Source organism: Oceanobacillus indicireducens, from assembly GCF_014647195.1.
In the GTDB taxonomy this organism is placed as follows: Bacteria; Bacillota; Bacilli; order Bacillales; family Amphibacillaceae; genus Oceanobacillus; species Oceanobacillus indicireducens.
On sequence record NZ_BMOS01000012.1, the window covers coordinates 15,238 to 61,241 of the forward strand.

47 protein-coding genes, 3 tRNA genes, 2 pseudogenes and 1 other annotated feature are annotated in these 46,004 nt (G+C 40.3%); of the genes and pseudogenes, 10 read left to right on the plus strand and 42 right to left on the minus strand.

All coding sequences use genetic code 11. The features are described from left to right. From IEX94_RS19765 to IEX94_RS09900, 10 genes are all read right to left on the minus strand, one after another. Window positions 1-307, minus strand: a 307-nt coding sequence (locus tag IEX94_RS19765) for a trigger factor family protein (RefSeq protein WP_229782660.1), incomplete at its 3' end; no start/stop codon positions are given. Between the two features lie 380 nt (window positions 308-687). Continuing rightward, a complete protein-coding gene (locus tag IEX94_RS09860; RefSeq protein WP_156858021.1) occupies window positions 688-1,656 on the minus strand; it encodes a tetratricopeptide repeat protein in 969 nt (322 codons plus the stop codon). Between the two features lie 412 nt (window positions 1,657-2,068). After that, a tRNA-Arg gene (locus IEX94_RS09865) sits at window positions 2,069-2,142 on the minus strand. Window position 2,143: 1 nt separating this feature from the next. Then, window positions 2,144-2,217, minus strand: a tRNA-Gly gene (locus tag IEX94_RS09870). A gap of 314 nt (window positions 2,218-2,531) precedes the next feature. Then, a complete protein-coding gene (locus IEX94_RS09875; RefSeq protein WP_156858022.1) occupies window positions 2,532-3,047 on the minus strand; it encodes a metallophosphoesterase in 516 nt (171 codons plus the stop codon). A gap of 52 nt (window positions 3,048-3,099) precedes the next feature. Next, complete coding sequence (locus IEX94_RS09880; RefSeq protein WP_156858023.1) at window positions 3,100-3,693, minus strand: XTP/dITP diphosphatase; 594 nt, start codon at window positions 3,691-3,693, stop codon at window positions 3,100-3,102. Continuing rightward, complete coding sequence (gene rph, locus IEX94_RS09885) at window positions 3,694-4,461, minus strand: ribonuclease PH (RefSeq protein ID WP_188857039.1); 768 nt, start codon at window positions 4,459-4,461, stop codon at window positions 3,694-3,696. A gap of 226 nt (window positions 4,462-4,687) precedes the next feature. Beyond that, entirely contained in the window at window positions 4,688-5,767 is a 1,080-nt protein-coding gene (locus tag IEX94_RS09890) for a GerMN domain-containing protein (RefSeq protein ID WP_156858025.1), read from the minus strand. A gap of 156 nt (window positions 5,768-5,923) precedes the next feature. Then, window positions 5,924-6,739 (minus strand): glutamate racemase, encoded by an 816-nt coding sequence (racE, locus tag IEX94_RS09895; RefSeq protein ID WP_156858026.1) that lies wholly within the window; start codon window positions 6,737-6,739, stop codon window positions 5,924-5,926. 21 nt (window positions 6,740-6,760) lie between these two features. Continuing rightward, window positions 6,761-7,216 carry a MarR family winged helix-turn-helix transcriptional regulator gene (locus IEX94_RS09900; protein ID WP_156858027.1) on the minus strand — a complete coding sequence of 152 codons (456 nt, stop codon included), beginning with the start codon at window positions 7,214-7,216 and terminating at the stop codon, window positions 6,761-6,763. 222 nt (window positions 7,217-7,438) lie between these two features. On the opposite strand from IEX94_RS09900, the gene IEX94_RS09905 reads away from it, so the two are divergent. Beyond that, entirely contained in the window at window positions 7,439-7,663 is a 225-nt protein-coding gene (locus tag IEX94_RS09905; protein WP_156857869.1) for a helix-turn-helix domain-containing protein, read from the plus strand. Between the two features lie 126 nt (window positions 7,664-7,789). Continuing rightward, a pseudogene (locus IEX94_RS19770) lies at window positions 7,790-7,942 on the plus strand (carboxymuconolactone decarboxylase family protein); the annotation flags it as partial. 88 nt (window positions 7,943-8,030) lie between these two features. Here IEX94_RS19770 and IEX94_RS09910 read toward each other — a convergent pair. The 4 genes from IEX94_RS09910 to IEX94_RS09925 all read right to left on the minus strand — a co-directional run bounded on the left by IEX94_RS09910 (window position 8,031) and on the right by IEX94_RS09925 (window position 11,881). After that, on the minus strand, window positions 8,031-8,486 hold the full coding sequence (locus tag IEX94_RS09910) for an acyl-CoA thioesterase (RefSeq protein ID WP_156857868.1): 456 nt from the start codon (window positions 8,484-8,486) through the stop codon (window positions 8,031-8,033). A 211-nt stretch (window positions 8,487-8,697) separates the two neighbouring features. Beyond that, the gene (gene sdhB, locus IEX94_RS09915) at window positions 8,698-9,462 is read right to left on the minus strand and encodes a succinate dehydrogenase iron-sulfur subunit (protein ID WP_156857867.1); all 765 of its coding nucleotides are present in this window, start codon (window positions 9,460-9,462) and stop codon (window positions 8,698-8,700) included. 15 nt (window positions 9,463-9,477) lie between these two features. Beyond that, window positions 9,478-11,229, minus strand: a complete 1,752-nt coding sequence (sdhA, locus tag IEX94_RS09920; RefSeq protein ID WP_188857040.1) for a succinate dehydrogenase flavoprotein subunit — start codon at window positions 11,227-11,229, stop codon at window positions 9,478-9,480. 31 nt (window positions 11,230-11,260) lie between these two features. After that, window positions 11,261-11,881, minus strand: coding sequence for a succinate dehydrogenase cytochrome b558 subunit (locus tag IEX94_RS09925; protein WP_156857865.1), 621 nt, complete (start codon window positions 11,879-11,881; stop codon window positions 11,261-11,263). Window positions 11,882-12,454: 573 nt separating this feature from the next. On the opposite strand from IEX94_RS09925, the gene IEX94_RS09930 reads away from it, so the two are divergent. After that, the gene (locus IEX94_RS09930; RefSeq protein WP_188857041.1) at window positions 12,455-12,892 is read left to right on the plus strand and encodes a YslB family protein; all 438 of its coding nucleotides are present in this window, start codon (window positions 12,455-12,457) and stop codon (window positions 12,890-12,892) included. Window positions 12,893-13,069: 177 nt separating this feature from the next. Here IEX94_RS09930 and uvrC read toward each other — a convergent pair whose 3' ends face one another. From uvrC to IEX94_RS10005, 15 genes are all read right to left on the minus strand, one after another. After that, complete coding sequence (gene uvrC / locus IEX94_RS09935; RefSeq protein WP_156857863.1) at window positions 13,070-14,887, minus strand: excinuclease ABC subunit UvrC; 1,818 nt, start codon at window positions 14,885-14,887, stop codon at window positions 13,070-13,072. An 85-nt stretch (window positions 14,888-14,972) separates the two neighbouring features. Next, window positions 14,973-15,287 carry a thioredoxin gene (gene trxA / locus IEX94_RS09940; protein ID WP_156857862.1) on the minus strand — a complete coding sequence of 105 codons (315 nt, stop codon included), beginning with the start codon at window positions 15,285-15,287 and terminating at the stop codon, window positions 14,973-14,975. A 302-nt stretch (window positions 15,288-15,589) separates the two neighbouring features. Beyond that, entirely contained in the window at window positions 15,590-16,561 is a 972-nt protein-coding gene (locus IEX94_RS09945; RefSeq protein ID WP_188857042.1) for an electron transfer flavoprotein subunit alpha/FixB family protein, read from the minus strand. Between the two features lie 29 nt (window positions 16,562-16,590). Then, the gene (locus IEX94_RS09950) at window positions 16,591-17,364 is read right to left on the minus strand and encodes an electron transfer flavoprotein subunit beta/FixA family protein (protein WP_156857860.1); all 774 of its coding nucleotides are present in this window, start codon (window positions 17,362-17,364) and stop codon (window positions 16,591-16,593) included. A gap of 23 nt (window positions 17,365-17,387) precedes the next feature. Continuing rightward, on the minus strand, window positions 17,388-18,161 hold the full coding sequence (locus IEX94_RS09955) for an enoyl-CoA hydratase (RefSeq protein ID WP_156857859.1): 774 nt from the start codon (window positions 18,159-18,161) through the stop codon (window positions 17,388-17,390). A 122-nt stretch (window positions 18,162-18,283) separates the two neighbouring features. Next, window positions 18,284-18,865: a fatty acid metabolism transcriptional regulator FadR gene (fadR, locus tag IEX94_RS09960; RefSeq protein ID WP_156857858.1), complete on the minus strand. Its 582-nt coding sequence runs from the start codon at window positions 18,863-18,865 to the stop codon at window positions 18,284-18,286. Between the two features lie 652 nt (window positions 18,866-19,517). Then, complete coding sequence (locus IEX94_RS09965; RefSeq protein ID WP_188857043.1) at window positions 19,518-21,215, minus strand: long-chain-fatty-acid--CoA ligase; 1,698 nt, start codon at window positions 21,213-21,215, stop codon at window positions 19,518-19,520. A 191-nt stretch (window positions 21,216-21,406) separates the two neighbouring features. Next, entirely contained in the window at window positions 21,407-21,814 is a 408-nt protein-coding gene (locus IEX94_RS09970) for a DUF350 domain-containing protein (RefSeq protein WP_188857044.1), read from the minus strand. 18 nt (window positions 21,815-21,832) lie between these two features. Continuing rightward, the gene (locus IEX94_RS09975) at window positions 21,833-24,175 is read right to left on the minus strand and encodes an endonuclease MutS2 (protein WP_188857045.1); all 2,343 of its coding nucleotides are present in this window, start codon (window positions 24,173-24,175) and stop codon (window positions 21,833-21,835) included. Between the two features lie 11 nt (window positions 24,176-24,186). Beyond that, window positions 24,187-25,905 (minus strand): DNA polymerase/3'-5' exonuclease PolX, encoded by a 1,719-nt coding sequence (polX, locus tag IEX94_RS09980; RefSeq protein WP_188857046.1) that lies wholly within the window; start codon window positions 25,903-25,905, stop codon window positions 24,187-24,189. Between the two features lie 107 nt (window positions 25,906-26,012). Next, the gene (locus IEX94_RS09985) at window positions 26,013-26,546 is read right to left on the minus strand and encodes a CvpA family protein (protein WP_188857047.1); all 534 of its coding nucleotides are present in this window, start codon (window positions 26,544-26,546) and stop codon (window positions 26,013-26,015) included. Between the two features lie 3 nt (window positions 26,547-26,549). Next, window positions 26,550-26,813 carry a cell division protein ZapA gene (gene zapA / locus IEX94_RS09990; protein WP_188857048.1) on the minus strand — a complete coding sequence of 88 codons (264 nt, stop codon included), beginning with the start codon at window positions 26,811-26,813 and terminating at the stop codon, window positions 26,550-26,552. An 831-nt stretch (window positions 26,814-27,644) separates the two neighbouring features. Beyond that, entirely contained in the window at window positions 27,645-30,074 is a 2,430-nt protein-coding gene (gene pheT / locus IEX94_RS09995) for a phenylalanine--tRNA ligase subunit beta (protein WP_188857049.1), read from the minus strand. A 14-nt stretch (window positions 30,075-30,088) separates the two neighbouring features. Continuing rightward, the gene (gene pheS, locus IEX94_RS10000; protein ID WP_188857050.1) at window positions 30,089-31,123 is read right to left on the minus strand and encodes a phenylalanine--tRNA ligase subunit alpha; all 1,035 of its coding nucleotides are present in this window, start codon (window positions 31,121-31,123) and stop codon (window positions 30,089-30,091) included. Between the two features lie 370 nt (window positions 31,124-31,493). After that, the gene (locus IEX94_RS10005; RefSeq protein ID WP_188857051.1) at window positions 31,494-32,231 is read right to left on the minus strand and encodes a TrmH family RNA methyltransferase; all 738 of its coding nucleotides are present in this window, start codon (window positions 32,229-32,231) and stop codon (window positions 31,494-31,496) included. Between the two features lie 100 nt (window positions 32,232-32,331). On the opposite strand from IEX94_RS10005, the gene sspI reads away from it, so the two are divergent. The 3 genes from sspI (at window position 32,332) to IEX94_RS10020 (ending at window position 33,839) form a co-directional block, all read left to right on the plus strand. Beyond that, on the plus strand, window positions 32,332-32,556 hold the full coding sequence (gene sspI, locus IEX94_RS10010; RefSeq protein WP_156857849.1) for a small acid-soluble spore protein SspI: 225 nt from the start codon (window positions 32,332-32,334) through the stop codon (window positions 32,554-32,556). 73 nt (window positions 32,557-32,629) lie between these two features. Further along, window positions 32,630-33,109 (plus strand): DinB family protein, encoded by a 480-nt coding sequence (locus IEX94_RS10015; RefSeq protein WP_188857052.1) that lies wholly within the window; start codon window positions 32,630-32,632, stop codon window positions 33,107-33,109. Window positions 33,110-33,218: 109 nt separating this feature from the next. Continuing rightward, window positions 33,219-33,839 (plus strand): lytic transglycosylase domain-containing protein, encoded by a 621-nt coding sequence (locus IEX94_RS10020; protein ID WP_229782661.1) that lies wholly within the window; start codon window positions 33,219-33,221, stop codon window positions 33,837-33,839. A 43-nt stretch (window positions 33,840-33,882) separates the two neighbouring features. Here the strand turns inward: IEX94_RS10020 and IEX94_RS10025 are convergent, their stop codons facing one another. Beyond that, on the minus strand, window positions 33,883-34,941 hold the full coding sequence (locus IEX94_RS10025) for a M42 family metallopeptidase (RefSeq protein WP_188857053.1): 1,059 nt from the start codon (window positions 34,939-34,941) through the stop codon (window positions 33,883-33,885). Window positions 34,942-35,124: 183 nt separating this feature from the next. Between IEX94_RS10025 and IEX94_RS10030 the strand changes: the two genes are divergently transcribed. Then, window positions 35,125-35,197: transfer RNA gene (locus IEX94_RS10030), tRNA-Lys, on the plus strand. A gap of 124 nt (window positions 35,198-35,321) precedes the next feature. Here the strand turns inward: IEX94_RS10030 and IEX94_RS10035 are convergent. Next, window positions 35,322-35,807 carry a dUTP diphosphatase gene (locus IEX94_RS10035; RefSeq protein WP_188857054.1) on the minus strand — a complete coding sequence of 162 codons (486 nt, stop codon included), beginning with the start codon at window positions 35,805-35,807 and terminating at the stop codon, window positions 35,322-35,324. Window positions 35,808-35,908: 101 nt separating this feature from the next. Between IEX94_RS10035 and IEX94_RS10040 the strand changes: the two genes are divergently transcribed. After that, window positions 35,909-36,301, plus strand: coding sequence for a sigma-w pathway protein ysdB (locus IEX94_RS10040; RefSeq protein ID WP_188857055.1), 393 nt, complete (start codon window positions 35,909-35,911; stop codon window positions 36,299-36,301). Window positions 36,302-36,571: 270 nt separating this feature from the next. Here the strand turns inward: IEX94_RS10040 and IEX94_RS10045 are convergent, their stop codons facing one another. From IEX94_RS10045 to infC, 5 genes are all read right to left on the minus strand, one after another. Next, the gene (locus tag IEX94_RS10045; RefSeq protein ID WP_188857056.1) at window positions 36,572-37,165 is read right to left on the minus strand and encodes a TVP38/TMEM64 family protein; all 594 of its coding nucleotides are present in this window, start codon (window positions 37,163-37,165) and stop codon (window positions 36,572-36,574) included. Window positions 37,166-37,224: 59 nt separating this feature from the next. Beyond that, window positions 37,225-37,497, minus strand: a complete 273-nt coding sequence (locus tag IEX94_RS10050) for a DUF1294 domain-containing protein (protein WP_188857057.1) — start codon at window positions 37,495-37,497, stop codon at window positions 37,225-37,227. Window positions 37,498-37,948: 451 nt separating this feature from the next. Then, window positions 37,949-38,308 carry a 50S ribosomal protein L20 gene (gene rplT / locus IEX94_RS10055; protein WP_156857990.1) on the minus strand — a complete coding sequence of 120 codons (360 nt, stop codon included), beginning with the start codon at window positions 38,306-38,308 and terminating at the stop codon, window positions 37,949-37,951. Window positions 38,309-38,364: 56 nt separating this feature from the next. Further along, window positions 38,365-38,556, minus strand: a complete 192-nt coding sequence (rpmI, locus tag IEX94_RS10060) for a 50S ribosomal protein L35 (RefSeq protein WP_188857058.1) — start codon at window positions 38,554-38,556, stop codon at window positions 38,365-38,367. A 58-nt stretch (window positions 38,557-38,614) separates the two neighbouring features. Further along, window positions 38,615-39,178: a translation initiation factor IF-3 gene (gene infC / locus IEX94_RS10065; protein WP_188857059.1), complete on the minus strand. Its 564-nt coding sequence runs from the start codon at window positions 39,176-39,178 to the stop codon at window positions 38,615-38,617. A 10-nt stretch (window positions 39,179-39,188) separates the two neighbouring features. Continuing rightward, window positions 39,189-39,322 (minus strand) — a sequence feature (ribosomal protein L20 leader region). Between the two features lie 219 nt (window positions 39,323-39,541). On the opposite strand from infC, the gene IEX94_RS10070 reads away from it, so the two are divergent. Beyond that, entirely contained in the window at window positions 39,542-39,712 is a 171-nt protein-coding gene (locus tag IEX94_RS10070; protein ID WP_188857060.1) for a DUF5325 family protein, read from the plus strand. A gap of 16 nt (window positions 39,713-39,728) precedes the next feature. Here the strand turns inward: IEX94_RS10070 and IEX94_RS10075 are convergent, their stop codons facing one another. Together IEX94_RS10075 and IEX94_RS10080 are read right to left on the minus strand one after the other, a co-directional pair. Next, the gene (locus IEX94_RS10075; protein ID WP_188857061.1) at window positions 39,729-40,535 is read right to left on the minus strand and encodes an inositol monophosphatase family protein; all 807 of its coding nucleotides are present in this window, start codon (window positions 40,533-40,535) and stop codon (window positions 39,729-39,731) included. A 129-nt stretch (window positions 40,536-40,664) separates the two neighbouring features. Then, complete coding sequence (locus IEX94_RS10080; protein ID WP_188857062.1) at window positions 40,665-40,865, minus strand: YkzI domain-containing protein; 201 nt, start codon at window positions 40,863-40,865, stop codon at window positions 40,665-40,667. 1,020 nt (window positions 40,866-41,885) lie between these two features. Between IEX94_RS10080 and IEX94_RS10085 the strand changes: the two genes are divergently transcribed. Continuing rightward, window positions 41,886-42,503, plus strand: coding sequence for a YktB family protein (locus tag IEX94_RS10085; protein ID WP_188857063.1), 618 nt, complete (start codon window positions 41,886-41,888; stop codon window positions 42,501-42,503). Between the two features lie 36 nt (window positions 42,504-42,539). On the opposite strand, the gene IEX94_RS10090 is transcribed toward IEX94_RS10085, so the two are convergent. From IEX94_RS10090 to IEX94_RS10105, 4 genes and pseudogenes are all read right to left on the minus strand, one after another. Further along, window positions 42,540-42,806 (minus strand): UPF0223 family protein, encoded by a 267-nt coding sequence (locus IEX94_RS10090; protein WP_188857064.1) that lies wholly within the window; start codon window positions 42,804-42,806, stop codon window positions 42,540-42,542. A gap of 9 nt (window positions 42,807-42,815) precedes the next feature. Then, a complete protein-coding gene (locus tag IEX94_RS10095) occupies window positions 42,816-43,772 on the minus strand; it encodes an NAD(P)H-dependent flavin oxidoreductase (protein ID WP_188857065.1) in 957 nt (318 codons plus the stop codon). A 40-nt stretch (window positions 43,773-43,812) separates the two neighbouring features. Further along, complete coding sequence (locus IEX94_RS10100; RefSeq protein ID WP_188857066.1) at window positions 43,813-44,700, minus strand: polysaccharide deacetylase family protein; 888 nt, start codon at window positions 44,698-44,700, stop codon at window positions 43,813-43,815. A 295-nt stretch (window positions 44,701-44,995) separates the two neighbouring features. Beyond that, a pseudogene (locus IEX94_RS10105) lies at window positions 44,996-46,004 on the minus strand (dihydrolipoyl dehydrogenase); the annotation flags it as partial.

Below are 46,004 nucleotides of genomic sequence, written 5' to 3' on the forward strand. Positions count from 1 at the left end.
CTTTCCCTTTTTCGATTTGTTCGATATCTACACTCGGCTGTTCGATTGGGAAAATATCCGCCTCGTCAACTGCTTTTGAGTAAGCTTCTGGTAATACGATATCTACTGCATCCTGATAAAGGGATTCTACTCCGAAACGCTTTTCAAATAATCCACGCGGAACTCTTCCTTTACGGAAACCTGGAAGCTGTACATCTTTTACTACCTTTTTAAATGCTTGATCTAATGCTTGATCAAATTCTTCAGCAGGAACTTCAAATGTTAAAATCCCTTTATTTCCTTCTTGTTTTTCCCATTTCGCTGTCATTATTAATTACCTCCAACATCTATTGTTTAACTTAATAACATTTTTTTAGGGTTCGTTTTCAATTTTTACAACTTAATCATTATACCATAATTGAGAGGTCTTTCAAGCCTTTGTTCCTGTATAAGAAACTATAAATTAAAAATGCTGTGATAACATAGGTGTCAAGGGCCAGCCACGTCCGGCTCCAGCGCCCAGCAACTAGCAAATCTTTCGTAAAAGGGAAGTTCGATTAAGTTCGCCCCGTCCTGGGGCAACATCGAACTACCTCCCGTCCTGGGAGGCACAGTTTGTACGTTGCTACGACGCACAGGATGTGCTAGTACAGGCGTTGCGACAGGACGTCGCGTTTTTAGCCTGTAAGGGCGCTTGCGCCTTTGTTCCTAATCATCAATAATACTTGCATATAATAGATCGGTTGTTTTAATTTCTTGGATATACTTATCTACCTCTGCCTGTTCTGATGTGGACACGGCGATGTTTAAATAGTCATTCCCAATCTGAAATAATGCTTCCGCGATATAAAATGATTCATCAATTGATGGTGTAATCGGATAGAGCGCATAGAGATAATGTTCTAAAAGCGTATTCATCACCTCATATAGTGATGGATTGCTTTGCTCTATTTTCTTAATCTCGGTAGCAATTTCTTTCGCGATTGCACTTTCATTAACCTCCGGCGTCTCACTTGGCGTCATCTTCATCTGAATACCAAACTTATGTACTTCTATTGGTTTTGCTACTCCTAAATTCTTCAACCATAAATAGATGGCTGTTTTGACAAGCGGATGGATATGTTCATTTACAAGCAACGAAATCACTTTCTCATTTGGTTGGATTGTCGTTTTACTGAGTTTGTCAATAAGTCTCCATTGTTCGATATGATTATCTTGGTGAACAGCATCATAGAGTGCATTCAGAAAAACATTCGAACGCTCCAGTTCCACATTCAGCCGCATTTTTTCACTCATCGTGTAGAGCTGTTTAAATGGTTCTTGCAAATGATTTGGTACGTTTCCGCTTTCTAATTCCACAGATACTACATCAATTAATGTATCATACTGATCTGTTTGGAATAATAATGTTAAATAAATATGTATGTATTGATAGTAGTGGGAATCTTTTTCTTCTATTAAAGATTCACAGAGTTCTTGCGCTTCCTTATAACGTTCCAGTTCCATTAAGCAGATTAATTTACCGGTATAAATATCATGATTTTTCACGTCATAGCTTAATAGGTTATCTAATTTTTCTAAAGCATCCTCGAATTTCTTTTCTTTAATTGCTGCAACACTTTCTTCTTCTAACACTTTTTGCCATTTTGGAAACAAAATGATATTCCCAGGTTTCATTTTTCTCAGGTCACCTCCTCCTTTTGTTTCATTTTATATGAGAATGACTTAATAAATAGTTTTACCCTTCCAATTGAATATGAAACATAAAATGAAACTTCATTCAGCGGGAAGTTTACTCTTCTCCGGCGGGATGTAGTTGAATGATCAGGGTGTTAGCATCCATTATCTCCCACCTACATAATTCCCCCACTTAAAGGCAGAAGTTCTATGGACGGTAGCACCGTGGTGAAGAGAAAGAAAAAAAGCAGCTTTTTGCATTCTCTGCTACAGTTTAGTTCCGTTCATCCAATCGAGGAGTTGTTTCATCTGGTTCGAAAGCGCAAGCAAGTAGATAAAAGTATATATATCTTATCATAATACAAAAGAGAAACCTAAAACAAGTTAGGTTTCTCTTTTGCTGTTTGAAAAGCGTCCCAAGTAGGATTCGAACCTACGACCTACAGCTTAGAAGGCTGTTGCTCTATCCAGCTGAGCTATTGGGACATGGAGCGGGTGAAGGGAATCGAACCCTCATCATCAGCTTGGAAGGCTAAGGTTTTACCACTAAACTACACCCGCAGGTTGCTTATTTATTTAGTTTTAAAAATTCATTATGTAAAAGTATGTTTTAGAAGCGAACAAGATTTATTATAGCAGTTTCACATAAAATGTCAATACCTATTTTAAAAGATTTTTGTAACGTACTATTTCTCTTTTCCATTGTACCGCTTCGCATTCTGGAGACGTCTGCAAGTCTCGACATACTAATACAGACGATACGAATGGGTTATAGGCTTTGTAAAATGAGTTATTTGTCCTCACCTCGAAACATCTTACTCTAATTTAAAAAAAGCTCGCCAAGAAACTAAATTCCTTAGCAAGCTATTGAAGCATCAAGTATTCTTCGGATAATCCAACGCTCTATAATGTTCGCCAGTGAGGGTATAAAACTTCACAGCTATATCCTGCTGACCTGTATCCCATTCTAAAATAGCATAAGTTTTCTCTTGCATCCCACCCCTTGGCTGATAGATACTGCCTGGATTAATAAATAGCTGTTCCCCTTCCTGTACAACACCAGCGACATGTGTATGGCCGAAACAAACTACATCGGCATTCGCTTCCCGCGCACGTAATGAAAGTGCGGTTAAACCATAATTCACTTTATGCAGATGCCCGTGAACAATGAGGAAGTTTAAGCCATCAATCTCCATAGTTTGCTCTATCGGATAACGGTTGTCAAAGTCACAGTTCCCTGCTACTTTATAAAAATCTTCCATTGGACCGGAGTCGATATCAAGCTCAGAATCTCCGCAATGGATGAGATAATCAACCTCATGCCTTTCTTTGATTTCCGATAGCTCTTCTGCTAGTCCGTGACTATCACTGACAATTAAAACTTTCGTCATGCTGCATCTCCCTCTCTGTTCGTCCTTTTTCATGTAAAGAGGATGTTTAACCTCAAGTTAGCTTTTCCCAGTTTTTCAATTGTTTTATTGCGTTACTTCGATGGCTTATCTGATTTTTTTCAGCAGAGCTTAATTCTGCCATCGTTTGTTGATATCCATTAGGGATAAACAGTGGATCATAGCCGAAACCATTCGTCCCTTTGGGATTAAGCGCTATCTTCCCTTCACAGACACCCCTGTAAAGCGTTGTTTCTTCACCAGGAACGGCGATTGCAAGTACACAAACAAATCTTGCTGTTCGCTTATCTTGCGGAACTTCCTGCAAATTCTTGAGTAGCTTTTGATTATTTGCTTCATCACTTTTTTCCTCTCCGGCATAACGGGCGGAATAAATTCCCGGAGCACCATGGAGCGCATCAACGACGAGACCGGAGTCGTCTGCTAGAACAGGACGATTCAACAACTCTGCAATTTGCTCCGCTTTAAGTGTCGCATTTTCTGCAAAACTATCCCCAGTCTCTTCAACATCCGGGAGTTGTTCAGCAATTTCCAGCAAGGATTGCACCTTAATACCGTAGGGTTTAAAAAAATCGATAAATTCGTTGACTTTGCCCTTATTTCGAGTTGCGATAATGATTTCTTTCATTTAAATTTCCTCACCCTGCGCCACTTGCCCGCTTCCAATTGATTCTCCAAGCTCCCCCAGTATTTCTTTCTGTAACTCAAATAACTGTTGTAAACCTTCATCAGCCAAATCCAACATGGTAAAGAGCTCATTCTTCGAGAATGTGGCCTCTTCTCCTGTACCTTGGATTTCCACAAATTCACCTGCACCAGTCATTACAATATTCATATCTACATTTGCATCGGCATCTTCCTCATAATTTAAATCAAGAACCGCTTCTCCAGATGATAGTATTCCGACTGATGCCGCTGCTAGATAATCTTTTACAGGCAAGGACTTGATTTGCTTTTTTTCCAGTAAAGTTCCGATCGCGAGTGTCATCGCCACAAAGGCTCCGGTAATGGAAGCAGTTCTGGTCCCACCATCCGCTTGAATGACATCACAATCTACCCATACCGTGCGCTCACCGAACCCTTCTAAATCAACAACGGAACGTAATGCACGTCCAATGAGTCGTTGAATTTCCATCGTTCTCCCCGTGACTTTCCCTTTGGAGGACTCCCGGATATTTCGTTTCTCTGTTGCCCGTGGAAGCATCGCATATTCAGCAGTAATCCAACCTTTCCCTTGCCCTCTCATAAATGGTGGTACTCGGTCTTCAACACTTGCATTACAGATTACTTTTGTATTCCCCACTTCGATCAATACTGAACCTTCAGGATGCATAATATAATCTTTTTCCATTTTAATAGGTCTTAATTCATTTATTTTTCTTCCATCATTTCTCATGTAAAAATCCTCCTCATTCGTCAAATCAAGCTTACCATACTTTTCCCGAAAGAAAAATCATCATTCCTACAAAAGTTGCAGATTAATAATCCACTGTATTTTTATTTTATAGTTTCCCTATGTATGAAATAATGGTTATTAAGGTTGCTCAAAAACTTTAAAAAGTATTTGACATGCTATAAAACAAAAAGAAGCCAGGGCATCCCCCAGCTTCGGAATCCTTTTATTAAAGCTTCTCACTTGGAACAAAGAAGTCCGCAGTAACAGGGTCACTATATGGTTCCCCGTTCTCATTTGCAATAACATCCTTATTCTCCACTTTAATATCCACAGCGTCAATTTCATCTTGTACTGTTAATGTTCGGACAATCGTCTCCATCACTTCGTCGGCAATAACTGCTTCTTCTACATCTTTTAATATCGCTTCGTTAAAGGTGAGTTCCAACACACCCTCCGATAGGACAGGCTCACTCACGAGCATTGCCTCATCATTGAATACATGAGTCACATTTGCCATAAAGCCTGGACCTTCCATTAAAGAAGTGACAATCGCTTCAAACATTTCTTCTTCATTCTCAGCACCTACATATTGAGTAACCGGGATATAATAACGATTCTCCTGATCACTTGCAGGGTAATACATTGTTACTGCCTCGCTATTAATAAAATCAATCGTGTCATTCTGCATAACATTAATTCCATGTGCCTGCGAATAACCTTTCCCAATCGGTGTACCATTTACCGGCATTTCATCCAGTGGATGGCCATTAACCCAAAGTTGAACCCGTTCTACACTATCAAATTGTGTTAAAGTATGTGTAATCGCTTCAAGTATTTTCACTTCATCTTCAGCGGCATACTCTTCAAATTCCTTGGAAAAGTCTACAACCATTGTCCCGTCCTCTAAAAGATTTAAACCAAGTACTTCCGTTCCTGCGGGTAAAACCGCACGAAAACCATTTGGCAGTAGATCCATTACCGGTCCATCATCAACTAGATACTCTAATACTTGGGTTGCAACTTCATTTGAATCAAGCAATGGCAATTCAATTATTTGTGAGGCGACCATGCCGTTTTCATCAATCAAATATAGCTGGCGGGCAATCATATCTGCAGCCTCTTCAGTGTTTTCCTCATCCGCTTCGACGTCCTCTACCTCCGTTTGATCATTGTTTGCTGTATCATTCACTGCTTCTGCATTTTCTGGTGGATCGATTTCAACAGAAGACTGCTCCCCTTGGAAACAGGCTGTCAGTAACAATAATGACGCACATACACCTGGAATTAATAATCGACTCGCTTTCATGCAATACCTCCCTGCGATGGTTTGTACTACAATATATACGAGCTATCATGTGAAAATAGACCATCTTACCGAAAAATAAAATGTTAATACGTAAGTTAAAGATAAAGTGAAACTTCATTCAGTGGGGAATTCCTATTAAAAAAGACTAGCTAGGCGCTAATCTTTTTCAATGACTGCTCGTTTAATTTTAAATTGCTGCTGGATACCACTTTGGAAAATTTTGGTTGCAATACAATTAAATAATTCCATATCCCCTGTAGAATAAATTTCATGTACCTGTTGCACGCCTGATTTATTATGCAAATGTTTAATTTCAAGTATAGCACTTGTTTCCCTTGCTGTTTCTTCACTTGAAGAAATCACCGCAACCTTGTTACCAACTACATCTTGGATCAGCGGTTTTAATAAAGGATAATGCGTGCACCCTAAAATTAATGTATCCATCACATTATCTTCCACTAAAGGTTCTAACGTTGTCTGTACAACTGTTCTTGCTTCCTCACCTGAAAAGACTCCTCTTTCCACTAGTGGCACAAACAATGGACAGGCAAGCGCTTGTACATGAAGTTCTGGATTGATTCGCTTTAACGCCTCCGGATAAGCGCCACTTTTCACTGTACCTTCTGTCCCGATAATGCCAATTTCTTGATTGTTTGTTGCTTTAATCGCTGCTCTTGCCCCCGGATTGATGACACCGATCACCGGAATATTTAATTTATCTTTTAAATCATCAATCGTATAGGCTGTAGCTGTATTACAGGCAATTACAAGCAGCTTAATTTCTTTTTCTAATAAGAAATTCACCATTTCCCAAGTGAATTGCTGAACTTCTTCTTTCGTTCTTGGTCCATATGGGCAGCGTTTCGTATCCCCAAGATAAATTAATTTCTCTCTTGGCAGTTGCCTCATAAGTTCAAGTGCTACGGTCAAACCGCCTACACCTGAATCAATTACTCCTATTGGTCTGTCCACTTTTCGTTCATTCCTTATCTACTATTTCTCATTTACTTGCTTCATTCGATCATACAATGAATCAAGCATTTCATTTAATACTGTTTCTTCTTCCGTGGTAAAGCCGGCGAGAACTTCCCGTAAATATTCCTGACGCTTTTCAATTACTTCATGGATAATCACTTTTCCCTTGTCTAATAAATGAATCCTCACTACCCGTCGATCCTTATTATCCCTGATTCGTTCAACCAGTTCATTCTTCTCCATTCGGTCTACAAGATCGGTCGTTGTGCTAAAAGCAAGACTTATTTTATTTGAAAGCTCTCCAATCGTCAAATCGCCTTCTTCCAATAACCATTGGAGGGCTACAAACTGCGGAGAGGTTATGGGATAGTTATGTAAAATCTTCCTGCCGTTTTGTTTGATCATTCCAGATATATAACGTAATCTTTTTTCAATTTTAACGATGGGTTCTGATGAAGCAATCTCATTCTCCATTCGGCAACCTCCTTACACTCTAATTTCAAATTTGAATAAACACCTTAGACTAGTATACCAAATTTTCATCTGTAGCATAGTAAATATGCTACTTATCTACGGAGTAAAGGCTTTAAAATAGGTCATTTACCACGCACTAAATTCCTTTCCGTTCATAAGCTATAATGACTAAATAATTCCCTTCAAAAAGCAGCTCTATCAAGAGCAAGGAGGGGTTATAATTTGAAGGACAGCAACTATAAACCGAAGCAATTATTAACGAAGCGAGAAAAGGAAGTATTTGAACTGCTTGTACAAGATATGACAACAAAAGAAATAGCCCAGAAACTGTTTATATCGGAAAAAACCGTGAGAAATCACATTTCAAACGCGATGCAGAAACTGGGGGTAAAGGGGCGTTCACAGGCAGTCGTTGAGCTTCTTCGTATGGGAGAACTTAAGCTGTAATTTAGACCGACTTTCATTTAGTGGAAGTCGGTCTAATTTATCAAGCACTAACGGTCTGTAATACCCCCATCTCTAAACATGAGGGAAGCTCAACATGTGAAGGTGGGGGGTATACAGTCCGTAAAATTATCTGTTGGTCTAACACCGGAAGAGATTGTCGGTTGAATTATACATCTCATTCCATATACAGGATTCCCTAGTGTGCTGCATGCACTTTCTGTCGCGAAAAAAGTATTCGCCGAACATGGCTTAACCGTTTCAAACCGTTTCAACTCCTGAAGATTAATATAAGATTGAATCTGTTTTAAAAGATACATAGAGTTTTAAAAAACCGACTTCCTTTTCATAGAAAGTCGGTTTCCTCTATTTAGCGTACATGATTTTTGTCTGCAAGCATTGCTTTCATTTCCTCGGGAATCGCCCAGGCTTTGTTCGTTGTAAAATCCATCATAACGACACGACCTCTTCCCGTTACCGTTATTTCACCTTGATTATTAACCGCCATATAATGTAAGTCCATGGATGTTGTACCGATTGTTTCCACTTTAACATAGAAATCTATCGTTTCATTGAAAAACATTTGCTTGAGATAATTACATTGGAGGTCAGCGACAACAAACCCTCGTTTCTTTTGATCCAAATCCCTAAATGAGCCAAAAGATTGCAAAAACTCAATTCGCGCCTCTTCGAAATAGATGAAAACGGACGTATTATTGACATGACCATATAAATCCGTTTCGGAAAAACGTACCTTTATCGGTATGGAAAAAGAAAATTCGGAACGCCATGTCTCCAAATCATTTATGTAATCTATTCCCTTCATCGCAATGCTCCCCCTTAAATAACGGAATGGTCCTCGCCTACATAGGTAAGGACCATTCGCTTTATTTCATCCCAGTACAATCGTCCGTAAAACTCCCACATCAAAAAGTCTACCAAAGGAGTTTTGATGGAAGTTAACGGGCCCTATACTCCAGTTTGTTCAACTAATAATAAGTGGGGATAAAATACCCCCCGACTTATTAAGTTTCACTTTATAATGTTTTGTCACTGCCAAAGAAGCTTCTGAAGGCGTGCAGATTTGTTGCACGGTTCATTGCTGCAATCGAAGTAGTAAGCGGGATGCCTTTCGGACATACTTGTACACAGTTTTGTGAGTTACCACAGCCGCTGATACCGCCATCCTCCATCAAACCTTCTAATCGATCACTTGCATGCATTGCTCCTGTTGGGTGGGCATTAAATAAGCGCACCTGTGAAAGAGCCGCCGGTCCGATAAAGTCGGATTTGTCGTTAACATTCGGGCAGGCCTCCAAACAAACACCACACGTCATACATTTTGAAAGTTCATACGCCCACTGCCGTTTATTCTCCGGCATTCTTGGACCGGGTCCAAGATCATGCGTTCCGTCAATTGGAACCCAAGCTTTCACTTGTTTCAATGCATCAAACATCCGCTCACGGTCGACAATTAAATCACGTACAACCGGGAAAGTCGACATTGGTGCCAAGCGGATTGGCTGCTCCAACTGGTCAACCAACGCTGCACATGATTGTCTTGCGGTACCATTAATTACCATCGAACAGGCACCACATACCTCCTCTAAACAACTCATCTCCCACATAACCGGTGATGTCTCTTCCCCATTTGCATTCACCGGATTCCGTTGAATTTCCATTAACGCGGAAATAACGTTCATATTCTGACGGTATGGAACATGAAACGTTTCTTCGTAGGGTTCAGAGTCTGGACTGTCTTGACGAGTTATAATAAATGTAACTGTACTTTTTTCAGCCATCTTGTATTCTCCCCCTTAGTGTGTAGTTGTGTAGTCACGTTTACGAGGCTTGATTAATGACACATCAACTTCTTCATAACTAATAATCGGTTCCACATTCTTGCTGTCAAACTCCGCGATTGTTGTCTTCAGGAATTCGTCATCATTACGTTCAGGGAATGCCGGTTTGTAATGTGCTCCGCGGCTTTCATCACGCTTAAAGGCACCAATAGTAATAACACGCGCAAGATGCAACATGCTATCCAGCTGACGCGCAAACATGACTCCTTGGTTACTCCAACGAGAAGTATCATTAATATTGATATTCTTCCAGCGTTCTTGTAACTCCTGAATTTTTTCATCTGTTTGAAGCAGCTTTTCATTTTCTCGTACAACAGTTACGTTGTCCGTCATCCATTCACCTAGCTCTTTATGCAACACATAAGCATTTTCGGTCCCATCCATGCCTAATAGCTCATCGAATTTCGCTTGCTCTTCTCGAGCTTTCTCGTCAAAGAGTTGGTCACTAATGTCTTCTGCATGTTTATCAAGTCCGTCAATATATTCAATCGCTTTCGGGCCTGCAACAGAACCTCCGTAAATTGCGGATAGCAGCGAGTTTGCACCTAGACGGTTCGCACCGTGCTGGGAATAATCAGCCTCTCCCGCTGCAAAAATTCCTGGGATATTTGTCATTTGATTTTCATCAATCCAAAGTCCGCCCATCGAATAGTGAACTGCTGGGAATATCTTCATCGGAACTTTACGCGGATCCTCTCCAACGAACTTTTCATAGATTTCTATAATTCCACCAAGCTTAATATCAAGTTCTTTTGCGTCCTTATGCGAGAGGTCAAGATAAACCATGTTCTCTCCATTAATACCAAGCTTTTGGTTCACACAAACATCAAAGATTTCTCTTGTAGCAATATCACGCGGTACAAGGTTTCCATAAGCTGGATATTTCTCTTCCAGGAAGTACCAAGGCTCCCCGTCTTTATATGTCCAGATTCGTCCACCTTCTCCACGAGCAGATTCACTCATCAAGCGCAATTTATCATCTCCAGGAATTGCTGTCGGGTGAATTTGAATAAATTCTCCGTTTGCATATTTGACTCCCTGTTGATAAAGAATACTTGCAGCTGAACCAGTGTTTATCATCGAGTTCGTTGATTTTCCAAAGATGATACCAGGACCACCTGTTGCGAAAATAGTAGCGTCAGAACGAAATGCTCGAATTTCATGTGATTTAATGTCCTGAGCAACAATTCCCCGACCGACACCTTCTTCGTCGATGATCGCTGAGAGGAATTCCCATCCTTCAAACTTTGTAACAAGTCCCTCTACTTCATAACGACGGACTTGTTCATCCAATGCATATAATAACTGTTGCCCCGTAGTTGCTCCGGCAAATGCAGTACGATGCATTTGTGTACCACCAAAACGTCTGAAGTCTAGCAGGCCTTCTGGTGTACGGTTAAACATAACTCCCATCCGGTCAAACATATGTATAATCCCCGGAGCCGCCTCACACATTGCCTTTACCTGTGGTTGATTAGCTAAAAAGTCTCCACCGTATATCGTGTCATCAAAATGAAGCCATGGTGAGTCTCCCTCACCCTTCGTATTAACCGCTCCATTAATTCCACCTTGAGCACATACAGAGTGAGAACGTTTTACAGGAACAACTGAAAATAAATCAACTTTCACACCTGCTTCTGCTGCTTTGATTGTAGCCATTAATCCTGCTAGACCACCACCAATTACAGCAACTTTACGATTACTCATTTATTTGACTCACTCCTCTAATTACTTACTTTTACACACCATACGCAAACTGAATTAATGTTCTTACACCGATATAGCTGACCGCGATAAAAATGAAGAGTGCTACATATGTCAACACACGCTGCGATTTCGGTGATTGCGTAATACCCCATGTTACAAAGAAGCTCCACAGACCATTAGCGAAGTGGAATACAGCTGAAACTACACCGATTATGTAGAACCAGAACATAAATGGACTGGAAAGAATTCCTTCCATTAAGCTGTAGTTTACTTCAGCATTTCCAAGTCCAATCTGGACGCGTGTTTCCCATACGTGCCATGCAATGAATACTAATGTAATAATTCCTGTCCAGCGTTGCAGCTTGAACATCCAGTTGCGGAAGAATCCATATTTCGCTACGTTATTCTTTGCAGTAAATGCTATGTATACCCCTAATACTGCATGATAAAGAATCGGCAGGTAGATCACAAAGATTTCCAGTAATATGACAAATGGAAGCCCTCCCATAAAACCTGCTGCTTTATTGAAGCTTTCTTCTCCATACACGGCAAAGTGGTTAATTATTAAGTGCTGGACTAAGAATATTCCGATTGGAACAACACCTAGTAAAGAATGTAACCTTCTCCAGTAAAAATCACGTTGCCCCGCCATGTTTTTCCCCCCTTGTAGGTTAATAATTTCATATTTAGTTATCATTTTAGTTTAATAGGTTCTACTTATTTCTACATGAACCTCTAAAATGATACAAAATTGTAACACTTTTATTGTACTTCTTAGTTTATAAACCGTCAAGAAAACGATTTTATTTCTAACAATTTCGAAGTAAGCAGCTTGGACCTTCCAAAAACTCCCATAGTTTAATTATACCAAACTTAAAATAATTTGCGTTTAAAAAAGACTCAGTAAGGAATCCGAAGACGATGAGCCTTCTCAGGAAACGCTTTTCTTTCGAGGCAGACTAAGAATGCACGCTCTCGTATATGGCAACGTCTGCATTAGCACGTCCGATGTGTCGGGTCTTAGCGCGAATCTCGCAGAAAGCGTAATACGGTAGCAGACATCCTAATTTAAGGAGAACTATCGTAACTGCGGACTCGCAGCAGCACGTAATTATCCTAACTCCAGTTATGACTGGTTCGCTGTATTTATGTATTGTATAATAAATAAAAGTCTATTTATGATAGTTTAGTATATTGACAGTCTATGATGGAAAGGGTGACAGAAATGAGTAAGCAGCTGACGACGATCCCGATTTCTCAACTTGAAGAATTACAGACATCCGGTGCAGGGTTTGATATCCTTCGTTATCTCGCGCTTCCTGATCTATTAGGCAACGAGGCACCTACATTGCTTTATTTCATGGGGAAAAATCTTGCAAGGAAATTTGAAATAAATTCTATAGATGATATTACATATATCTTTGAAATGTTAGGTATCGGCAAAATGGAACTCGTAAAAGAAAAAAAACAGGAGAAAATATTTCATCTTCTCTCTGACTCGGTCGTATTGCGCTTAAAAGGTCCACTAGAAGCAGATTTCCGTTTGGAAGCAGGCTTTCTAGCGGAAGCTGTACAAATGATTGATGGAATAGAATGTGAATGCAAAGAAGAGATTAATCGCCGCATCCATCAAATCCAATTCACTGTGTTTTACACAAATTAAAAATACGCACTGTTTCTTCGTACTGTTATACGAGAGCAGTGCGTATTTTCATAGTGGTGCAACCTCCCTGCCAACAGGGAAATTTATTAAGTTATACAGCCAGAAGATAACGGACTAACGCCATAATTCACGAAAGCAAATTTCATGGGAAAAGAGCTCTTTGAATGAAGATCTGTATTATGAATTCGTTTTTTCTTCCGTTTCTTCTTTCTCCTGTGCATCTATTTCATTTAAATGATTGATGATCTCTTGGGCCGTGTTCGATGGAATTCCCAGTTTAGTAATATCTGTGACCGACGCTTTTTTCAGCTCCGTGATTGATTTAAAATGTCGGAGCAATAACTTTTTCCGTTTTTCACCGACACCTGGAATACCATCAAGAGAAGATTGGAATAATCCCTTACTGCGCAGATTCCTGTGAAACGTAATTGCGAACCGGTGCACTTCATCTTGAATCCGTTGGACAAGATAAAATTCATGAGATTGTCGCTCAAGTGGAACAATCATTGGCGGCGAGCCATAGAGTAGTTCACTTGTCTTATGTCTTTCATCTTTTATTAAACCGGCTATTGGTATATCAAGGCCTAATTCATTTTCGAGCACATCCGTCGCCGCGCTTATTTGGCCTTTTCCACCATCAACAATGATCAAGTCAGGCAGTGGTAGATTTTCCTTAAGTACGCGCGTATACCTTCTTCGGATTACTTCACGCATCGTTTCATAGTCATCAGGACCATCAACTGTTCGAATTTTATATTTGCGGTAATCCTTTTTACTTGGCCGACCATCTACAAAAGCTATCATCGCGGAAACTGGATCTGTGCCTTGGATATTCGAGTTATCAAAGGCTTCAATGCGATAAGGCGTTTCAATATTAAGAATCTCACCAAGCTTCTCTGTTGCGATAATCGTCCGTTCTTCATCCCTTTCAATTAAAAGAAACTTCTCATTTAAGGCGATCGTTGCATTCTTCATCGCTAATTCAACAAGTTCTTTCTTCCTGCCACGGAAAGGGGTATGTGCCTGGACTTCCAACAACTTACTGATCAATTCGTTATTTGTACCAATTGGCATTAGAATTTCTTTCGGTTTCAAATGATTTTGGTGTAAATAAAATCTTCCAATAAAACTAGTGAACGCCTCTTCTGGATCATCATAAAAAGGAAAAGTTGTTACATTCCGTTCAATCAACTTACCTTGGCGCATGAAGAATACCTGAATACACATCCAGCCTTTATCGTAACTGTACCCGAATATGTCACGATCCGTTTTATCGGCCATTGTCATTTTCTGTTTCTCCATGACAACATCGATATGCTGAATTTGATCTCGCAGTTCTTTCGCCCTTTCAAAGTTCAGCGCTTCACTCGCTTCATACATTTTCTCTGTTAAATTCCCTTTAATCTCCTGGTAACCACCTTGCAAAAACGAGCTCACTTCTTGAACGATTTTGGCATATTCCTCTTCAGTCGGCGGTGTTTTACTACATGCTTTACATTGGTTCAAGTGATAATATAAACACGGCCTACCTGATGGATTATTGCATTTACGCAAAGGGTAAATTCGATCGAGCAGTTTCTTCGTTTCCCGTGCTGCAATAACATTCGGGTACGGACCGAAATATTTCCCTTTATCCTTTTTAATTTTTCTCGTAATCAATAGACGGGGATGTCTTTCAGCTGTGATTTTTAAATAGGGGTAGGATTTGTCGTCTTTTAACATGACGTTATATTTCGGATCATATTTTTTTATTAAATTCATTTCTAAAATGAGTGCTTCTAATTCTGAAGAAGTGACAAAATACTCGAAGTCGACGATTTCTTGAACCAATCGTTGGGTTTTCTGATCATTAGCTCCTGTAAAATAAGAACGGACACGATTACGCAATTTTTTAGATTTACCGACATAAATGATCGTTCCCTGCTTATCTTTCATCAGGTAACAACCTGGATTTGCCGGGAGTATTTCCAGCTTCCTTTTAATGATGTTATTCATGACAATCATTCCTTTAAGTTTAGAAAATCCCTTGTTATGAAAACAACAAGGGATTTCGGTTCTCTACTATATAATTTTACATGAATTAGAGATGTTTGTTAATTAATTCGGTTAGTGCTTCTTTCGGCTGGAAGCCAATTGCTTGGTCAACTACATCCCCATCTTTCAGTAGTAATAGTGTTGGGATGCTCATGACACCAAATTTACTTGCAGTTTCTTGGTTATCATCGACGTCTAATTTAACAATTTTTACATCATCGGACATTTCTCCGTCAATTTCCTCTAATACTGGAGCAATCATTTTACAAGGTCCGCACCATGGTGCCCAAAAATCAACGAGAACTAAACCTTCAGCGGTTGCCTCAGCAAAATTTTGATCTGTTACATGTTCAATTGCCATTAACATTTCCTCCTTTTGATAAAAACGAAACTTCATTCAGTGGAGCTTTTGGCCATCTCCAACTGAATGCTAGATGAGCTAATCAGGGTGGTAGCGTCCAGTATGACCCGCCTAAATAAATTCGGCTAACCTCTCTATATTTAAGGCAGATGTTTTAGGAACGATTGCACCGTGATCATTCAACCTACTTAAATAGAAGTATAACACCCTTATTATTTACTTCCTAGCTTTTTGCTTATTCGTTTTTAAAAAAATTGAAAGAAAGAACCGGGACAAGAAACATGTCCCGGCTAATTTTCACATTATACTTTAACCGTTTTAATTTCTTCAATAAGTAATGGTATCACTTCAAATAAGTCTCCTACAATTCCGTAGTCGGCGATATTAAATATGTTTGCTTCTGGATCTTTATTAATCGCTACGATGACTTTCGAGTTTGACATCCCCGCCAAATGTTGGATTGCTCCGGATATACCAACTGCAATATAAAGGTCCGGAGTAACGACTTTACCGGTTTGCCCGATTTGAAGAGAGTAATCACAGTATTCCGCGTCACATGCCCCACGGGACGCTCCTACCGCGCCACCAAGGACATCCGCAAGTTCATATAATATGTCAAATCCTTCCGCACTCTTGACACCACGTCCGCCTGCGATAACGACGCTTGCTTCGGACAAGTCTACCCCTTCGCTTGCTTTTCGGACAACGTCTTTGATAACGGTACGAATATCAGCTACTTCCACTTCTTTTGCTGTTATATCACCAGTCCTTGCTTCATCACGTTCAAGCTTTGCGATGTTATTTGGACGGATCGTTACAAAAGTTAGACCATCTGTAATAATTTTCTTTTCGAAGGCTTTACCAGAATAAATTGGTCGAACATACTCTACTCGGTCGCCGTTTGTTTCAATTGCCACAACGTCGGAAACTAATCCAGTATCCAACTTGGTAGCGAGCTTCGGTGTCAAATCCTTCCCAATGGATGTATGTCCCATTACGATGCCATCTGGAGATTCATCATTTATTACCGTCAGCACGGCTTGACCATAACCTTCTGAGGTATAGTTTTCTAATTTTTCATGCGCTATAGTAACAACGCGATCTGCGCCATAATAAATCAGCTCTTGGGCTTGCTCTTCCAGATTTTCTTTTCCTAAAACGATGCCGACGATCTCAGCATCCGCATGGATTGCCTTCGCTGCTGCAACCGCTTCAAATGATACGTTACGTAAAGCACCGTCTCTACCTTCTGCAATTACTAGTAATTTACTCATTCTTCTTCCCCTCTCTCTATCCTTTTCGCTTAAAGTACTTTCTTTTCATTTCTCAGCAATGTGACAAGTTCTTTCACTTGATCCTGGATCTCTCCTTCCAGAACCCTCCCCGCTTCTTTTTCAGGTGGTAGGAATACTTCAACTGTCTTCGTTTTCGGTTCAATATCGTCTTCATCTACATCAAGATCATCCAGTTCTAATTCTTCAAGCGGCTTTTTCTTCGCCTTCATAATTCCTGGAAGAGATGGGTAACGTGGTTCGTTTAAACCTTGCTGACAAGTAACGAGGAGAGGTAAGGTCGTTTCAACCGTCTCTACATCTCCTTCCACATCCTTTTCAATCCGAACGTTATCCCCGTCAATCGATAGATCTGTAATTGTTGTAACGTATGGGATGCCTAAAGCTTCTGCAAGACGCGGACCAACTTGGCCACTCGCCTCATCAATCGCAACATTTCCTGCTAATATTAAGTCCACTTCTTTATCTTCAAAAAACGCTTCCAAAATTTTGGCTGTTGTATATTGGTCTCCCTCATCCAAATCATCTTCTGTATTGATGAGGACGGCTTTATCTGCTCCCATTGCGAGGGCAGTTCGTAATTGTTTTTCAGAGTCTTCATCCCCGATTGTAATCACGGTTACTTCCCCTCCGTGCTCATCCCGCTGTTTAATTGCTTCCTCCACAGCGTACTCATCATAAGGATTAATGATGAATTCTGCACCCTCCTCATCGATTCTTCCATCATCCAGATTAATTTTTTCTTCTGTATCAAAGGTCTTTTTTAATAGTACATAAATATCCATCTTGCTTCCTCCTCTTATACTTTTTATTTATCTTTAAAATTAGGTTTTCTCTTTTCAATAAATGCTTGAATGCCTTCTTTTGCATCTTCGGAGCCAAATACAGTTCCGAAGGCCTCTGCTTCAGCTTCCATACCAGCTATGAATTTATCGGAGCGGGTGTAATTTACAAGTTTCATAACCTGGTTAATTGTTGGCTTACTTTTTCCAGCTATTTTTTCCCCAAGCTTTCTAGCTTCTTCCAAGACACTCTCGTCAGACACTGCCCGATTAGCAAGTCCAAACGTTACCGCATCACGGCCGGAAATCGGCTCCCCTGATAATATCATTTCATATGCTTTAGCAGTTCCGACGTAGCGCGGTAAACGCTGAGTCCCAGCAAAACCAGGAATAATACCTAGATTGAGCTCTGGTAGACCGAGCTTTGCATTTTCCCCGACAATCCGGATATGGCATGCCATCGCAAGTTCTAAACCTCCACCTAATGCTGCACCGTGGATTGCTGCAATAACAGGGACCCGGAATTCTTCCAACCTTTGAAACACTTTCTGCCCATTTTTAGCAAGCTCTTCATAATCTGAATGCGCTTGCAAAGAAGTGAATTCTTTAATGTCAGCACCAGCCGAGAAAAATTTGCCCTCCCCGTGAATAACAATCGCTTTCACATTGTCGCCCTCTTCAATTTCCCCAAGGAACACATCTAAATCCTTTATTAATTGACTAGACAATGCATTAGCTGGTGGACTTTGAATCGTTAAGTATGCCACTTGATTTTCCACTTTTTTTACAATCGTGGTCAATATGATCCCCCCTCTATATTCTCTATCTTAATCGATAAACGATTATTTTGAAAATAATAACTCGAATAATAATGTATCATCCTATTTTTTTATTCGAGTTATTATCGTTAAACGGCGTTTTATTAAGCCTTCAAACCATTTGTTAAAAATTTGTGTACCTCATCCACCTGATCGACTAAAGTAAATTTCCTATCCTTCATCACCCAATTCGTCACTACTTCGTCAAGCGTTCCGAAAATCATTTGCCGGATGAGTGCTGGATTGATATCGCTACGGAATTGTTTGTCTTTCATCCCTTCTTCAATAACTTCATCAATGACACGTAAATAGGCCTTTAACACATTATTGATTTGTAATCGCAAAGAGTAATTGGATTGTCTTAATTCTAGTTGGGTGACGATAGCGAGATCAGGATTTTCTTCCAATTGACTAAAGTGCATTTCTATTAAAACTTTCAATTTATCATTGGCATTAGCTTGCTCACTCGTTGCCTTGGCAATCTTGTCTATAAATTGCCCCATTTTCTCTTCAAAAACGGAAACGAGCACATCTTCTTTATTCTTAAAATATAGGTAAATCGTTCCATCGGCTACGCCTGCTTCTTTCGCGATTTTTGAAACTTGTGATGCATGATAACCATTTTCTGCAATTACTTTAACTGCAGCTTCGATAATCTGTTGGTATTTTGGCTTATTGCTCTTCATTGTTTTCTCCTTAACATGTTTCTAGCTTTTCATTCATATAAAATCAAAGACAATTACTTTCATTCAGCGTAAGTGTAACCTTCTCCTGGAGGTCCGCAGTCCAGACACCTCTCTCTTTCCGCAGGCGGCTGGTGAGCCTCCTCGTACGCTTTGCGTACTGCGGGGTCTCACCTATGCCTTTCCTCCTGCAGGAGTCTCAAGGTGTCTGGACTGCTCCGAGGGGAAAGCCAAATGTGGAACACTATTTTTCATTTTAGGAATAGAACGCTGATCTTAGGGTGATAATTTCCATTCATAATAATCATCCCTACCAGTTCAGTTTCCCGGAGGACGGTGACTCCTGCGGGAAATCGGAGACGATGAGACCCCGCAGGAAGTGCTTTTCTTCCGAGGAGGCTCAGCGCGGAGCCCGCGGAAAGCATCCGTCCGCCGGGAAACTGAACGGCGATTAGAGCGCTAAATTAAATAAACGAGCAAAACACTTACGCTGAATGAAAGTGGTTAGCTAATCTTTAAGTTCTCAAAATTGTGCCTAGCTGATTTAGGGCGTGATTGCTGTATAAAAAATGGAATTATGAATGACTGTTCATTCATAATTCCATTTTATTCGTTTACCTGTTAAGTGTCAATGTTTTTGCAAAGATTTCTTGAATTATACTGGTTCGATTTGTTCGTCTTGCTGTTTGACCTCTTCATCAACTAGTTGCCTTCTGAGAATTTTACCAACTATGGTTTTTGGGAGTTCTTTACGGAATTCGTACCTGCGAGGGACTTTGTAGGCTGCAAGATTATCACGACAGAACCTATTCAGGTCTTCTTCTGTCGCTTGCTTCCCTTCTTTAAGAACGATGAATGCTTTAACCGTTTCGCCGCGATACGGATCAGGTACACCCACTACTGCACATTCTTGGATGGCCGGATGTTCATAGAGGACTTCCTCGACTTCCCGTGGGTAAATATTATAACCGCCAGCTATAATCATATCCTTCTTCCGGTCAACAATATAAAAGTAACCGTTTTCATCCTCGTAACCCATATCACCTGTATAAAACCAACCGTCACGGAGGGCGTTGGCTGTTTCTTCTTCATTTTTCCAGTAACCGACCATCACTTGTGGTCCTTTTACAGCCAACTCACCGACTTCACCAATTTCTACTTCTTCATCTGTACCGGTCTTAACAATTTTAACATCGGTATCAGGCCACGGGAGACCGATACTACCATTTATCCGATTTCCCCAAATGGGGTTAGCGTGGGTTACTGGGGATGTTTCAGTCAACCCATAACCTTCAACTAACCTTCCACCAGTAAGTCTTTCAAATTGCTCTTGCACTTCAAGCGGAAGTGGTGCAGAACCACTTAGGCACGCTCTAATTGAGGATAAATCATACTTCTCAATATCAGGGTGATTAATCAAGCCGATATAAATCGTTGGTGCACCAGGAAATAAGGTAGGCTTTTGTTTATCAATCACTTTCAAGACATCTTCTGGATTAAATTTCGGCATCAGAATGATTTTCGACGCTTGCTTTACACCGAAATTCATTACTGTCGTCATGCCATATACATGAAAGAATGGAAGTACTGCAAGAACGACTTCTTTCCCTTGCTCAGCCTTATAAAGCCAAGCTTCACACATTTGTAAATTAGCAACTAAGTTATAATGGGTAAGCATGACGCCTTTCGGATAGCCCGTTGTTCCACCGGTATACTGCAGGAGAGCAAGATCCTCCTTAGGATTGATTTTGACTTTTTTATATTCGGCTTTAGCGGTCTTCATTATACTTTCCCATACGTGGGTATCCGGACTCTGCTCTACTTTCACTACCATGTTGTACTCGCGCTTCTGTATAAATGGATAAATCAAGTTTTTCGGAAATGGCAAATAATCTTTGATGCCGGTTACAATCTTATGCTCTAAATTTGTTTTCTCTTGTACATTGCTTACCCTTGGCACGAGTATGTCTAGACAAACTATCACTTTTGCATCAGAGTCGGCTATCTGGTACTCGAGCTCTCTCTCTGTATAAAGCGGATTTGTCTGTACAACAACCCCCCCTGCCATCAGGATACCATAATAACTAATTACAGCCTGCGGGCAATTCGGGAGCATAATTGCAACTCTATCACCTTTTTTTAATTTAAGGGACTGTAAATAATTCGCGAATTGCTTTGCTTGTGTATACAACTCTTGATAGGTCAACTCTTTCCCCATGAAATAAAGCGCTTTCTTTTCTGGGTAGCGAGAAGCACTTTCCGCGAGATAGGAATCTAACGGCTTCTCATCATATTGGATGCTGGGCGGTATTTCTTCCGGATAATGAGCATACCAATTTTTTGTTGCTTCCATTTTATCTCCTCCTTTTTCTCTATTATAATCATTATATCGATTAATTTCTATTTTTAGAAATTTTATTTATCTAAATCAGGATATTTTTTTAATTTACTTAAAAATATAATATAAACCGACAAGTAAAAATGCAATCGCTACACCAATTAAAATCTTTGCTAACCGTTCAAAAACCATTCCGCTTCCCCTTTCTATCCAATACTCGCACCTATGACAAACGCAATTCCGATGGAAAAGATCATCGATAACAATCCGACTGCCACATTTCCTTTCCCAATCTCTTCATCTACTTTGATTGTTGGTAAAAGAAATTCAAAAACAAAATAACCAGTTAATAACAGAACAAATCCGAATGTTCCCCAGCCAATCGTCTGCAGCAAGGAATCATTATGCTCGATGGAATAGCGGAAAATCGTAGCAATGCCAAAGATTTTCCCGCCTGTTGCCATTGCTACGGCAAGATTTCCCTTACGAATCTCTTCCCAGTTCTTATAGGATGTTACCAGTTCAAATACAGTTAGAAATATAAGCGTACATAATACAACAACACTATATCTTGCTGCTGTAATGACGATAATATTTTCCCAAAAACCATTCATACGGATATCCCCCCTTTTTTATTTAAGTTCCAAAACAGTGACCCCGCTGCCACCTTCACCACTGCCGCCGAAACGCGCAGATGATATTGCTGGATGTTGTTTAGCAAAATCTTGTACACCTGAACGAAGTGCGCCGGTTCCTTTCCCATGGATAATCGTTACTTTGCCGTAACCGGCAAGGAGAGCATCATCAACGTATTTCTCAAGACGATGAAGCGCATCTTCAAACCGTTCACCTCTAAGATCGAGTTCGGTCTTTACATGAGCATTGGAACCTCGGATGGTCGCTACGGTCCGTTCTGGATCCTGCTTCTGTCTCCCAACATATTGCAAGTCTTTTCTTTTTGCCTTTACTTTCATGATCCCAACTTGAACCATATATTCTTGCTCATTTAATTGTTCCAGCACGACACCTTGCTGATTGACCGTAAGCAATTTAATATCATCTCCTGGTGCCAACGGTCGATTCTCTTCCGATATTTCTTGTTTACAGGAACTTGATTTACTGGTTAATTGCGGTTGTGCTTCTTCTAGCATTTTTCTTGCTTCTATCCACTCATGCTCCTTCAATCCAGCATTCATTTTCATATTACGGATTTCTTCTACAATGATTTCCGCTTCTTCCCTGGCTTGTTTTAATGCTTTCTCCGCTTTTTCTTCTGCTTTTCTATAAAGTTCTTCTTTTTTCCGCTCGAAAGTTTGCCACTCTTTTTCTATCTCGTCCCGCATTTTCTCACTCTCAAGTAAAATTTCATGAGCTTCCTCATACTGCTTTTCCGCAGCGATTTGCGACTTTTCAAGTGATGCGATCATATTTTCAACACTTTTTGAATCGATGCCAACTAAGCTTTTTGCCTTATCAATAAGTTCTGCTTGTAATCCGAGACGTCTTGATATTTCAAATGCATTACTCCTTCCTGGAACACCAATCAAGAGACGGTATGTCGGCTTTAATGATTCGACATCAAACTCAACCGACGCATTAATGACATGATCGCGATTATAGCCATAAGCTTTCAATTCTGGATAATGTGTTGTAGCAATGACCCGCGCCCGACGAGCGATCACTTCATCAAGCAAGGCCATAGCAAGTGCAGCTCCTTCACTCGGATCTGTACCTGAGCCTAGTTCATCAAAGAGTACAAGAGACGCGTCATCCACTTCTTCCATAATCGAAACGATATTTTTCATATGGGAAGAAAATGTACTTAGATTCTGTTCAATCGATTGCTCATCACCAATATCGGCAAATACAGTTTGAAAAACGGCAAGCTCACAATCATCAAAGGCTGGGACTTGTAAACCAGATTGGGCCATTAATGTACAGAGGCCAACCATTTTTAATGTAACAGTCTTCCCCCCTGTATTCGGTCCTGTAATAACAATTGCCGTATATTCTTCACCGATTTCAATATCATTAGCGACAACCTCATCATCTGGGATGAGCGGATGGCGGGCTTGTTTCATCTTAATAATCCCTTTATCATTCATCCGCGGCTTACTTGCTTTCATTTTGCTTGCAAGCTTTGCCCTTGCTGCAATGAAGTCGATCGTAGCCAGTAATTCTAAATTGCTGGAAATCGTTGGTTCTACTCCAGCAATTTGGTTCGAAAGCTCTGTTAAAATTCGTTCAATTTCTTGTCTTTCATTTAGGATTGCTTGCTGCAATTTATTATTTAAATCGACCACTGCCCGAGGTTCCATAAAAAGGGTCTGGCCGGAGGAGGATTGGTCATGGACGATTCCCCCGATTTGTGCCCGGTATTCCTGCTTCACAGGCAATACATACCGGTCATTACGAATTGTAACAATAGCGTCTGAAAGCATCTTCGCATGAGATCTCGTATACCCTTCTAATTTTTCTCGGACACTTGCCTCAAATGTTCTTATCTGAGAACGAATACTTCTTAATTTACTTGATGCATTGTCAAGTACGTCTCCATTTTCATCGATGGCACGGCGGATTTCCTGCTCCATCTCACGCATTGGAGCAATATCTTCTGCGAATTGTTTCAAGATTGGAATCTCTTCTTCCAAATCTTCAAGGAAATCCTTCACCCGTCTTCCACCATACATTGTATTCGCTATATCAAGGCATTCCGAGGCAGATAAGACGCCACCGATTACGCTGCGTTTTAGGCTCTCCCGGATATTACGGATTCCTCCAAAGGGAATCACCTTATTGAGGCGCAAAATTTGAGCCGCTTCATCCGTTTCTTCCTGAAGCCGATTCACCTTGTCTAGATCTGTTTCAGGGAAGATATGTGCAGCCTTTTCCTTGCCAAGTGATGTTTCTGCTTGCTCCTTTAATTGTTCGACTATTTTATCAAACTCGAGTACATGAAGTACACGTTCGTTCATTTACTTCACCTCTATTTATTTCGATCTAAATAAGCTTTAAGCTCTGCTAGAGGTAAAGTGTTCAATACCGTACTTTTTTGAATCCAGCCCCGCTTGGCGGTTCGGACTCCAAACTCCATAAATGCGAGTGTTTCATAGCTATGGGCATCGGTATTAATAATCAGCTTTACTCCAGCTTCTTGAGCCATTTTTGCATGTGTTGCTGAAAGATCGAGTCGATTCGGATTGGCGTTGATTTCAAGCGCTGTATTTGTTTCTTTCGCTTTTTCGATCAACTTTTCCATATCGACCCGGTAGCCGTCCCGGCGTCCTAGTAATCTTCCGGTCGGATGTGCAATCATATCTACATAAGGGTTTTCAAGTGCTTGATATAATCGCTCCATCATTTTTTCTTCACTTTGGTTAAAGCTTGAGTGAATGGACGCGATCACGAAATCCAGTTCTTTTAAAAAGGAGTCCTCAAAATCAAGAGTTCCATCTGGTAAAATATCCATCTCAACCCCGGTGAAAATATGAATATCAGGATATTTTTCATTTAATAGCTGAATTTCCTCCCATTGTTTCCGAAGACGTTCTTCGTTCAATCCATTCGCTACCCGAAGGAATTTAGAATGATCCGTGATGGCAATATATTCGTAGCTTTTCTCCATAGCCTTTAGAACCATTTCTTCCAAGTTTTGTGCGCCATCGCTCCACGTCGTATGCATATGTAAATCTCCGCGGATATCTTCTAGTTCAATCAATTCCCGGGTCTCTTGAAACTGTTCAAGTTCTGTCGTTCCCTCTCGTATTTCAGGCGGGATATAAGGAAGACCAAAATGTTCATAAAATGCCTTTTCATCAGGGAATGTGAGTATTTCGTTCGTTGCTTCTACTTCAACTCCATATTCACTAATTTTCTCTCCACGGGATTTCGCCAATTGGCGCATCGCTACATTATGTTCCTTCGAACCTGTGAAGTGATGAAGTGTTGTTGTAAATTCCTCGTCCTTCACAAGACGGAAATCGACATTGATATCATATTCTTCTTCCAGTGTAACAGACACCTTTGTATCCCCCTCAGCAATCACTTCTTTTACTGTAGGGAGTAACAGTAGTGCTTCACGTACCTTCTCCGGTTCATCTGTTGAAATAATAAAGTCGATATCCCTAATTGTTTCACGCATTCGTCTTAAGCTACCTGCAATCGAGTAGCGGGTAATCGAATCTATAGCATTCAAATAGTTTTCTATTTTCCCAGCGATTTGCAGCATTACTGCAATCGAAAGACGTTCCGGGCGTTTTCCAACTTCGTCCAGCGCTGTCAGTAGATTCTTCACTGTTTTAGGCCCGAAACCAGATAACTTTTCGACCTCCCCATTTTCACATGCAGTTCGCAAACTATCCGCATCGACAATATTTAACTCTTTATATAATCTAGAAAGTTTCTTGCCACCAAGTCCTGGCAGCTGGAGAAGGGGAATTAATCCAGACGGAACCTCTTCCTGCAATTTCTCAAGCTCTGTCGATTTTCCTTCCTTCATGAATTCGGTAATGACTGCGCCTGTCCCTTTTCCAATTCCTTTTATTTTCGTCATATCTTCAATTTCGTCAAGTGATCGTTCATCTGTTTCCAATCCTTGGGCAGCCTTGCGATAGGCTGATATTTTAAACGGATTTTCACCCTTTAATTCTAAGTAAATAGCAATTTGTTCTAATAAACGAATAACATCTTTCTTATTTACGAGCAATCCATTCACCTGCTTTATTGTTATTTCAATAAAAAAAGACCGATTCCGTATCGTTTACTACTATTGTACATGTAATCCAGTAGCAATACTAATACGACGAACCGCTCTTATAAATACACTTTTACTAAGTCAAACACTTTATTGGAGAAATATGGAGTCTGCTCCAGTATGAGTAAAGCCAACGATGAATTATTAATATATGATTGTACAGTCTCAATTGGTGTTAAGGCAAGTACATATAGAAGGACAAACACAATTAAATAAATTTCCAAAAAACCTAAAACTGCACCAAGAATCTTATTCACCGGCTTAATAAGCGGGATTGCCGCAACAAAATCAAGCATATTTGCAACAATCTGCAAGATTATTTTTACCGCAAAAAATAAAACTGCAAATGAAATGATATTATAAAATGCCATTTCAATCGGTAACCCTTGTAGGAATTCAGGCCAGATATTTGCACTTAGTTCCTTGTATGGAATCCAAAGTTCCAACCGAATAGCTAAGTCATCATAGTACCTTGCCGCGATAATAAAAGCTGTTATAAAGCCTATTAAATGAAAAAGCTGTAAAATAAACCCTCTATTCAGGCCAATAAACAGACCGAGTAGAAGTAATATAATTAAGATTAAATCAAACATATCTTATTTTTCCTCTTTCCTCGCAATTGATCCGACTAATTTTGCGTAGTCTTCTTTCAATTTCACATAATCGTTCATCGTATTTACAGCTGTGAGTACGGCCAGCCTTGTTGTATCTAAATGCGGATTATGGTCTTTAATTTCATTCATTTTCTGATCAACAAGACTCGCGACCAACTTCACATGACTTGCTGGTTCATTACCCATGATTGTATATGTTCTGTTATTGATTTCCACTGTAATCCTGTTCTTTTCACGTTCTGTCATGTTGATCCCCCCGCCAAAATCACTACCATTTATCATATCATTTTTTGTTTCTAAAAAGAAGTATTATAATTACCCCTGCTTTTGCAGTCTGAGACAATCCCTTCCCTTAGTGCAATCCGAATAACTGACATTTCGCTCTACATAACTCTCATAGCTTCCTCCGCTTTCCAACTAATATCTTCATTCAGCGTAAGTGTGTGCTACTTACTTCTGGAGGTCCGCAGTCCAGACACCTCTCGCTTTCCGCAGGCGGCCGGGTTACTCCTCGTATGCTTTGCGTACTGCGGGGTCTCACCTATGCCTTTCCTCCTGCTGGAGTCTCGAGGTGTCTGGACTGCTCCGAGGAATAGCGTGATTTGGATTACTGTTTAATATTCCAGAAGTACAATCCTTATCATAACGGAATAATTTCTTTTTAAAATAATCCTTTAGACCAGTTCAATTGCCCGGTGGACGGTGACTCTTGCGGGAATAGCACGAGTCCAGACCTGAGCAGGAAGCGGTTTTCTTCCGAGGCAGACTAAGATCGCCACGTCCTGTGGCAACGTCTGACATTAACGTCCTGTGCGTCGAGGCTTCGGCTGTGCCTTAGGATGCGCATCCGTCCGCCGGGCAACTGAACGGTAATTAGAACGCCAATAAAATGAATGCACAAAATACTTACGCTGAATGAAAGTATAAGTCGTTGTCGTTCCGTTTTGAAAAAATTTAAGTATGTCTGGTTATATTCTTCAACGACTGTGGATGTTTCATTAGGTTTATCGTTACGTATTGAAGAAGTAAAAGCGTTGTAGCGGACTAATAATCCAGGCTACAACGCTTTTTGGTTTTTTAAGATCTTACATAACCATTAAATTCATCGGATATGGCTTTTACAATTTCCTGATAAGATGCTTCTACTTCTTCGTCTTTCAATGTTTTCTCCGGATCCTGGTAAACGAGATGATAAGCGATTGACTTCTTACCAGCCTCTAAATGTTCCCCTTCATAAACATCAAATACAGCAACAGACTTTACTAATGGTGCACCGGTTTCGGCAATTCTTGCTTGAACGTCGCCTGCTAAAACTTCCTTATCGAGGATAAAGGCAATATCCCGTGAAATCGCTGGGTATCTTGGAATTTCTGTATAGCTCGGTTCATTTTCATACGCTGCAAATACTGCATCTAAATTGATATCAAATACATAAGTTTCCTTTAAATCTAACCTTTTTGCAAGGAGTGGGTGAACCTGCCCGAGGAAACCGATAACCTGACCGTTTCGTTTAATTACCGCTGTGCGGCCTGGGTGCATATCCTCAAGCTTTACCGGTTCAAATTGGATAGATAACTTCAACTGTTCAAATAACCCTTCAACAATTCCTTTTACAACATAGAAGTCCACCGGTTTTACTTCCCCTTGCCATGGATGGTCAACCCAGTTCCCCGTTATCGCACCTGCAGCACGAAGAATTTCTTCCGGTTGCTTCGTAATTTGTTCTTCTTCAGATACAAAAATTGACCCAATTTCATAATAAGCAATATTCATCTGGTTTCTTGCTTGATTATATGATAGGGATTGAAGAAGCCCTGGGAGTATGCTTAGACGGAGATATTTATGATCCTCACTCATCGGCCTAGCCAGTGCAATTGGAACTGGTGACTTTTTGATAATCTCCGGGCTGATTAATTTCTCAATATCATGTTCATCCGTCAAGGAATAGGTTTTGTTTTCCATTAATCCTAATCCCTCAAGTAATGATTTGATATTTCGTTTTAATTGCTGTACGTGATTCAGGCCACCTACTTGCCCTTCCCCTTTAGGTAAGGTGTACGGCAAGTTATCATAGCCATAAATACGAGCGATCTCCTCAAGCATATCCTCAAAGATTGTAATATCCTGTCTTCTTGTCGGTACTTGAATCGTGAATGTTGTGCCATCTTGCTCAAAAATGAATTGCAATCTATGCAAGATGTCAGCAATCTCCTCATTTTTCATAGAGGAACCAAGTCTTTCATTCACACGATCCGTTTCAATGACAACTGTTTTCTCCGAATAATCAAGACCATCATATTCACTTAAACCTTGCAAAACTTTTCCATCTGCATATTTTTCAAGTAGATGGCAAGCTCTTTCGCCGGCTTTTCTTACCCGTTTCGGGTCAACTCCTTTTTCAAAGCGGGTACTTGAGTCGCTCCGTAAACCAGTTTGTTTAACTGTCTTTCTGACAGTCGTACCGTCAAAATAGGCTGCTTCTAGTAAAATAGTCGACGTCTCATCCGTTACCTCCGAATCAAGTCCACCCATTACTCCAGCAAGCGCAGTCGGTACCGAACCATTGGTAATGACAAGATTCTCACGCGTCAATTTGCGAGTCTGACCATCAAGGGTAACAATTTCTTCCCCTTCATTCGCACGTCTAACCAACACCGTGTTTGATGCAAATCTATCATAATCAAACGCATGAAGTGGTTGGCCGTATTCGAGCAAGACATAGTTCGTAATATCAACTACATTATTAATCGGACGGATACCAGCTGCAAGTAAATAGTTCTGTATCCATAAAGGAGAAGGCTTAATCACAACATCTTTAATGATAAATGCCCCGTAATATTTGTTTAACTCTTGAGCTGCCACTTCTACGGTTATATAATCTTCCGCACACTCACTTTCATTACTTTCGATCGTTTCATCTGGATATGTGACTTGTTCATCAAGAATAGCTGCTACTTCATACGCTACCCCCATCATGCTTAACGCATCTGCCCGATTGGCAAGTACATCGAGTTCAAATACCGCATCGTTTAAGTTGAGAAGCGGAGTAACATCCTCACCTATTTCTACTTCATCCTGGAAAACGTAAATACCGTCTACGAATTCTTGGGGAACGAACTTTTCTTTCACTCCCAATTCCTGTAAAGAGCAAATCATCCCATTTGATTCCACGCCACGTAATTTCACTTTTTTAATTTTAAAATTACCTGGTAAGACAGCACCGGGCTTGGCTACGACAACTTTTTGACCAGCAGCCACGTTCGGGGCGCCGCATATAATTTGTAAGGTTTCTGTTCCAACATCTACTTGGCAAAGATTTAATTTGTCGGCATTCGGATGCTGCTCACAAGTTAGGACGTGTCCGACAACAACATCGTTCACCTTTTCTCCGACATACTCAATTCCTTCCACTTCAATTCCAGACTTTGTAATTCGCTCTGCAAGCTCTTCTGGAGAAATATCTCCTAAATCAACATAATTATTTAACCAGTTATAGGATACGTACACTTATTTTTTCCTCCCTATGCGTGATGATACTGTTTTAAGAATCGGATATCGTTCATATAGAAGCTACGAATATCACTTACACCATATTTCAACATAGCAATTCGCTCTGGACCCATTCCAAAAGCAAAACCGCTGTATACGCTCGGATCATATCCGCCCATTTCCAAAACTTTCGGATGGACCATTCCGCCACCTAATATTTCAATCCAGCCTGTTCCTTTACATACACTACACCCATCACCATTACAGACTTTACAGGAAATATCCATTTCCACAGATGGCTCTGTAAATGGGAAGTAGCTTGGACGGAGACGAATTTCGCGGTCTTTTCCAAACATCTGTTTAGCAAATTTATCTAATGTTCCTTTTAAATCACTCATCCGGACGTTTTTATCGACGAGTAGACCTTCAATTTGTGTAAATTGATGGGAGTGTGTTGCATCATCGCTATCTCGACGATATACTTTCCCCGGACAAATCATTTTAAATGGCCGTTCGCCTTTATAACTTTCCATTGTTCGTGCTTGAACAGGAGAAGTATGTGTACGTAGCAATAACTCGTTCGTAATATAGAATGAATCCTGCATATCGCGGGCCGGGTGATCTTTCGGTAAATTAAGTGCTTCGAAGTTATAATAATCTGTTTCTACCTCTGGGCCTTCCTTGATCTCATAGCCCATACCGATGAATAAATCCTCGATTTCCTCCACAATACTTGTTAAGAGATGCGGTCCTCCAACGTTGACCTTACGACCCGGTAGTGTCACATCAATCGTTTCCGCTTCTAACTGTTCATTCAAAGCGGCCTCCTCTAGTTTAGCGGCCTTCTCTTCAATTGCTTCGGTGATGATATTACGTACTTTATTAGCCATTTCTCCAATAACTGGACGCTCTTCTGGGGAAAGCTGTCCCATTCCTTTTAAGACCTTCGTGATCGAACCCTTCTTCCCTAAATAAGCGACTCGAATATCTTGAAGGCTTGTCATTCCTTCAGCATCTTCAATTTTAGCAAGTGCTTCTTGCTGTATTGTCTCCAACTGCTCCTTCATGTGTGAACCCTCCTTAGAATACTTTTAAACAATTAAAAAAAGCCCCATCCCAATAAAGGGACGAGGCTATTATTTCGCGGTACCACCCTTGTTGACAACATATATATTGTCCAACTCACATTTTGATAACGGATTATAAAATCCGGGCGCACCTTTACTTGTACGAAACAAGGTCCAAGTGCCTGCTCCAGAGTGAAATGGTCCTATCCCAGTAATAGAAATGTTTTCAGTCTCAGACATTTCCTCCCTGCATTACCGTCATGGATATAACCTAGCTCTTTCAACACATTTTCTATTCATTCATTTATTTATACAATCAATTAACGCTTCACTTCATCCATTATAGATAATTTTCTTGCAGCTTGCAAGCCTATTCTTTCAGGCGATACATGAGGATACCTGCAGCAATGCTCACGTTCAATGATTCTGCTTTTCCGTAGATTGGGATTTTCACCCGTTTATCCGCCTGCTTAAGCAATTCTTGCTGAACGCCCGCCCCTTCATTTCCAAGTACTAGTCCAATTTTATCCGGCGTCTTCATCTCCTGATAATAACGCGCATCTTCCAGTGCAGTTGCCCATATCTCATACCCTCTCCCTTTCAATGAAGATATTTCTTCTGTCAAATCAGCTTCAAAAACTGGGATATGAAAGAGTGAACCTTGAGTTGAACGGATGACTTTATCATTGTATAAATCAACTGTACCTTTACCCAGAATGACAGCATCCATACCAGCAGCGTCTGCCGTACGAATAATTGTCCCTAAATTTCCAGGATCCTGTATCGCATCAAGCATCACAAGCTGATTACCCGTGACACTTCTATGCGGCTGCATCATAATAACAGCCGCTATTCCTTGGGGTGTTGTCGTCTGAGAGATATGTTCAAATACTTGTTTAGAAACACGCTCTACAGGAAGGTCATTACTCCAAGCAGGAAGCGGAACACTCTCCTCCATGATGATTTCTACTATTTCCTGTCCGCTTTTCCAGGCTTCTTCCACAAGATGTGACCCTTCAACGAGAAACATTTGCTGTTCTTTGCGCCCTTTTCGTTTGTGAAGCTTTCTCCAAGCCTTAACTTTTCCGTTTGTCAATGATGTAATCAACGTCTTCATCCTTATCCTGTTCTTTTTTCTTATCATACATATTTAGGAACCATTTGGTCAAACTAATTTCATGAATCAAAGAACTAAGGAGGTAAACAAAATGGATTTAAATTTACGCAAAGCAATTCTCAGTAATATATCGACAAATGATCAATCCCAACTGGAAGCAACGATTGTAGATGCGATACAAAATGGAGAAGAAAAAATGTTGCCAGGACTTGGTGTATTGTTTGAGTTAATCTGGCAGCAAGCTGACCAAACAATGAAGCAAGACATGGTAGAATCACTAGAATCTGGTGTAAAGCAAGCTACTGCAGGCTCCTAAGGATGCTTTTCCCTACTACTTTCGCGATATTCTTGATAAACTATGGATAACCAAAAGTGAAAGGGGTTATTCAATGTATCGGAAAGTAGAAGATTTTCTTCAAGATTGGCAAGGTGCAAGCGCAGGAACGTTGCGAGTTCTCGAAGCAGTAACAGATGAAACATTGGATCAAGCAATTGTAAAAGGGCATAACACGTTAAGATGGTTAGGCTGGCATTTGGCAACCGCTCCCGCTTATTTTGCAGGTCTGTTAGGACTGGAACTGAACAATGTGGGAGATTCAGGAAAACTTCCTAGCACAGCTAAAGAAATCGCAGAAGGATACGAAGCAGTGAGTAGTGAAATTGCCGAAAAAGTATCGCTTGCATTTTCTGATGAAAGTTTAACCGAGGAAGTGGATCAGCATGGCAGGCCAACAGCCCGGGGAGCGATTCTTCGTACATTAATCGATCACCAGACTCACCATCGCGGTCAAATGACAGTACTCCTTCGCCAAGCGGGACTTAAAGTTCCAGGAGTCATGGGACCGACAAAAGAAGATTTGGGAAAATAATGAACAAATTGGGACATGACGGCGTAAAATAAACGCCTTATGTCCCTTTTAACGATTGAAATATGTGCGAAATCCTAGTAAGATTGTAGTAGAGAAAGTAGGGATTATATTGGAAATCAGAGACTTAAACCAGCTTATGCAGCTACAAGCTATGCAAACAATGAACTCAGGCAGTGCACACTCCAGTTCATCTTTTGCAGAACTTACTTTCAATCAATTACTACAGAGTAAAATCGACCAAGCAAGGGCGCTCACACCACCTGCTCTATCCTCTCTTGGATCGGTACCTTTTCAACGGCCGGATAATTTGAGCCAACCGAGTCATCAGGCTAACCGTTCGTCCCCTTTGAAGGCAACTGCTTTTGATCATTATATCGTTGAAGCGAGCGAGAAATACAATATTGATAAGCGGCTGATCCGAAGTGTGATCCAAGCGGAGTCCGGCTTTAATCCTCGTGCAACAAGTGGTGCCGGTGCTAAGGGTCTTATGCAATTAATGCCGGGTACTGCAAGAGGTTTAGGTGTTGCTAACTCCTATGACCCACGGGAAAATATTTTAGGCGGCACAAAATATTTAAGACAAATGCTGGACCGTTATAATCAAAATATGGAGCTTGCTCTCGCGGCATATAATGCCGGCCCAGGAAATGTCGATAAACACGGTGGCATTCCACCATTCAATGAAACAAGAAATTATGTAACAAAAGTGATGAACAATTATTTAGCCTGATAAAAAAACAAGGTGTCGATGCACACCTTGTTTTTTTCTATTGTTATGCGAGTATAAGTTCTTTCACCTTATCCTTATCAAGTTGTTTAATAACTTCTACAATTAATTTAACCGCATTTTCAAAGTCGTCACGATGTAAAATTGCTGCGTGAGAATGAATATAACGAGTTGCAACTGTTATAGATAAAGAAGGTACTCCATTTGCAGTTAAATGAATGGAGCCGGAATCCGTTCCACCGCCGGCAATTGACGTATACTGGTAAGGAATCCCTTGTTCATCCGCTGTTTTCACAACTAAATCCCGTAAGCCTTTGTGGGAGACCATCGAAGCGTCATAGAGAACAATTTGTGGCCCATCCCCCAACTTACTATCCGCTTCCTTATCAGAGATGCCTGGTGTGTCACCAGCAATCCCCACATCAACACCAAAGCCGATATCTGGTTCAATTTTATGTGCTGCTGTTTTCGCCCCACGAAGCCCAACTTCTTCCTGAATCGTTCCGACACCGTAGACGATATTTGGATGATCTACGTCTTGAAGTTGTTCTAATACCTCGATAGCAATAGCTAAACCAATTCGGTTATCCCAAGCTTTCGCCATCAGCATTTTCTCATTTTTTAATTGTGTAAATTCAAAATAGGGAACAATCGATTGACCCGGCAGAACACCAAATTCTTCTGCTTCCTTCTTACTCGATGCCCCGATGTCGATAAACATATCCTTTATCTCATATGGCTTCTTACGCGCTTCTGCTGAGAGCACGTGCGGTGGTTTTGAACCGATAACACCGGTGACATTTCCTTTTGAACCCATAATCGTCACACGCTGGGCAAGCATGACTTGGTTCCACCAACCACCAACCGTTTGGAAGTAAATGAACCCTTTATCATCAATACGCGTAACCATGAAGCCTATCTCATCTAAATGACCAGCTACCATAATTTTTGGTCCATTTTCGTCTCCAATCTTTTTTGCAATGGAGCTGCCTAAGTTATCTGTTATCATTTCATCTGCGTAGGGCGTAATATACTTTTCAAATACTTCTCTCGCTTCTCTCTCATTTCCCGGGATACCATTCGCGTCGGTCAAATCTTTCAACATCGTTTAATATCTCTCCTTTACTGTAACTTAAAGTATAAACCTATTATACTCAACTTTCTTCATTAAAAAAACGAAAGTAAATTAATCTTAACAAATACTCCCACAGAACGATTTTTTTAGTAGAAAAAAGCTAATAAATGTCTTGCATCTCTTTTCATTATGTGATATCATTAAATAGTTGACGGGACATTAGCTCAGTCGGTAGAGCAACTGACTCTTAATCAGTGGGTCGTAGGTTCGATCCCTACATGTCCCATAATAACGCCTAATCCTTTGATATATATATGGGTTTAGGCGTTTTTTATTTACATAATAAAAAATTAGAGTTTCCGTAAATTTTGCTTATCATTATGCGGATATGGGTGGACTTATAGTTCCTTTTAATATCCTTGGTCTTGCCGTTCGTAATTTATTTCATTTTTCTCCAAGTAGGCATTATAAATATCCTCTTCGTTAAATCCGAGCAATTTACCTAAATGGATAAATTCCTTAAATAATTGAACGTATCCTTCTTCTGTTGAATGCTGATTAAAGATTGCTGCTACAATAAAGACGTGATTAAATTGTTTTGTCAAGTCATTTTCTGTTCCGGCGGCTTCTACACCTTCATATCTATAACCTTTCTCTAAACCGATTGATAAGAGAAAATGAATCCCATCCACATATTCCGCAAGAATTACTTCTCTTTCACTCGGTTCCTTCTTACTCCAAAATTTAAAGCAACGAGTTTCATTTGCAAGCTCCCCAAGCTCTACAAGGAAAGCCAAATGTCTTTCATGATATAAATCTTTCCCTTCCAACTCATGATTATCGGCAATATAATTGTCCAATTCCTGCTGCATATTATAAAGTTTTCCCCAATTCAATTCTCTGCACCTCATTTTATCTTATGTTTTTTAAAAAAGTGAAACCTTTCCCCTCTTCCTTTCGTACTTGAATTATATAACAAGTAAGGAGACGATTACACATGCTTGTACTATTATTTCGTATTCTTATTCTGCTTGCAATTATTCTCCTTGTTTATACTTGGATTGAATACTTAAGAAGTTCGGATAGAAAAATACGGATCGCTAAAGACCTAAACCAATTCTACCTTGATGATGAACCAAAGAACAGTAAAAAGAATTTACGTTTCGTATATAAGGGCTGTACATTTGTCGGGGAAAAATATGTCGGTATTGCTGAAGATTCATTTGAGGTAACGAATATCCATGTCACTGTCTGCCATCCAATTGACTTGAATGGGATTACCCGAGAAGATCTATACTTTTTAGAAAATGAATTATTAATACGTTATCCTTATGCGAAAATTGAATGGAAACATCCGATCAGCGAACTTGTGTTAACCCCCTTAGAATAAAACAGGCGCAAGCGCCCGTTTAGCAACGTACAAACTGGAGCACTCCGGAATGAGATAAAGGAAACATGCCCCTTTAGGGGTATGCCGCTGTTGGGCTTTAGCCCGTACTTAGGCGGCCCTCCTTTAGTTGTGAGTTGATGTTGACTTATCGATTGGAGGAGGGTGAAGTTTGCTAGTTGCTGGGCGCAGAGCGGACGTGGCTTGCCCTGGTTATCTAAGTTATCTATAGCATTTATGTCTCATAGTTTCCTATGCAAAACAAAGCACACATCAAGCTTTCGATGTGTGCTTTGGTTGTTCCATGGAGAAAAAATCCTGCCATTTGATAATGATTTCTTTCCTGCGTAATAGATAGAGAAAGACAAGTAGAATTACCATTAATCCGGTGATTGTATAAGGGGACAAGGTAGAAAAGGTTCCGCCAATTGATGTATAAATGAAGGCGAGTGGAATGTTTGTAAGGAGTGAAGTTCTTGTATAATCTCTGAAGCTGGTCGAAATTTCAATCAGACAAAGGGATAATAAATGAAAATGAATAAAGGGCACTAATCGAAGTAACAGAATTTGAGACTTTGTAAGTTCTTTGTTGTCTCCCAGCAAACGCTGCTTTATACGAAAAATGCGTTCCATTGCATTCGGCATTTTCGTATAGATTCCGTAAAATAAAATACTTGATAACGTAATACCGATTAAAGAATACAAACCACCTGCAAACGGTCCGAAAAATATTCCGCCCGAGATACAGATAAAAACGACAGGAATAAAAAATAATGGTCGGAGTAAATGAAAACAAATGAATAGGACTGGTGCAAACAAGCCGCCAAGCTCAACATAGGTGAGAAGATTCGCTCCTAATGCCTCCATGCTCCTCCTCCTTCTTCGTATTCGCTTTACCATTTATTATATGTTAGGCAATGAGCCGATTATGACATGTTTACGAATAGGTAGATAAAAGCACCAGCATTCCAAATGATCAGCACTGGGATTCCGACTGTGAACGATGCGTGTTTTGTTTTATGACGAAACAGTTGCATGCCGATATATGTACCAAGCGCACCACCTAAAAATGATAACAGAAAGAAAGTCCTTTCTGGAATACGAAACTGTTGCTTGATCGCCTTCTGCTTATCAATTCTCATCAGAAAAAGCGTAAAAATATTTACAACTAGAACATAAACCAACATAGAATCATTCATAAAAAATCTCCTTTAGCTATTATGATGTAATTTTATCACGTATTAACGGTCCGTCATACCCCCACCTCTAAACAAGAGGGAGAGCCAAAATGTTAAGGTGGGGGATATACAGTCCGTAAATTCCTGATTCGGTTCAACTAACATTCAGTGGGGGAGGGAAGGAATTCCCCTAACTGTGATGAAGGAGTAACTTTCTCTCCAAATTCTGGAGTCCCGATACCTTGAGACTTCTCAGGGGTTCATAGGCCTTGAAAGATACCGCAGCACGATAGCGCGTGGCAGACTAAGAACGCCAGTCCTTTGGCAACGCCTGTATTAGCACGTTCTGTGCGCCAGTGGCTTGCCGAACGCCCTCGGAAAGCGAAAAGTATCGGAACTACGAACCTTGGGAAGAAAATTTTAATTTTAAAAAAAGGTCAAATTCCGTTTGAGTTGGAATTTGACCTTTTTATTATTTGCTTAAAGCTTCTTTAGCTTTATCCGTTAACTGTGTAAATGCTTGTGCATCGTTTACCGCTAGTTCAGAAAGCATCTTACGGTTAATATCAACACCAGCTAATTTCAAACCATGCATTAATTTGCTGTATGACATATCATTCATACGCGCAGCTGCGTTAATACGTGCAATCCATAATTTACGGAAATCACGTTTCTTCTGTCTGCGGTCACGATATGCATACTGACCTGATTTCATCACCTGTTGTTTTGCTACTTTAAATAAATTACTTTTCGAACCATAATATCCTTTAGCTAATTTAAGGACGCGTTTGCGACGTTTGCGTGTTACTGTTCCACCTTTTACACGTGCCATTTTAAATTCCCTCCTAGTACAATTCTAATCCAAATTTATTTCAGTATTTCCATGACTTAAGGAATCATGGAATCAATGCGTCTTTGATCTCCACGGGAAACGACCGCACTTTTACGAAGTTTACGTTTTTGTTTTTGTGATTTGTTTGCAAATAAGTGACTTGTATATGCATGAGATCTTTTCAATTTTCCAGTTCCAGTTCTTTTAAAACGTTTTTGAGACCCTCTGTGGGTTTTCATTTTTGGCATCCGAATTTCCTCCTAAAGTAAAATTAAGCAGTATTTCTTACTAAGAAAATAACGTATCTTATTTTTCAGTTGATGGCGCAACCATCATGAACATATTACGCCCTTCCATCTTAGGCTTCTGTTCAACGATTGCAATATCTTTTACTTCTTCAGCAAAGCGGTCAAGGACATCACGGCCAAGCCCCTTATGAGTAATAGCTCTTCCGCGGAAGCGCACAGCTACCTTCACCTTGTCGCCCTTTTCCAAGAATTTCCGAGCATTTTTCAGTTTCGTTTCAAAGTCATGATCGCCAATTCCTGGTGTAAGCCGTACTTCTTTCACGTTAATAACTCGTTGTTTCTTCCGTGCTTCTTTTTCTTTCTTCTGCATTTCGAAACGGTATTTTCCGTAATCCATAATACGGGCAACTGGTGGTTTTGCATTAGGTGCCACTAAAACCAAGTCTAAATTCCTCGTCTGAGCAATTTGCATAGCTTCTTTATGCGATTTCACACCTAGTTGTTCACCATTGGAATCGATTAGACGTACTTCCCTTGCGCGGATTCTTTCATTTACATTTAAACTCTCTTTGCTAATCTCAAGCCACCTCCGAATATTTTTGTTGCTGATCTTTTCAGACAATCTATTTACTCACATAAAAAAAGTGTCGGTACAAAATGCACCCACACGTTTCCCTGTCAATTAATCATTAATATCTTGAGAGAAACCAGTCAACTACACAAATGGTGTCGAGCAGGTGAGAAGCGGGTGCTTCTGCTTGTCTTTAGATCATATAAATCTCATTCAACTACTAAATTATAGCATGATTGAGTCTCTTCGTCAAGTACTTTCTGGCTTTCAGAAATCTTGTATACGTTCCTCAGCAAAAACTGCTTATTTATAGTAGCATAGATAAATAACAGAAGCAAATTTTTTTTTACATCTTTGAAGTATTCCTCGTTTTCCGATATACTACAGATGGTTAATAGAAATCGGGGTGTAAACATGGAAACGTTTAATTGGAAATTCTTTAGTTTGGCCTTATTAGTTGTCTTTATGTTTATAGCGGTAGGATTCGCTGTCGCTTTACGCAGTGTTCCCTTGATTATTTTATTCATTTTACTCGGATTCGGTTTGATGGGTTATGGACTTGCCCTCAAGAAAAAGCAAAAGTGACTGCGTGCATACACAGTCACTTTCGGCCATTTTTTATAAACGCAAGTAATTGCTCTTGAATTTTTGGATTACATGCTAAAATAGAATTATTTCCGAGCATATTCAATTCGTCTCCGTCTAATGTTGTCACATTTCCTCCAACTTCATTAACGATCACTACACCAGCCGCGATATCCCATGGAGCAAGACGCATGGATAAATAGGCATCAATTATTCCCTCAGCAACATAGGCTAACTCAAGCGCCGCAGAACCGTACGTCCGGCTTCCTCGCACAGTACGAATCATCTGATGCATAATTTTCTCATCAACAATCCGATTCGGACAGAGGAAATAATGGTTCATATCAACAATTGATTCTTCGAGTTTTAAGTCTTGTCTCGGTTCTGGCAACAATTCCTCATTCTTGAAAGCACCCTCGGAACGCTTAGCATGGTACAATTCATCAGCCATCACATCATAAATCAATCCAATTTCACCAATTCCATCATGAAAGACCGCGACGGAAATCGCAAAGTTCTTCTGCTGATGAACAAAATTCATCGTTCCATCGATTGGATCGATTATCCAGACAGTGCCTTGTAAAGAAGTAAGCTCATCGCCGTATCCTTCCTCACCAATAATATAATGATCTGAATAAGTTGCTTTAATTTTCTCAACAAGAAACTTCTCTGTTTGTTTATCCATTTCAGTTACGAGATCATCCGGGTTTGATTTCGTTTCAATAACTCGTGGTTCATTTATTTTATTTCTTATCTGTTCACCAGCTTCCAACACCCAAGCTTTGGCGTCCAGATAAAGTTTGTCTCGATTTATTTTATCCATGTGTCTATTCCCCCCAAATCTCTCTCTTTCCACTCATTGTACCAAACGTACTGGCCAAGTCATAATGAAAGGACTTCGTATTTATTTGACCACCGCAATGATACCGTAATAAATACGAAGTCCTCCTATTTACTTATTTTCACTTTTTGTAATTTCAATCAGCTGGTGACGTAACGAGCTAAGCCTCTGCTTAACTTTGATTATTTCCGTTTTATCTCCTGCCTCCATGGCTTCGTAAAGATTCATTAATTCATAATCTATTTCCATTCGAATTACCGGCAGTTTAAGTTTAGCTTCTTGTTTTTCGATTGCTTGCATTAGATATTTCATTCTAATCACACCTCTCTAAGTGATTACGATGGCTCTTTTAATTTAGTTTATGAAGATTTCTTAAAGGAAGTTCGCCAATATTTAGAACTAGCTTCTTAAATTAGGTTTTCCCATATCCTTTACAATTTAAACATTCAATTGGCTAAAAACCTCTATTCTAATGGGTTTGTCCTCTTAGATACAAGCGAATCGTCTATGTAATATTAATTCATTGACAAATCGAATCCATTACTTAATAATTATTATTACTCGGCTTTCACAGTCTGAAACCGTTAGCTATCGCTTCATTTAATTAGTATACCCAGCAATCGATTAGGCTTACGGACAAAATGCTAACTGTTTGTTCTATTTTCCTAACAACTCTATTTCAAAAGTAACCAAAAGTAGTATTATTACTTTCATTCAGCATAAGTGCCTGGTTCGTTCACTAATTATAGCGTTCTAATCGTCGTTCAGTTGCCCGGTGGACAGATGCTTTCCGCGGGCACAGCCGAAGACAGGACGTTAATGTCAGACGTTGCTACATACGAGAGCGTTCTTAGTCTGCCTCGGGCTGAGCACTAAGGGGTCTCCGGACTCGTGCTATTCCCGCAGGAGTCACCGTCCACCGGGCAACTGAACTGGTAGAGAGGATTGTTATTAATGGAAAATATCCCACCATGATAGGTGCCCTCTTACTAAAATGAAAAGTAGTGCTCCAAACTCGGCCTTTTCTCGGAGCAGTCCAGACACCTCGAGACTCCTGCATGAGGAAAGGCATAGGTGAGACCCCGCAGTACGCAAAGCGTACGAGGAGGCTCACCAGCCGCCTGCGGAAAGCGAGAGGTGTCTGGACTGCGGACCTCCAGGAGAAGGTTGCACTTACGCTGAATGAAAGTAACCATCTGTTTATTTTGAAAAGCCTTTTACTAATTATGTTTAAGTTCATATTTTAAAGACTGTAGATGCTTGTTAAGGATGATTTACATTCATTTTTAGGTGCAAAAGTTAAGTTATCATTCATCAGAAAGGATGACACAAATGGATTTTAATGGTTTTAAACAAACTGATTTTGACACATTCCATATCGATGGCTTGGAGGCACGCATGGAAGCAATACAGACTCGCATTCAACCGAAATTTCGTGAACTCGGAGAAATTTTAAAAGATAATCTATCCATGAAGCTTGGAAATGAAATGTATTTACATATTGCAAAACATGCTAGAAGAACAGTTAATCCTCCAAAAGATACATGGCTCGCAATTTGCGATAATAAACGAGGTTATAAAAAGCATCCACACTTTCAAGTAGGCCTGTTTGATGACCGCGTTTTTATTTGGCTGGCACATGTTTACGAATTACCGAACAAACAAAAAATCGCTCAAAGCTTTATAAACAACTTCGAAGCGATTAAAAAATTGCCAAGTGATTTTGTTATCTCAATAGACCATATGGAGAAAAACTCTATAGCCCTGGATGAACTAGAGAAATCACTGCTGGAACGTTTTCGCGATGTGAAAAAAGCAGAGTTTTTAATCGGCAGAAACTTAAAGATGGATGATGAACGGGTTCAGGACGGACAGCAATTACTCGATACGATCATCTCGACGTACGATGAACTCATCCCCTTCTATCAATTAGCTGTAAAAGAACGCTAAAAAATGCTGGGACGGCAACATATGTCCCAGCATTTTTTACATTCGAATATTTTTCACTTCTGGATTTCTTGCTTGTTTCACTACAGGATAAGGTGCGTAGCCCGATGCTTTTGTAAATGTAGCGAATAATTGTTTCTCCTCTGATTTAGACGGGACAATTTCCTTAAAGCGCCGGTATAGAGCAATAATGTCATCCCTTCGAACCTGGTTCTCATACGCTTGCTCAATTAGGTTAAAAAAATTAACGACATCGACAATTTCCTGCTGTGACCACGTTTCATCAATTGGATAGGAATAACTCATAAATTTCCCTCACTTTGCCCATTGTTCACGTATTTCTGTTGCTTCTTTTATAAGAGACTGAATTAAACTTTCCACTGTCGGAACATCATGTATCCTTGCAGCAGATTGTCCGGCCCAACCAAACCCTTCTGTATCATCGCCTTCTTGGATATAGTGATGATTAACCTTTCCGCTTATGTAATCCTTTAATGATTCATACCCTTGTTGCTGCTTTTCTATTTCAAGGATTTTCTCGGCAAAAGGTCCCTTTAACACTCTGGCAGGAGCCCCAATCGAACGTTTAATAACGGTTGTATCCTCTTCTTCTGCATTCAGTATTGCTTGTTTATAATTGTCATGAGCAAGGCACTCTTTCGTTGCAATGAAGCGGGTTCCCATTTCAATCCCCTCTGCTCCGAGGCTTAACGCTGCCATAAAACCTCGCCCATCGGCTATCCCACCCGATGCAATTACTGGTATTGATATGTGATCAACAACCTGTGGTGTAAGAATAAAGGTACCAACATCGGAACGACCCAAATGCCCTCCGCCTTCTTGCCCCACAACCATCACAGCGTCTGCACCGAGTTCTTCCGCTTTCTTCGCCTGTCTCCTAGCAGCTACAAGGACTAGTTTCTTTATTGGATGATTATCTACCATATCGAGCACACCCTTAGGATTACCTCCAGTGACAGAAATAACCGGAACCTCCTCATCTATGGCAACTTGGACCATATCTTCATACGATCTGCCGTGTTGCCCAATTGCATAATTCACTCCAAACGGTTTATCCGTTAATGATTTCATTTTTCGTATTTCTTCGCGTAATGCTTCTGGTGAAGGTAACGTCATCGCGGTAATCTGTCCGAGACCGCCTGCATTAGAAACGGCTGCGGCAAGGTCGGAATAAGCTAAGTAAGCAAGCCCTCCTTGGATGATTGGATATTTAATATTTAGCAACTTTGTTACTCGAGTTTCAAACTCCATTTATTTTTTTCCTCCCTTTATTTCCATTTCATATGATTATTTATTCTTTTTCACTTGCTTCATCTAATGTTTGGATAAGATGTGGATCAACAATTTCATACCCACTGTCTCTTAGTCCATTAACAATTCTCTCAAGCGCCTCATTCGTCCATTCCCTGTCATGCATTAATAAATTTGCTCCCGGCTTCAGCAAGGAATAATCGACATCAACTTCAGGACCTTCACCTGAGATCATCGCTTCAGCTAATTTATCTGCATCCATATAGGGCTCGAAATAATCGTATCCATATGTCCAATTCATTAATATCATACCTTCGTCAACAACAACTTGCTCAGAATAGTCGGTATTCATCCCGTTAGGAGCTCGGAAGAATTTCGGTCTTTCTCCAATAATTTCTTCCACTCGATCATTCAAACTTACGATCTCTTCTTTTTGTTCTTCTTCTGGTAAATCGGGGATTAAAGGATGATTATACGTATGATTCCCGATTGGAAATCCCATTTCATGGAGTTGTCTCAAGGCTTCTTCCTCTTCCGGTGTATCAAGGAAGTGACCATTCACAAAGAAAATTGCACCTGCTTCCAATTCCTGTAATGTTTCCGCCATTTCTAAAGCATATTCCGCTGGAGCATCATCAATCGTTAAAAGTACAACATTTTCATCGATATCTTCTTCTAAAGGGACGACACTTGCATCCTCAGCTACATAGTACTGCGGCTCATTCGCTGCTTCTGCGTCTACTTCTATTTCGGATTCTTCATCCTTTGCAGGTTCCTCTTCCTCCTCTCTTTCGTCTTTATGTTCCATTTCTTCCTCTGTTTGTTGATTTGTATTTTCACTCGCCGAATCATCCGGCTCTTCTGCTTCATTTGCCGAGCAGGCTGATAAAGCAAGCGCGAAAATAAGCAGGAAAATTAATCGCTTCATTTTTTGTATCCTCCCGATGTTCTCTTTGGTTTACATTATAGTAATGATTAGAATGGATGACAATGAAAAACTTTCCAGTATTAAAGAGCAAAGGCGGAAGCGCCCGTTTAGCAACGTACAAACTGGAGCACTCCGGAATGAGATAAAGGAAACACAACGAACGCAGTGAGTTGATGTTGACTTATCGATTGGAGGAGTGTGAAGTTTGATAGTTGCTGGGCGCTGGAGCCGGACGTGGCTAGACCTGCAAATAAAAAATGACGGCTAACTCAATAGCCGTCATTTTTCTCTGTTTTTATAGCATGTGTACTGGTTTTCCAAGTCCTACTTCTGCAGCTTCCATCGTAATTTCACCTAGTGTCGGGTGAGCGTGGATGGTTAATGCGATATCTTCGGCTGTCATGCCAGATTCAACTGCAAGACCGATTTCAGAAATCATGTCACTTGCGTTCGGTCCAGCAATTTGACCACCGAGGACAAGACCGTCTTCTTTACGAGTGATCAGTTTCAAGAAACCGTCTGATTCGTTTAGAGCCAATGCACGTCCATTCGCTGCGAACGGGAATTTGCCGACTTTTACGTTAAAGCCTTTATCTTTCGCTTCTTGTTCAGATAATCCAACAGTTGCTAGTTCCGGTTCCGTAAAGGCTACTGCAGGAACGCCGATATAGTCAACTTCAGACTTCTCACCACTGATTACTTCTGCTGCAATTTTACCTTCATAAGAAGCTTTATGGGCAAGTGGCGGACCTGCAGTGATGTCGCCAATCGCATAAATGTTGTCTACAGATGTACGACACTGCTTATCTGTTTTAACGCGACCTCTCTCATCAAGTTCGATACCAACTTGCTCTAAGCCGATTTCTTCCGTATTTGGCTTACGGCCGACTGTAACAAGTACGTAGTCCGCTTCAAGAGTTTCTTCTTTACCTTTTGCTTCATAGCTAACTTTCACACCGTCTTTTGTTTCTTCAACGCCTTTAGCCACTGCTTCTGTAACAATGGTAACACCTTTTTTCTTAAGACGTTTTTTCACAACTTGTGTCATTTGTTTTTCAAACCCGCCAAGGATATCTTTTGCACCTTCAAGGAACGTAACTTCAGTACCGAAGTTAGCAAAAGCAGTTCCTAGCTCCGTTCCAACATAACCTCCACCGATTACAACAAGCTTCTTAGGAATTTCTTTTAAGCTCAATGCACCTGTAGAATCAAGTACACGATCAGAGAATTTGAAGCTTGGGATTTCAATAAAAAATTATACGTTTGTGAATTTTTTTCATCCATAACTTTTGCAGTGTTTTTGT

Bases quoted from the DNA above. Each gene is read 5' to 3' on its own strand.
- IEX94_RS10085 (WP_188857063.1), top strand. From the start codon at position 41,886: ATGGATTTTAATGGTTTTAAACAAACTGATTTTGACACATTCCATATC.
- sdhB (WP_156857867.1), bottom strand. From the start codon at position 9,462: ATGGCTGAAAAAAGTACAGTTACATTTATTATAACTCGTCAAGACAGT.
- IEX94_RS09965 (WP_188857043.1), bottom strand. From the start codon at position 21,215: ATGGAAGCAACAAAAAATTGGTATGCTCATTATCCGGAAGAAATACCG.
- IEX94_RS09975 (WP_188857045.1), bottom strand. From the start codon at position 24,175: ATGAACGAACGTGTACTTCATGTACTCGAGTTTGATAAAATAGTCGAA.
- IEX94_RS09985 (WP_188857047.1), bottom strand. From the start codon at position 26,546: ATGTTTGATTTAATCTTAATTATATTACTTCTACTCGGTCTGTTTATT.
- IEX94_RS10080 (WP_188857062.1), bottom strand. From the start codon at position 40,865: ATGAAATATCTAATGCAAGCAATCGAAAAACAAGAAGCTAAACTTAAA.
- uvrC (WP_156857863.1), bottom strand. From the start codon at position 14,887: ATGAATAACATCATTAAAAGGAAGCTGGAAATACTCCCGGCAAATCCA.
- IEX94_RS09950 (WP_156857860.1), bottom strand. From the start codon at position 17,364: ATGGATATTTATGTACTATTAAAAAAGACCTTTGATACAGAAGAAAAA.
- IEX94_RS10075 (WP_188857061.1), bottom strand. From the start codon at position 40,535: ATGGATAAAATAAATCGAGACAAACTTTATCTGGACGCCAAAGCTTGG.
- IEX94_RS09875 (WP_156858022.1), bottom strand. From the start codon at position 3,047: ATGACGAAAGTTTTAATTGTCAGTGATAGTCACGGACTAGCAGAAGAG.
- IEX94_RS10015 (WP_188857052.1), top strand. From the start codon at position 32,630: ATGTATCGGAAAGTAGAAGATTTTCTTCAAGATTGGCAAGGTGCAAGC.
- IEX94_RS09910 (WP_156857868.1), bottom strand. From the start codon at position 8,486: ATGAAGGGAATAGATTACATAAATGATTTGGAGACATGGCGTTCCGAA.
- IEX94_RS09970 (WP_188857044.1), bottom strand. From the start codon at position 21,814: ATGAATGGTTTTTGGGAAAATATTATCGTCATTACAGCAGCAAGATAT.
- IEX94_RS09930 (WP_188857041.1), top strand. From the start codon at position 12,455: ATGAGTAAGCAGCTGACGACGATCCCGATTTCTCAACTTGAAGAATTA.
- rph (WP_188857039.1), bottom strand. From the start codon at position 4,461: ATGAGAAATGATGGAAGAAAAATAAATGAATTAAGACCTATTAAAATG.
- zapA (WP_188857048.1), bottom strand. From the start codon at position 26,813: ATGACAGAACGTGAAAAGAACAGGATTACAGTGGAAATCAATAACAGA.
- IEX94_RS10045 (WP_188857056.1), bottom strand. From the start codon at position 37,165: ATGGAGGCATTAGGAGCGAATCTTCTCACCTATGTTGAGCTTGGCGGC.
- IEX94_RS10025 (WP_188857053.1), bottom strand. From the start codon at position 34,941: ATGTTGAAAGATTTGACCGACGCGAATGGTATCCCGGGAAATGAGAGA.
- IEX94_RS10090 (WP_188857064.1), bottom strand. From the start codon at position 42,806: ATGAGTTATTCCTATCCAATTGATGAAACGTGGTCACAGCAGGAAATT.
- IEX94_RS09900 (WP_156858027.1), bottom strand. From the start codon at position 7,216: ATGGAGAATGAGATTGCTTCATCAGAACCCATCGTTAAAATTGAAAAA.
- trxA (WP_156857862.1), bottom strand. From the start codon at position 15,287: ATGGCAATTGAACATGTAACAGATCAAAATTTTGCTGAGGCAACCGCT.
- IEX94_RS09925 (WP_156857865.1), bottom strand. From the start codon at position 11,881: ATGGCGGGGCAACGTGATTTTTACTGGAGAAGGTTACATTCTTTACTA.
- rplT (WP_156857990.1), bottom strand. From the start codon at position 38,308: ATGGCACGTGTAAAAGGTGGAACAGTAACACGCAAACGTCGCAAACGC.
- IEX94_RS10050 (WP_188857057.1), bottom strand. From the start codon at position 37,497: ATGAATGATTCTATGTTGGTTTATGTTCTAGTTGTAAATATTTTTACG.
- IEX94_RS10040 (WP_188857055.1), top strand. From the start codon at position 35,909: ATGCTTGTACTATTATTTCGTATTCTTATTCTGCTTGCAATTATTCTC.
- IEX94_RS10095 (WP_188857065.1), bottom strand. From the start codon at position 43,772: ATGGAGTTTGAAACTCGAGTAACAAAGTTGCTAAATATTAAATATCCA.
- IEX94_RS10070 (WP_188857060.1), top strand. From the start codon at position 39,542: ATGGAAACGTTTAATTGGAAATTCTTTAGTTTGGCCTTATTAGTTGTC.
- IEX94_RS09880 (WP_156858023.1), bottom strand. From the start codon at position 3,693: ATGAAAGAAATCATTATCGCAACTCGAAATAAGGGCAAAGTCAACGAA.
- IEX94_RS10100 (WP_188857066.1), bottom strand. From the start codon at position 44,700: ATGAAGCGATTAATTTTCCTGCTTATTTTCGCGCTTGCTTTATCAGCC.
- IEX94_RS09890 (WP_156858025.1), bottom strand. From the start codon at position 5,767: ATGAAAGCGAGTCGATTATTAATTCCAGGTGTATGTGCGTCATTATTG.
- rpmI (WP_188857058.1), bottom strand. From the start codon at position 38,556: ATGCCAAAAATGAAAACCCACAGAGGGTCTCAAAAACGTTTTAAAAGA.
- IEX94_RS09945 (WP_188857042.1), bottom strand. From the start codon at position 16,561: ATGAGTAAATTACTAGTAATTGCAGAAGGTAGAGACGGTGCTTTACGT.
- sdhA (WP_188857040.1), bottom strand. From the start codon at position 11,229: ATGAGTAATCGTAAAGTTGCTGTAATTGGTGGTGGTCTAGCAGGATTA.
- pheS (WP_188857050.1), bottom strand. From the start codon at position 31,123: ATGAAGGAGCAGTTGGAGACAATACAGCAAGAAGCACTTGCTAAAATT.
- fadR (WP_156857858.1), bottom strand. From the start codon at position 18,865: ATGAAGAGCAATAAGCCAAAATACCAACAGATTATCGAAGCTGCAGTT.
- sspI (WP_156857849.1), top strand. From the start codon at position 32,332: ATGGATTTAAATTTACGCAAAGCAATTCTCAGTAATATATCGACAAAT.
- IEX94_RS09860 (WP_156858021.1), bottom strand. From the start codon at position 1,656: ATGAAACCTGGGAATATCATTTTGTTTCCAAAATGGCAAAAAGTGTTA.